This window comes from Streptomyces sp. NPDC088745, from assembly GCF_044751045.1.
GTDB classification, from domain to species: Bacteria; Actinomycetota; Actinomycetes; order Streptomycetales; family Streptomycetaceae; genus Streptomyces; species Streptomyces cremeus.
Genome location: NZ_JBIVLB010000019.1, coordinates 1 through 57,671, shown reverse-complemented (window position 1 = coordinate 57,671; position 57,671 = coordinate 1). Strand labels below are relative to the sequence as shown.

Genomic DNA, 57,671 nt, shown 5'->3' with positions numbered 1-57,671 from the left:
AGAAGAAAGCCGAGGAGAAGGCAGCCCTGGCCGCAGCCGCCAAGGCGATCGCGGACTGGTGGTGGGACGGCGCCGAGCGGCACTTCGGCAGATACGTCGGCAAGAACAACGGCTACCTGGCCATGCGCGGCATGGTGACCAGGGCTCTTGAGGCGGGCTACACCCAACGGCAGTGCCAGAATGCCCTCCGGCACGCGCGCAAGCACCTGCCCAGCGCCCAGCAGTGGCAGACCGCCCTCGGCGTCGCCTCGAACCACATCCCCCCCGCCCAGCCCAACGGGCGGGTCCCGTACAGCGACGCGGCCACCTGGGGCGAGCAGACGAGCACCCCGCCGGGCGCTGCGGATACCACCCCCGGCAGCACCAGCCCCGATGACGACGCCCAGTTCGGCGTCATCGCACGACCGTAAGGAGCCCGATGTCGGACATTACGGCGACCGGCCCGGCGCGCGGCATGAACGCCTTCGCCGATCTGAGCGCGCACATCGTCAAGGTGCTGCAGAACAACGGCGCGGACATCTCGAAACTCGGGGTCCCGCCCCAGCCCAAACCACAAGACGGACTCTGGGAGGACGTGTCAGTGCCGCAGGCCCGCGCGCGAAAGAACATGTGGCGCAACAGCATCATCGACGCCGCTCAGGATGAGTACCTGCGCTTCCGCTTCTCTGATCTCGATGACAACCAGCACCCGAGGACTCTGGAGAGGTGGCTCGATTCCCTGGTACAGGCGAAGAAGGAGGGCGCCAGGCCGTCCGTTCTCAACATGCTCATGCCGGGCCCCATCGGGAGCGGGAAGTCCGCCAGCGCGTGCGCGTTCGGCAATGAGGCGGCCGACAGGGGGCTTTATGCCCTGTACGTGAAGCATGCGACGTACCTGACGTGGCGTCGCCCCGACTCGGCCCCGCGCAACATGAAGGCGTGGGAGGTCCGGAAGATGTTCGTCGAGTGCGACGCGCTCGTCCTCGATGAGCTGTGCGGCGAGATGGACGTCACCGCCACCGAGTTCGCGCGAAGGGAGACCATCGACCTGATCGACGCCCGCATCTCGGCCGGACGGCCCACGGCGTACACCACGAACCTGCGCAGCCGCAGGCAGCCGGGGAGCCCGGTGATGGGCGTGGTCGACATCCTGGGGGAGCGGCTGCTGTCCCGGCTCGAGTCCTCGGCACATCTGGCGAAGATCGTGGGCCCGGACCGGCGGAAGCCGGTGAAGCCGCTCGACTGGTGACCACCCCCTGAACGCCGCGGCATACGACTGCTGCTGATGGGGCGTGAGCGTCGGCTACAGCACGACGGCGAGGGACGCTATATCGTTTGGTCGACTCGGAAGGCCATGAGCATAAGCCGACCGGGTGACCACAACGAGAGAGGACAGGTGTCTTGAAACTGCCGTTCACCCGTACCTGCGAGGACGCCGGGACACAGGCGCCCGACGACTCCGGCGTCCCGCCGCTCAGCCGATGGGAGCGCAACGGGGCCAAGATGGTCGCCCTGGGCGGAGCCGGAGTCGGCGGCCTCGGCTTCTACGCCTCGTTCGATGCCGTGTCGGCGAAGGCCGCGGAGTGGGGGTTCGACGACCCGTGGGTACTGCCCACGGCCATCGACTCCGCCATCCCCGTGTTCACCGGCGCGTACCTCCTCCTCATCCGTATGGACATGCCGCTCTGGTGGGCGCGGATCGTCCCGTGGATGCTCAGCCTGATCACCTGCGCGCTGAACGTGTCGGCCGGCGTGGGCCTGTGGTCCAAGATCGCGCACGGCTCCATGTCCCTGCTGTGGGTGGCCGTCTCCGAGATCGCCGCGCACACCTACGCCGTCCGGATCGGCGCGGCCACCGGGCGCCGCCGCCGCATGGACAAGATCCGGTGGGCCCGCTGGGTCCTCTCGCCGTTGCCCACCTTCCTGCTCTTTCGCCGTATGAAGCTGTGGGAGCTGAGCTCGTACGACCAGGCCCTCCAGCTCGAGCGGGAACGACTCGTCTACGAGGCCAAGCTCCGCGGCCGGTTCGGTCGGGCCTGGAGCAGGAAGGCGCCCGTCGAGTCCCTGATGCCGCTCCGGCTCGCCCGTACCGGCGTACCGCTGCGGGAGACAGCCGCGGCCGGACTCGCCGCGGCCGGCATCGAGCCCGCGGGGATCTTCGCCCTGCCTTCGGCCCAGCCTGTCGAGGAGCAGAAGATGCTTCCGGCTCCGGCCGCAGCGCCCCAGTCCGCGGTCCCCGCGCCAGCACCCGCCACGGCCCCGGCTCCCACGCCCGCGGTACCGGCGACGGTCAGCAAGCCGCGCCCGGTCACGGCGACCGTGCCGCCGCAGCAGCAGCCGCAGCCGAAGGGGCAGCGGATCATCCCGCCCTGGAGCACCGAGGACGATCTCTACGAGATCATCAAGGGCGTCCTCGACAACGGGCACCGGGAGGTGTTCGACCCTGACGGCCCCCTGACCGGCAAGGAGATCGCCCTGGTTCTGAATCAGAGCGAGGGCAACGGGCGCAAGGTCCGCTCGCGCCTGATCAAGACGTACGCGGCCGAGCGAGGCATCGACCTGCCGCCGAGGGCGACCATCGACCAGGTCTTCACCGCGTTCGCCCACCCGATGACGGCAGTCAGCCCGTAAGGCATCCTGCCCCTACCCGTACCGAAGCGGCGGGCCCCCGACCTGGGGCGCCCGCCGCCTGCATGATCGGACCCTTCCACATGACACCGGAGATCCTGGCCCGGATCACCACAGCCCGCGCCGCACGCGACCTGTCCGACCTCGCCCGGCAGTCGGTCGCCAGCACAGCCGCAGCGATCAACCCGGCGGAACGTCTCCAGAACGCCCGACGGCTCCGGCAGATGGCCACCCAGCTTGTCGACACGCTCGTCCTTGCCGAGGCGCTGGGCGGAACGTCGTGGGAAGAGATCACCGAGGCGCTCGGCCGGCGCGACCCGGGCACCGTGGCGCGGGAGTACGCGGAAGACGTCGCCGGGTGGGAGGCCATGCCGGAGGGGCAGATGGTGGCCGCGGCCGAGGGGTTCGAGGACCTCGACGCCTGGTATGTCCGGCACCGCGAGGACCAGGACCCGGAGCTTGCAACTCCCGTCGCTGATCTGCTGAACAGGCATTGAGCTACCCCCCTGAGCGGGTAGAATAGTAAGCCGATGCCAACGGTGAGAGGTTAAGGCCTCCGCCGTTGCATCCTCCGCGGGAGAGCACCCGGGGAACCACGAAGTGAGGGAACACCCAATGCCTGGTATCACTGCGCCTCAGCGCGCGCGCAGATCCCGGAAGCCGACCGGCCTGCCCAACCCGCCGATGATCCTCCTCGCCGGGCCGGAGAAGTCGGGCAAGAGCCGCGCGGCGGCCGAGGGCACCCGTTCCGAGCTGATCGGCATGACCTACTGGATCGAGATCGGCGGATCGGAGGGCACCGCCGACTACTACGGCCGCCTCCCCGGGACCAACTACGAGATCGTTGAGCACGAGGGCACCTACCAGGACATCCTCGACGCCGTCCGCTGGGCCGTCGCGCAGCCGCCTGCCGTGGAGGGCAAGCGGAACATGATCGTGGTCGACAACGTCTCCGTGCTGTGGGACATGCTCAGCGACGAACAGGCCCTGTACGCCCGGTGGCGTGCCGAGAGGAAGGCGCAGGAGAACCGCCGGCGCGGCCCGAACCCCGACCTGCCCGTCACCGTGGACCCCGACTTGTGGAACCGGGCGAAGGACCGGTGGGGTGCGATCCTGTGGCACCTGCGGCGGCACTCCGGCCCGACGCTCCTGCTTGCCCGCCAGGAAGTCGTCACCGCGTTCGAGAACGACAAGCCGACCCGGGACAAGACCCGCAAGATCAAGGCGGAGAAGAACCTCGCCGCGTCCGTTGATGCCATCGTCGAGCTGCACGCCCTGGGAGAGGCGTACCTGACCGGCGTCCGCACACTGCACTGGGACGTCACGCCCGGACAGAGCGAACGGTTCGAGAACTTCAGCGTCGACGCCCTTCTGCGCCGTCTCGGCTTTCAGGAGGCCGCCGTCGCGCGTCAGGTTGTCGAGACTCGGCCGGAGGCGTATCTGGACGAGCAGCAGCAGGCACAGGAACAGCAGCAGCCCCCGCAGCAGGGTGGGCAGAGGCAGGCGCCCGCACCCCCACAGGGCGACGAGCGGCCGAAGCTGACCGGGGACGAGGCGGTGGAACTGATCCGGGAGGCGCTCTGCGACGAGACGGACCCCGAGGCGCGTCTGAAGGGCATCCGCGAGGAGTGGGGGAGTCGATTCCTCCGGCAGATCCCCACCCACACGCGGCGGGGCCAGATGAGCGCCGACGAGTTGATCACCGGCTCCATCGAGTACGCCAAGGGGCGCGCCGAGTGGAAGCGGCAGAACGGCGAAGCCGGACAGCAAGACGGTACGGGCCAGCAGGGGGAAGGGGCGCCTTCCACCCCGAGCACACCGTCGCCGGGCCAGGCTGAACCGGCTTCCGCCGACGAGCACCAGGAGCACCGCGAGCCGGAGTCGGCCGCGGATGAAGGTCCCCCGCCGCCGCCGGACCCGGAGGCCGAGGAACCGCCGCTCGACGAGTCCCCGGAGGAGACCAGCGCGGCCGAGGAACCGCAGGACGTACCCGCCTCGCCGTCTGTGGCCGTGCCCCGGCCCACCCGGCAGACCAGGAACGAAGCCATCGCGATGAAGGCTCTGATCGCCGAGGCAGACGTTCAGGCGCGGATCAGGATGATGACTATGGGTGAGCATCTCGGGCCGATCTCTCAGGAGGGCGACCCCCAGATGACCGTGCTCCGGGACTTCCTTCTGGCGCACCGCTCCGCGCTCATCGCCCAGCTCGAACAGGAGGGGCACGCGGAGCTCGCCACCATCTACCGGCAGGCTCCGAAGGTGGACCCGCAGATCGCGCAGAAGCTGGCTCCGTACTTCGCGGGCGCGCCCGCCGGGCTGAGGTGACGTGAGGTGGGCGCGCCCGACTTGATCGGGCGCGCCCACCGCGGCGCGGCTTCCCCTCTTCGTCACCTCACCCGACAAGGCGCGCCGCGCGCCTCCCCTCCTCCACACGCGCGCCGCGGTGTCCGCGCGCCGCTCCGCCGCGCGTTCCTGGCGCGCCCGCGCCGTCGGCAAGCGCGCCGGGACCGCGCGCGCGAAGGCGCGCCTTAAGGGCGCGCGCCCCGATCAACCGCGCCGCGCGCCGAGCCCGGGCGCGCCTTGCCGCGCGCGCTCAGGGCACGCTCACCGGGTGGGCGCGCGTCATTGACCGCGCCGCGCGCCGCGCCCAGCCAGAGCACGCGCGCGCCTGGATCGGCCGCGCCGCGCGCCCGCGCCGATCCCACCAAGGGCAGGCGCGCCCCCGCAGGCGCGCCCTGGCGCGCGCCTATGACCTGCATGTTCAGGGGGGCGCGCCACGCGCCCGGCCGTGGCGCGACTCGGCGCGCGCGGTCCCCGGCCGGATCGCGCGCCCCTGGACCGGCGCGCCTGAACGCGCGCTGGGAGCTGCTCGGCGGGCGCGCGGACAACCGCGCGTACGCGCGCCGATCGGCCGGCCGCGCGCGGAAGGCCGCGCCGTCCCCGCGCGCGCGGCGCGGAACCACCCGCGCCCGGACACGACGAAGGGCGCGCCATCAGGCGCGCCCTGGGGGAGAGGCGGGTTCGTCGGAAGCGCGCTCTACCGCGCGCCGGGCCGGGCCGCGCGCCGTTCGTCGCGGCGGTCCCGGCGCGCCTCCTGAGAGGCCGCGCGGCTCTCGCCGCGAACTTCACGAAGGAGCTGGAGCAGCTCCTCGGGGTGCGCCTTGCCGAGGAGCTTGAGCGCCTGGAGCCGGTGGTTCGCCTCGTTCGGCATCCGGCCGTGGCGCGCCTCCGCGTACTGGACGGCGTACCGCAGGAACCGGGCCTCAGCCTCCACCCTCAGACGGAAGCCCTCGATTCGATGCTCCCGTGCGGTGCGGCTCTCGCCAGCCACCGGTGCGGGCATGAACTGAGTCGGTTCCTCGAGCATCAGGCGGCAGAGATCCGCCGCCCTTTTGGCTACTCTGTGTGAACGAAATGCGAGGGCCTCGACCCGCGGTGACGTCGGCTCGGGTACGGGTTCCCCGAGGATGAAGGCTGTCCAGCGGTCGGTGAACGCGTCGTCCCAGAGGGCCGCCAGCTCCTTTGCGTGCTCGTGCGCCAGGTCGTCGACGACGTCCTGGATCGGGCCCATGGCGGCTGTGATCCTCGTACGCCACGGTGCGATGCGCGCCTTCTGCTCCCGCTTGCTCTCCCCCTCTCGCAGGGGGTTGAAGAACTTCGACCGCTGCAGAGCCAGCTCGAGGGCATCAAGTGTGCGCGGGGCAAGCTGCGGCGAACGAAGGGCTTCGCCCTGTACGTCCCGCGGGGCCCGCCTGTCGACACCGCCCATGACGTACTCGACGACCGTGCCAAGGAACGCGTCGTCCCCCATCGTGGTCAGACGCTGAGCCTCGGCTGCGACCTGCTGGGCATCGGCCATCTGCGTACGTTCCTCCGCTTCGGGTGGGGCCCGTGCTCCCGGGCCTCTGTCATCGCCTGCTGAAACAGGGTGAGGTGACCGCACGGTCGCGAACAGCGTGTGCCGGATCCTCGCAGGAGCAACCGCTCCCCGGCCCCGAATGCTCTACACGCACCCGGTTGGTCGACACCATGTGGCCAAGGTCGTACCACGGGCGGAGAGGAACACCCTGCTCTTTCGAGCGGTGCGTAACCAAGCCCATATGGACCTTGACTGGAGTCTCAAACGCGTTTTCGCGGCAGCAGTACGGCCACCTCGCTGCTGATGGTACCCGCCGGTCACCGGCCGGTCGGCAGGGCGGACACCATCCGGCCTGCTACGCCCGCTTGCGGGTCGTCACGGCCTCGATCAGCGGGGCCAGGGTGGTCGGCTTCCACAGAAGGTCGTACGACGTCTGGGCCGCGGCCAGGACCGCGAGGAACGTCGCCGCGGTGAGCTTGCCGTACTGGAACTGATGCCAGCCGCCGACGGACGCCACGGTGACGACGCCGGCGATGACCGCGGCGGCCACGGCCACGTACTGCTTCTGCTGGGCCGACCAGTGCGGGCGCTGCACGATGGCGGTGAGCAGCGGCAGGAGGGCGCCGACTCCGGCGCCGGTGGTGAGGAGCTGCACGGTGGAAGACATGGGAAATCCCGTCTGTTGATGGTGAGACGGGGGGACTGTGCAGGAGCGGGCAGGCTTGTGTCGCGCCCTCGAGTAATGGCCGGTCAGGGGTGATCCGGGCCAAGAACGTCGGCCGCGATTTCCTGCGGGGGCTCGGGGGCAGGGCGGCCTGCCGCTACGGCCAGGGCGTGGCGGAGGTCCTGGATGTAACCGACCGCCGCCGCTTTCCAGCGGCGCCACATCCGCTGTTCTTCCTGAAGCGCCTCCACCTTGCGTTCCAGGTCGATCTGGCGAGCTTCCAGGGTGACGACCCGCTCCAGGGTCTGTGCGTTGACGGCGCGCTGTTGCTCCAGCAGCCCGGAGAAACCCTCCGTGACGGCGGTGACGGAGCCGATGAACTGCTGGGCTCCTGCTGCTGCGGCGTCGTTCTCGTTCTTCTTCTTGGCCTGGCGGTACATCATCCAGGCGCCGCCCAGCGCACCGATCATCCCGAGCAGCGGGGCGATCACGGGAGCCAGCGAGACGAGACCATCCACTGGTGCTCCCTCAGTCGATCCGGATAGGGGTGCGCGGGAGCCGGGCCCGTTCGTGGGTTCGGGCCACGGCTCCCCGCAGGTGCACACGGTGCACGACGCCGGCGCTACCGTCGCGTGCTCAACGGTGGCTGTCGGGAGATCAGGCAGTCGGCGGTGTCACGTTCGCAGCGATGTCCCACGCGGCGCGGACGGCGGCCATGAGGTCCTCGTCGGTGACAGAGCGCTCCGCGCCCGCCGGGTCGGAAGAGGTGTGGCCGGTGGCGGCGGCGGCGAGGACGTCGGGGTCGGTCGCGACGGTGGCGACCCGCGGGTTCGGGGCGGAGCTCGGGCTGGTTCCGTCGCCGGAGTTGAGGGTGGCTCGCGCGACGGCGACCCGCAGCGGGTTGCCGTGGGTGGTCGCGGGCTCGGCGAGGACTTCGCGGGCCACCAGGAGGTAGGCGACGTGGACGCGGTCGGCGAAGGCGGTGCTGCTGATCAGTGCGTCGTGGATGTCGCGCAGGGACAGGTTGGTCATCGGGGGTCTCCAAGGAGATCAGGGGGAGGGGGTGGTGGGGCGGGGTTACCAGCCCTCGATGAGGCGCTGGGCGAGGTAGGGGCTGAAGTCGCCGGCCTTGATGTCCGGGCCGACGCCGCATTTCCCGTCCGAGTCTCCCGGCACCTTGATCCACAGCAGGTACTCGGCACCGCCCGCCCCGATGGAGGAGGGGGCCCCGAGGCGGCGCCCGGCCGGGTTGCAGTATCCGACGTGCTGTCCGACGTCGTCCATCGCCCCGTTCCCGTTGCGGCTGGTGTCCACGACGAACCGGGCGCCGGGGATGCCGAGGCGGGTGAGCTCCTGGACGACCTGCTGCCCGTAGGCGCACGAGATGTCGCTGGCGTCGAAGTTGGCGACGGCGATGGCGAAGCCCTTGACGCTCGCGATGCCCGCTCTCTGGAGACGGGCGGCCATTTCGGTGGGTTGGAGCCAGGTCGCGTTGCCGCCGTCGAGGTAGACGCGGGCGAGCGGGCAGGCGGCCAGGGCCTGGGCGGCGTGCGTGACCAGTTCGTACCGCTCGGGCCGGTTCGCCGGGGGCAGGTACTCGGCCTGCGCGAGCGAGTCGGGCTCGACCACGATCAACGCGGGCCGGTCCCCGACGCCCGCAGCGAACGCGTTGATCCAGGACCGGTACAGCGCGGCCGTCTTCATGCCGCCCGAGCTCTCACCGTTGTTGTCGCGGAGGTACATCGCGTACGCGACGATGATCGGGAGCTGTCCGGCGTTGGTGGCCGCGGTGACGTAGGCCCGGACCTCGGCCTCGACGCTGGCGATCGGATTCCAGTCGCCGAACCAGTGCGCGCCGGGCTGGTTGACCAGGGACCGCTCGATCATCGGTGCCCGCGGGTCGGTGCGGTTGGCCCGCAGCCACTTCGCGGCGTTGCTGTCGGGGTCGGTGTAGAAACCTTCGCGGACGGTGCACGTTGTCAGCCGGACCTCGGTCAGGGTGACGGTCACCGACGACTCCTGGCCGATCTGGAAGGTCAACTGTCCGGTGGGGGTGGTCAGCGTCGAGGTGAACGGCATCACGAAGTTCGTGTCGACGGTGCCGAGGGTGATGATGCGCTCCTCGGCGGGCGTCCACGGCTCCTGTCCGAGGCCGACGGCAACACGCATCGTGACGCCGGCGCGGGAGGCGCGGGCGGTGAAGCTGAGGGTGTAGGCGGCGCCCGCGCGCAGGGTGATGCCGTCCTGGCCGAAAACCGCGTCGTACAGGTTCAGGGCGTCGGTGCTGGCGGTCGCGATCCCCCCGGCGGCCGGGTCAGCGGCGAGGGTGACCATGGCGGGGTTGCCCGCCCACCAGCCGGCGGTGCCGCTGGTGAACGAGCCGTTGGTGAGGAGGTCTCCGTACGTGGGCATCAGGGTTTCCTACTTGGTGTAGCGGACGCGGAGCCGCGGCGGATAGGTCTCGGTGGCGCCGCGGGCGCTGCCGTAGTACAGGCGGTTGGTCGAGTTGGGGTCCAGGGCGATACCGCGCCACCGCGCGGGGTCGAACATGCTGGTGATATCAACCCATTTGCCCTCATTGCGTTTCCAGGAGACGGACTTGCCTGCCGCGTCGGCGGAGAACCGCGCGGGCCGGGTGGCGTGGGCATGGGTCTTGATGACCGCCGTCCCGCCTGCCGAGTAGTACCAGTGATCGAAGTAGAGGTAGACCTCCGCTTTTTCGACCTTCGCGCCGGCGAGGTCGGCGGAGAGCGAGGCGGGGAAGCCGATGAGCGAGGCCTGCACCCCGTTGGCCGCGCTGTAGAACCCCTGCATCGCCTGGGCCCGGTAGTAGGCGTTGTAGCCGGAGCGGCCCGCGTACGACGCGGACCAGGAGGCCGGGTATGTCTTGGTGTACGTGCGCACCGGCCGCGCCGCGCTTCCGCCGCCGTCGTTGTAGCCGCCGGTCTCCGGCACCGCGGCCCCGACGTCCTCGATGTAGAAGACGCCCAGCCGGTTGTTGTCGCCCGACAGGGTCACGCTCCCCCCGCTTACGGCGAAGGTGACCAGGATGTGATTGGCGACGCCGCCGGGCACGAAATCGCGGCCGTACTTCAGGGTCTCCATGCGGACCGTCTGCCAGCCCGACGACGACAGGTGGGTGACCTTCTCGTACAGCAGCGGGGAGCTGATGGTCGGCGAGGCGGCCCCGCCGTTGCGGAACTTCAGGAAAAGGTCGGGCCCGGCCGCGGTCGGGTCGGCCATGCACTCCAGGACCAGCCGGTACATGCGGTCCGGCTCCGGCTCGAAGGCGAGCTCGACGTAGCCCATCTCGGGGCCCGTGCTGGTGCGGGGGGTGGCGATGTAGTCCACCGCCACGATGCCGCGCGGGGGGTTGCCCAGCAGCGCACCGACGGGCTCACCGCCCACCAGGAGGGTCCCGGCGACCGCGAGGTCGGTGAAACCTGCGGCGCCGTCGGTGTCGATGCTCGCCACCGACCTCCCCGCGTTGCGCAGGGTGAGGTACTGCGGGGTGCCGGTGACCAGGGAGACGGCCTCTGCGCCGGTCTCGTCGTACAGGCGCAGCCCGTTGGGGCCGACCTCCGCGTGCGCGCCGCCGGTGACGCGCCCGAAGATGGGGTGGCACTCGCTGTTGTCGAAGACCACCCAACCGGCGACCGCGGCGCTGACCTCCACGAACAGGGCGGCCTGGGTGGCGCCCTGGGGGGCGATGACCTGGCTGGTGATGCGCTGCCACTGCCGGGCGAGCGGGGTAGAGGTCTCCGCGGCCCCGTATCCCAGGACCGCGCCGTGGCTGTCCTCCCAGCGCACCAGGATCTTCACCGCCTCGGCGACGAGGTCGGCGCTGGTGAGGATGTCGACGCCCAGCACGAACTGGGTGCCCGGCAGGATGGGCGCCCGAGTGAGCGGGAGCTGGAAGTAGGAGGGCTTGACCGCGGTGCACTCGACCTGCACGCCCACCCCGACACGGTGGCCGGGGGCCAGAGACCAGGGGGCGCCCGCCGCGGCGACGAGGTTCGCCGCGGCGGCGGACTCGAAGCTGGGGTCGGGGATGACGTTGTTGCCCTGGCCGACGGCTATCTGCTCCGGTTGCACCGAAGCCACCGACAGGTGGGTGGCGTTGACGGCGCCCGCCGCGATTTTTCCCGCGGTCACCGAGCCCGCGGCGAGCTGGTCGGAGACGACCGAGAGGGCCTTGATCTCCCGGCCGGTGATCGCACCGGCCTTGATGTGGGTGGCGTCGATGGTCCCGGCCTGGATGTGGTTCGCCTCGATGGCGCCGGCAGCGATCTCCCGCGCGCGCACGGCCCCGGCGTCGATCTTGCCCGCAACGACCGCGTTCGCCGCCAGCAGGTTCGCCCCGATCGTCCCCGCGACGATCTTCGTGCCCGCGACGGAGGCGTCCTTGAGCCACACCGCCAGGTCCAGCAGGGCGGACAGGTCGGGGCCGTCGACCATTCTCGGTGTGCCGGCCACCGCGGCGGACGGCGTGCCGGTCACCTCCGCCACGTTCACGGCGACGAGCCGCACGTATTGGGTGGCGTACCCGACGGTGGCGATCGTGACGGTGGCCCCGGCCGGGTTGCTGATGGTCGCCGCGACCGTCGCCGACGACGGCGTGAAGTCGGCGGTCGCACCCAGGTGGACCTGGACGCGGACGAGATCCAGGGGGCCGCTGTCGGCGTCCGCCCACCGGCCGTCCCACGTCACCAGGAGACCGGCGAGGACCGGGGCGACGACCGGGTCCGTCGGGGTCGGCGGCGGCGGCGCGTTGCGGTGGACGATGCCGACCGTGCCGTCGTACTGGGTGCCGATCGACGTGCGCAGATTGCCGTCGTCGTCGTACACCTCCAGGGTGCCGCCTTCGAGGGAGGCGCCGTTGAGCTGGTTGTTCATCTCCAGCGCGCGCAGGCGTGCCTCGAACTCGGCGAACAGCTTGGCGAACTCACGGGCGGACTCACGGTCGTCGAGACCGAAACTGCTGGACACAGGGGTCTCCTAGAACTGGTCGGCGCGGGTGAGGGTCAAGATCGCGCTCCCGGCGACGGGGTCGATCTCCTCGGCGACGATCCGGTGCCACACCTGGATCTCGCCGACCCACGGCACGTCGACCTGCACGAGAATCAGGTCCCCCAGGTCCCAGGAGCCGAGCCGGGCGTTGGCGTGGTCGCGGACCGCGATGGAGGGAATGGTCAGCATCTGCGCATTGCGGCGCTGCTCGGCCTGCCCCCATATCAGGAGCTGCATCCGCGACGTCGTCGTCTTGCGGGGAATGACCCGGGCGCGACGCAGCCGCTTGTCCCTGGAGGCGGTGCGCACCGTGGGCGTCGTACGGCCCGATCCGGCGCCCACCATGTAAATCTCGTTGGCGAACCGCTCGCCCATGCCCTGCGGGGAGGCGAGCTCCACGATGTTCTCCCCCTGCGCGAAGCGCAGGTCGGGCCGGCTCCTGCCGAGCCGTTTGCGGCCCAGGAGGAGGCGGTGGTTGATACGTTCGCGGTTGCCGTCCCAGCCGTGCCACTCCGCGTAGTCGGCGCCGGCCTGCTGCATGACGTTGTCGATGGCCTGTCCGCAGTCCGGGTAGTCCCACCACCGCAACTCGTACGGGTCCTTGCCGGACGGGGCGCCCATGGCGTAGCCGGCGTCGTGCCGGTCCACGACCATCCGCAGATTCCCGTGCGTGTAGTCCTGGACGTGCGCCCAGATGGTGCGCACCACGTCGAAAGCGTCGAGGCGCGGCCCCACCTTGTCCTTCGGCCTGGGCGGCATTTTCCTCTTCGGCTTACTCCCGTCCACATACCCGTCGTTGTTCTTGTCGCGGCCCTCGTACGCGTACTTCTGCGGGATGAGCATCCCGGACTGGATGCTGGAGCCGAGGTAGGGGAGCCCGTGCGGGTAGCTGCTGAACCCGGCGACGGTGAGCTTCAGGGCCTGGCCCTGGTACTTGATGTGGGTGATGAGCCCGCCCCAGCGGATACGGCCCTCGTACTCGGCGTAGAGGGCCGTCGACCACTCAGCAAGGACCGGCATCCCGTCCGGCGCGGTGTTCAGCCGCAGGTACTCGGGAGTGATCGTCGCGGTCAGCCCGCCGGGCCCGGACAGTTCGCGTTTCGGCGGGCCGTCAGGGACCAGGGGGACGTCCCAGTCGAGGATGTCGCCGGTGATGACCCGCTCAGCGATGTACCGCCAGCCCATCAGGCACCCACCGGGGCCTGCGAGTAGGTGACCTCCAGCGACAGGGCGGTCCCGGTGTCGGCCTGGAGCAGGCCGGTCGTCCCGGCCGCCGTGGTCGCCTGCACGGACACCGCCGCCCGGGTACCGCGCTCCGCGGGCGGCACCACGAAGTTGTGGCCGCTCAGGAGGGTGACGCGCGCGGGCGAGTTGATCCGGAAAGGCAGACCGGTACCGAGCTGGGCGCCATGGGTGACCCGGATCAGGCCGCGGGCCTCCGCGGAGTTGGGGTGCAGCAGCCCAGTCATCGACGCGTGCACATTCACGTGGGTGGCCCAGTCGGGCACACCGATCTCCCAGCGGGCGCCGAGCGGGAACTCCTCCCAGACGTCGGGCAGCAGCCCGAGGTCGTCGGGGGTGGGCCACGCGGAATGGAGGTAAGCGCGCTCGGTGCGGATGCGGGGTTGCGCCATCTGCCGCAAGTCCGTGATCATCGCCGCGGTCACCGCCGACGTCTTCGCCGGGAGGTCGACCCGGGCCAGGGTGATCGCCGTCGACCCCGGGTCGATGTCGGCGATGCTGCGGGTACCGGGCGGGACGCTGGAGATCACCCGGGTCCACACGTACGGGCCGATCGCCGGGTCGGCGGGCGCCGGCCACACCTCCCCGCCGTACGGGTCCTCGATCCGGGCGATCACCAGATCGGAGCGGGGCCCGTCCACGCCGGTCGGCGCGATCTCCACCTGGTCCAACGTGGGATTGCGGGCGGCGTACGACTGCCGCCCCGGACCGGACGCCCTCCGGCGCGCCACCATCGCGCCGGCGCCGACCGTCACCGCGGGCCCCGGCATCGCGAGCGCCCGCACCTGAAGGTCAGCAGGCCCGACGATGCCCTCTCCGCCGCTCGCGGCGACCTCCGCCAGGAGCCGCACCGTCTCCTCGCTCGCCTGCGTCCCTTCGACAAACCACGGAATGCCGTCCCACACCATCGCTGTCGCCTCTTCCTGCTCGCCTGATGACGGGGCGCAGCATGAAGGGGCGCAGCGGTTAGTGTCGCGGACTCGTTGCCTGCCTCCGGACCTCACGCCGGTCAGCGCGTTGACTGGTCAACGTGTTTCCCAGTCAACGCGTTGACCGCTATGGTGTTCTTGACGGATACACCAGGAGGACCCCATGCAGTTCTGGCATGCCATCGAGGCCACCGACAACGGTGAAGACCCGCTCTGGTACGTCGTGATCAGCGCCGACGAGACCGTCGGGGTGGAGGAGTACGAAGGGACCGCCGCCCAGTACGGGCGCGACGTCCTTCAGAACTGGATCGACGACGGCAACACGACTGGAGACGTTCTCGATGAGTACGGCAACCCGCTGTGGCAGGTCGTCGTCCACTTCGGCGATGACAAGGAGCGGTGCCCGGTCACCCGTGTAGCCGTGATCGGCGCTGACGAGCTTGCCCAACCCGCTCCCGAGATCGCCGCCGTTGAGGCCGCCCGCGATGCCAAACTGCGGGCCCGCCATCTCGACATGGTTGCCGATGGGCTGCTGGAGGATGCACTGTCGGCCGCGCGCGCGGCCGGGCATGGGGCGAACGAGTTGGCGCGACGCGCAGCCCCGGCGGTGTCCCGGCCTGTTGCCCTGCGCATGATGAATTCGTAAACGGGCCCGCACCAGCGGGACGCCCTCACCACCAGGCGTGGGCGTCCCGCCACTCGATCTCGATGCGCGGCCCGACGAAAGTGATCCCCGGGCGCCGCGCGAACCGCATCCGCGCGGTGTGCATCCCCGGGGGGAGCAGCACATCACGCAGCAGCGGGCTCGACCGCGACAACTTGTCCGCGACGGACGCCCCGGTCTTGACGTTCACCACGGTCCGCGCCCAGGACCGGGAGTCGAGCCGTACCGACTGCCCCACGTCCAGGTCCACGTTGAGCTGCACCGTCCACAGCCCGTCGACCGTCAGCTCGTAGTTGCGGCCCGGCCCGTGGAAAGTGATCCACGGGTGGGTCGCGAGACGCCCGCGGACGTGCAGCCCCGTCAGCAGCCGCTCCCCGGCGCCGCTCTGGGGCGGCTGCGGGCGGCCGGGCCGCCAAGCGGTGGGCGGCACGTTGCTCCTGCCGTACATCTCTACCTGACGCGAGGTGTCGTCGTAGAAGCGGTCGTCCACGGCCTCGAAATCCGCCAGCAGCGGGGTGAAGCCCTGGCGGGAGTATTTCTCGTGGACGACGGCGAACTTGCGGGGCCGCCCGTACAGCAGCCGCACGCGGCCCGCGCTCTGCCGGCGCAGCCACGCGACGCCGCCCGCCCGGCGCCGTACGGCATCCGCCCGCCACGCGGTACGGGCGATGCTGACACCCTCCATGTTCCACATGGCGCGTCGCTCGGGCGTGGGAGGAGGCGCGATGTGCTGCGGGCTGCCCGTACCGATCGGCGCATCGCTGCCGCCGCTCGGGAAGAGATAGTTCCAGCCGGCGATCGGTGCGTCCACGGTGTCCACGCCGAGCTCCAGCGCGACGGTGAGGGTGCGCTGGTAGTCCCGGCCCATGCGCACCCCGTCCTCACCGGGCAGCGGAGTCGTGCTGTCGTCGAGGTCCGCGACCTTCGTCTCGGGGTCCGCCATCAGGTACAGGCCCGAGGTCGTACGCCCGAAAGTCAGATTGCACGCGGGGTGCGGGCCGCTGCCGCTGTACCCCAACTGCCATTCACCGTCACGCATACAGGCCACCTCCGCCCATTTGAATTCGCCGCAATTCGAACAGCGCCTCGTCGAGGGCGCCCCGCACCGTGCCGACCTGCGCGACGTTCACGTTCAAGTCGCCGCCCACCAGGGCGGGGGAGCCTGCGGCGGTGGCCGCGACGGTCCGGCCGCCGGAGCTCGCGGCGGGCGTACGGACGGCGCCCTGTGTGTGGTTGACGCCCCCGTTCGCGAAGTACACGACCCGGCCGCCGAAAATCTGCGCGACGCGGTCGAGGATCGCCTTGCTGCGACGCCGCTTGGAGTTGGCCAAAGGGAGGTACGCCTCCCCTTGAGTCTCGGGCTCGTTCCACACCCGGATCTGGCCGGGCCGGGCGATCTGGGCGATGTGGTTCTCCGCCCCGTTCGCGAAGGCCTTGACCCGGCCGGCCGTCCGGTGGAGGCCGCCGTTGGCGAAGTACCGGATGCCGCCGTCCGCGTAGTTTTCGACGTACGGCTTGCCGAGGGTTGAATACTTGATGGTGACGTGCACGGTCTTACCGGTGAGCTGGTTGATCTTGCTCTGGATGCTCTGCACCTGCTGAAGGGGAGTCCCGGTCGGGGCGGTGATCTTGACCGTTTTTCCGCCGTTGTCGACCTTCTCGATCTTGAACTTGAGGTCCTTCAGCGCGCTCTGTGCCGTCTGCGTGGGCGCCTTGACCGTGATCGACTTCCCCGGCGGGAGGTCGACGACCTTCCGCTGCACATCCTTCAGCTCCCCGGCGGCCTGCTTCACGATCGCGTTCACCGTGACGGTCTTCTTGTTGGGCGCGTTCGCTATGTCGGCGGTGAGCGCCGACAGATTCGCCCGTGCCCCGCCGGTCGGCGCCGTGACCGCCACGTTCTTGCTGCCGGGGATGCGCTGGATCTGGAAACCGAGCGCTTCCAGTTGCTTCCACGCCTCCGTGGTCGGAGCGCTGATGCGGATCGTCTTGCCCGCTCCGAGCCCCTCCAGCTTCGTACGCAGGGACAGCACTTCCGCTGTCGCCTCGGGCATGCCTTGTGTCGTCATCAGGGTCGTGATCGTGGAGGGAATGAACCCCATCTGGTCGGCGAGCGCCTTCGCCTGGGCTGCCGGGATGCCCATGTCCATCGCGAGCTGGATCGCCTTCGTGCGGGCCTGCTCCATGGCCCCTTGTGACTTGTTCATCGCTTCGGCCAGGGGCATTACGCCCTGTTCCGAGGACTGCATGGCGCTGGTAGCCACTCCGAGCATCGCCGTTCGCAGCTCGCCGAGCTGGGAGTTGAGTGCCTGGCCGTTGCGGGTGGCGGTGTCGACCATCCCGTTGGTATCGACGAGGGCCTTCCCCCAACCGTCGGACTTCTCGGTGGTGCCCTTCATGCTGTCGCCGATCTGCAGCATGACCGCGTTGAGGCGGGTCTGTGCATCGTGGAAGGACTGGGCGTTGCCGCTGAGAGCGTCGAGCGCTGCCTTGAGGGCTTCTACGCGCTGGTCTGCGGCCTGCGTCTTGTCGCTGAAGCCCTTCACAGCGGCCTGGAGGCGGTCGTACGCGGTGACTCCGGCGGTGGCGCCGTCGTTCATCGCCTTCCCGGCCTCGGTGGCGTCCCGCCGGCTTTTCTTCAGCTCGCCGTTGAGCGACCCGAGCGCGTCCGCGGCGTCCTTGTACTTCTGCCCCTGCTCGTCGTACTGCCGAATCCAGGCCCTGCCGTACTGCGTCAACGGCTTGTTGGCTTCGGCGAGAGCCAGGAGCTTCTTCTGGAGCCCGTCGACGGAGCCGCCCTGTTCGAGGTAGGCGTCGGTGAGGGTCTTGAGGCTGACGTCCGCATCCCGCATGACGTCCACGAGCTTGCCGTTGCCGTCGGCGAGTTTGGTGTCCTGCAGGAGCCGGACGGTCTGGGCCCGCACGTTCGCGTCGATCACACCATTGCTGTCCGCAAGAGCACGTGCGAGGGAGGAGACCCGCTCGCGGTGGGCTTCCGCGGCACGGGCGCTTTCCTGCTGCTTGGCGGCGAGGAGGCCCAGCCCGATCGTGACGCCGGCGATGGCAAGCCCGAGCGGGCCGCCGAGGGCGGACACCATGCCGCCCATGGCCCTGCTGGCTACCCCGTTTGCGGCACCGATGCCACGCAACGCACCGCTGAGCCGTCCGCCTTCGGTCGCCGCGGTGCGGTAGGCGCCGGACATCCGCTGCCAGAGCGTGGCCTGGGGGCCGAGTACGCCGGGGCCCAGACTGCCACGCATGGTGCTGCCCAGGGACGTCACAGACGTCCCCGCGGCGGCAACGGACGTGCCGAAGTTGCGCAGCATGCCGGAGACGGCGGTGATGACCTTGAGGGCGAGGAGGGTGCCCAGCAGCGTCGCGAGGGCGGTGTTGGCGCCGGGTACGACGTTCATGATCCAGTTGAAAGCGGCCAGCAGGCCGGAGAAGGCAGCGAGCAGTACCCCGAGCCCGGTTCCGGCGCCGGCCAGGTTGCCGATCGCGGTGGCAATGTTGGAGATCGCGCTGACGATCGCCGGTCCGACGCTCTGGCCGATGGAGGAGAAGAAGTTGCCCAGGGCGGGCATCAGTTGCGTGCGGATCTGCCGAACCAGGTCGACGACGCCGACGTCCTGCATTGCGCGGCCCATGCCGCGGACGAAGTCCCCGACGAGGGCGTTGAGCTCGTGGAACAGCGGCGCCGCGTCGGAGAAGAACTTCTTCATCCCCTCCTGGCCGGCCTTGCTGTTGGCCCACCGCTCGAAGCGCTTCATGGTGCCCTCGAAGCCGTCGAGGAGGGCGTTGCCGGTCTCCATGCCGGCGCGGCCGACGGCGCCGAGTCCCTTGACCAGGGACAAGGACGAACGTCCGAGCTGGGCCGCCTTGTCTCCCGCGTGGTCCAGGAACTTGGCGAGGCTCCCGGTTTCCCGGCCCGCCTTCATGCTGGCCCGGAACCACTGGGTCATCCGTTCGCCGCCCTTGGAGACCCGTTCAACGAAGGGCCCGGAAGCGACGAGGAAATCCATGGTGCCGCGGCCGAGGTTGGCCAGGCCGTTGGTCATGTTGCCCAGGACCCTGTTGTTCGTGCCCGCGATGGTCTTGAAGTCCTTGCGGAACACGCCGGTCTGCATGAACTTCGCGCCGCGCTCCGCGAAGGAACCCATCTGGGAGGCGGAGTCGCCGAGGGCGCCCTTCAGGAGCGGGAGCACGGAGTTCGCGAGCGGCTTGATGTCGTCGGCGACCTTGGAGAAGAACCGCTCGCTGATGGACTTGCGGACCTTGCCCCACGCGCCTTGCAGGGACACGGCCGCGGAGACCGCCTTGCGGGCCGACGGCGACAGCTTGTCCAGTGCCTCCGCGAGCTTCTTCTGCTGCGCCTCGGTGACCTTGCCGTCCGTGGCGAGCATCCGCTGCGCCGCCACCGACTGCTTGATTGCTTCACCGAAGCCGCTGAACGCGAGCTTCGTACCGATCGCTGCGGAGCCCGCCGCGGCGATCAGGCCGGGTATCGCACCGAGGACACCGACCGCGGGCGCAGCGGCGGAGACGAGCGCGGTCAGCCCGGCACCGTATTGGCCGATGAGAGCGACCGCGGGCTGCAGCAGGGAGACGAGGGCGCCGATTCCGAGCATGCGCAGCCCGCCCCGGCCGCGGCCGGGCATCCGCATGTTCACCGGGACGTTGACCGGGTTCCGGTCAGCTTCGCCCTGGGCGCCGTTGATGAGACCGCGGAGCCGGGCGAGGAGGCTACCGCCCGACGGGCCGTCACCGTCCCCGTCGGGCCGGACGGGGAGGCTGACGTCGGTGTCGCCGATACGGCGGCGGATGCCGTCGAGGGCCGTGCGGAAGCGGTCCTCGTCGATCTCGATGCGGATCTTCGCGGTGACGCCCTTGGACGCCTCCTTGACCACCTCCTTGAGGCGCCGGCGAAGACCCTTCTTGTCGATCTCGACCGTGACCTTGGCGGCCAGGCCCTCAGCGGCCGTCTCGACAGCCGTGCGCAACCGCGCCGCGAACCCCGTGAGATCGGCGACGACCGGCACCTCGAGGCGGCCGGCCTGCAGGCCCTCAGCCACTTCGGATCATTCCTTTCTGCATGGCCGCCGCGAGCATCTGCCTGTGGCCGCTCATGCGGGGCTCGTCCGCCTCGGGGGCGGGCTGCGCGGGTCGGGGCGGAGCACCGGGGTCGCTGCGCGACGGGCGAATGACGGTGGTTGGCTCCTCACGCCGCCTGTCGGCGGCCAGGAGCCCGATCTCCTCGACGACGAGGGCCAGGAGCTCAAGGTCCTTGGTCCAGCCGCCGAGAGGGGCTGAACGGACGCGGGAGTCGTCTGGCAGGCCGTCAACGAGGGCGATCAGCCGTCGAAGTCCGAGGAATTCGGGTCGTCCGGGACGAAGCCAGATTCGTCGGGCGTCGATTCCGTGGAATTGGGAGAGGTCGGACTCGACGTCGCTCCATTGCTCTCGGAGGAGTCGGCCGACCGAAAGAGCTTTCCCAGCTCAACTCCGTAGACCTTGGCGAGGCCGGTCGTCAGCCGGACGTAGTCCGGTACGGACGGCTTCCGCTTGAGGAACTCCTCGTTCTGCTCCTCCAGGAGGACCGCGTACGTCTCGCGGATCGCGGCGAGGAACTTCCGCGGCAGCGACGGGCGCCGGAAGAGGGCGCCGACGATCTCCTGGATGCCGGCTTCGCCGTCGGAGGAGTTGATGACGTCGCCGAGGAGACCGACCAGGTCCAGCTCGTCGGAGAGGATCGGGTCGAGAGCTGCAGCGGGCAGCTCCGCCGGGAACAGGAACTGCTCGTCCCGGAACTTCACCGGGATGCCGTCGGGGTGCTGTACCTCGCGGCGCTCGGCGTCCAGGTCGATGACGTACGACATTGCGTGACCTCTTCAAGATGCGTAGCTGGGTTGCCGGGTTCGGCAGCACGCGGACAGTGGCAGCGCGCGCGGCTTGTGTCGCGGCGTGCAGCCGCCCCGCCCCTCACCGCGGCGGGACGGGCGGCTGCAGGCCTGGGTCACGCGTAGGAGAAGCCGCCAGTCTTGGTGACGTCGCCACCGGCGGACACGAGGACGACGTCCTTCGCGCCGCTCGCCCCGGCCGGGGAGATCACCGAGACCTCGGTGTCGTTCTTCAGGATCAGACCGGTGCCGGCCGTGGTGCCGAACCTGACGGCGGTCACGCTGCCGAGGTCGGTACCGGTGATCGTCACGGCCGTGCCACCCGCAACCGGGCCGGTCGACGGTATGACCGTGGCGATCGTCGGCTTCGGAGGCTGGAAGGCCGGGTCGTCCGTGATGACGTACCAGGCGTCCGTGTCGTCGCCGCCCTGGACCGCCAGGCGCAGCGGCAGCACGCTCTCCTTGGTCTTGGCGAGCTCCTTGGAGACGCCTTCCATCTGCATCGTGCGCGGGATGATGTAGCGGTAGTGCTTGCCGCCGTCGATGACCTCGATGCACGCGGCGATCTCGGTACGGCCACCGATCCGGGGCGGAGCGAATCGGAAGTGCTTCCCGCCTCCGGCCGCCGGGGAGATAGCCGTGAGGCTGCCTCCGCCGTAGACGGCCTTGAAGTTCCGGGCGGACCACTGCTGCAGGTCCACCTCGACGGTCGCCGCGTCGGTCGTCTGGAACGTACGGGTCGGGTAGCTCGACTGCGCGGAACGGACCTGCTCGAAGTTCGGCTCAGAGTTGAACTTGAGGGAGTCCTCGGTGAACAGACCGACGGTGTACCAGCCCTCGGGCATGGCCACCGTGGCGTCGGCCGGGGCCGCTGTTCCGACGGGAGCCAGCCACATGCGGCTGAGCTGAGGGATGAGGATCTCGTTGTTGTTCGTGGTCTCGCCAGCCATGGCGGGCTCTCCTTGGTGTCCGGTACTGGGGCGCGGACACCTTGGAGAGCCGGAGGGTTTAACGTCGCGTCGTCACGGGTGCAGGGTGACGGAGAGGTTCATCAGCCATCGGGGTTGGCCGTCGACGAGCGGGCTCCACACCAGCAGACCGGACGGCTTGATGCCGCTGATGACGGGTCGGCTAGGGACGTAGGGCGCCTCCACCAGGTCCTGCGCGGCCCGGGCGCAGCGCAGCAGGATCCGCCGCAGTTCGGCCTTGCCCGGCCAGCCGCCCGGGTCGCCGTAGGCCTCGAGCATCACCTCCGGTGCGATGGCCCAGTTCAGGTCCCGGAGGTCTCCGCCCGGGCCGTGGTCGATCCGCAGGTGGGGCCAGGGTGCTTCCGAGAGTCCGGACACGCGGCCGGGGCCGCCGAGGGCGTCGGCGGCCTCCGGGTGCTCTTGGAGCCAGGCGAGGATCGCGGAGACCGGGTCGGCATCCGCCAGTGTCAGCTCGGTCATCAGGCGCGGGTGACGTAGCCCTGCAGGCGCAGGCGGTAGGCGTAGTCCGGGGAGACGAGCAGTTCGGCGCCGGGCGGGTAGTCGGTGCCGTCGATGGTGTGGTGGTGCGACAGCGTGACGGTGACCGGTTCGACGCCGGCGCCCAGGGCCGGGCCGACGACGTCCGGGGCGGGGGCCGGGCGGCGTGCGGGTCGGGGCGGCTCGGTGACGGCCGCGGCGGACTCTTCCGCCGCGGCAGCGGCGGGCTTCTTGGTGGTCGAGTTCGTAGCCATGGTGCGCACTGTGCGGGCGTGGCCTGCTTGTGTCGCGCGCTCAGCGGCGGGCGGCGACGATGCCCGCCGCGCGGGACATGAAGTAGGTGCCCTCGGCGCGCAGGTTGCCCGGGTAGACGGTGCCCACCTCGGCTTCGACGACCATGGGGGCCTGCACGGAGACGGTGACCGTCACCTTCTTCCCGGCAACAACCGGCTGCCCGGTGTTGATGTGCCGGGCGATGCCGTCCGGTTCTCGGTGCGCACTGCAGCGGCAGTTCTTCAGGTTGGCGATGGCGCGGGAGGTCCGGTCGAGCGGCTCCAGCATGTACGTATGGGCGCCGACGCCGCGGTGTTCGATGTCCCACCGCATGGAGTTGAGCTTGAAGCGCAGGTTCCCCGGGACTTCCTGGCCGTTGGCAGCGATGTGCGTGGGGCGTACCCGGTCATCGCCGACGGTCACCCACCGCTTGGTGGGCGGGGCCAGGCGCTTCGCCTCGATCTCGACCTGGTGCGCGATGCGCCGCACGTCGGGGGCAAGCATGCGGGCGAGCTGCTCCTCGAGGCCCTGCGCGGGCGTGAACTTGGCCATTACGGGACCTCGGGCGGGTTGAGAGTGGCGGTGGCCTGGACGTAGTCGACATCTGGGCAGCCGGGCACCGCGTGCTTGCGGATGCTCGTCAGCGTCCAGGACCTCCCGTTCTCGTCGGAGATGGTGTCGCCCTCCCTGACCGGCCACGTCAGCGGGTCAAGCCGTGCGGTCCATGAGCCGTCGGGCTGCTCAAGGACCGACCCGGGCCAGGTGCCGCGCGGGGCCGGCTTCTGGTTCGGGTTCGGCGGTACGGGTACGCCGTTGGCGTCGCGCCCCCACGGGTGGGCGAGCACGTACACCGTGAGCATGGCGTTCGGCAGCACGACGGCCACGGCGGCAGCTCCTTTCGTCAGCGACCGCGGCCGCGGCTGGAGGAGTACGGCCACGGTGCGCGGGCGGGCCGGTTCAACGGCTGGAAAAGGCGGCGCTTCCACCGGGACAGGCTGTCGAGAGTGGGCAGCGCGCCCGCTTGACCGGCGGTCGGCCCCGACTCGTAGGAGATCGACTGTCCCTCCGCGCTGACGGAGGACACCCGGCGGCCCTGGGCACCTACACCGCCGGGGCGGTTGCGCTCGGACTCGGCGGCGTGGGTGGTCACGTACCGGACGACGGCATCGTTGGCAGCACCGTCGAAACCGACGAGGAAGTCAACGTCGTAGGTGCCGCTCTCGCGCGGCCGGTAGGCGCAGACCCGGACCAGGTTGTCGGTTTCGAACGGCCACGACTCGGCGTCCTCCAGGTCCTCGTCCCGGTCCCGGTAAGGGGTGAGGGCCCTACGAGTAACGAGCTGGGGAACGACGGGCTGGCCGAGATAGGCGGCGACGTCGGCCTGTGCCTTGCGGATGGCAGTCAGCAGGTCGTCGCGCTGCTCGGGCGTGATCGGAAGCGGTACGCCGAGTTCCTTGGCGACTGCCTCGGGGGAGGTGACCAGACCCAGCCCGAGGGGCAAGTCCAGCCGTACGGACTCGTCCTTGACGGGCTGGGCGCCCTCGCTGGGGGTGAAGGCGACGGTGGCCCAGTAGCGGCCGGGGGGCACGTCAGGCAGCGTGAAGCGGTACACCCCTGCGAGCACCCGGGTAGCCGGTCCCGCGCCTGCCACCAAGGTGGTGCGGTCCGGGCCGTCGTAGAGGGACAGGCTGGACACGCGCCCTCCGGCCGGCGCGGGATCGTAGCGGGCCCCGGCGTACATGGGCCGGTAGTCGAACACCCCTTGCCCCCTACTGCTCGGTGGTCGCGTCGGCCTGGGCGGCAAGCCGCTCGGCCTGGGCGTCCAGCCGCTCGCGGATCCGCGCGGCGACGCTCTCGGAGACGTAGGCGCCAGCGGGCTGCAGGAGGCGGTGGACGGGGTTGCGGTGCGGGCCGAGGAACGTCTTCTCGACCAGTCGCACGGTGCACACGAGGACGGAGCCGTACTCGGTGAGCGGTACGAACACGGTGTTCACGTCGGCCGGGGGCTCCTTCGTCGCGTCGTCGATGATGACCTCGGAGAGGTTCTCGTCGTCGGGGATGACCTCGGTCGGAGTGGCGTACGCGGGCATCGCGGGGGCCGCGGGCGGTTCCTGGACGGCAGGCGGCTCGAGCGGAGCAGCGTCGGGGGCCTTCGGCGTGCTGTCGGCGGCCTGGTGCGACTCTTCGACTGCCGGGCTGGTGTCCTCCGTTGCGGTGTCGGCCGTCGCGGTCTTGGTGGCCGCGGTCTTACGGGTTCGGGTCGTGCCTGCCATGGGTGGCTCCCTCTCGGGGTGGTGTTCCGGACGGCGCGCACCTTGCACACCGGGCGGCGCTTGTGTCGCGCCCTGCCTCACGGGGCGGGCGCGGTGCGATTGCTGGGGGGGCGGCCCCCACGTCCTCACGGAGGGGCCGCCCTGTGGCGCGGGTCAGGAGTAGGTGAAGCCGTTGGTCTTCGTGACGTTGCCGGAGTCGGCGGCCACGACGACGTTCACGGCCCCGGCCGCTCCTGCGGGCGCCTTGACGCGCAGCTCTGTGTCGGAGATGCGCTTGAGGTCGGTGCCCGCGGTGGCGCCGAAGTTGACCGCGGTCACACCGGCGAGGCGGGTGCCCTTGATGGTGACGGTGGTCTCGCCCGCGGCCGGCCCGGCCGCCGGGCTGATCGTTGCGACGGTTGCCGCTGGGGTGAAGAGACGGTCGATCTCGGACTGGGGGACGATGGTTCCGACCTGGTAGAGCAGGTGGCGCCGGGAGCCCTCGGGGCGGCCGTCGCCGGGCCCGTAGGCCTTCGTCTCGTACACGTCCGCGGTGAGACGCATGGGGGTGTCCGGGACTGCGGACGCAGGGAACGCGGCCTTCTTGATGAGCGTCCCGTCTTCCTTGTAGAGCATGGGGTTGTTCCTTCCTGGGGCGGGTGACCGGCGAAGGATGGGCTGGGAAGCCGGCTTGGGTCGCGTGCTGCCGGGCGAAGAGGGGCGCTTGCCCAATTGGGCAAGAATGATCTTGGTGTGCCCTCGGGGTGCTACGGCCGTTCGCTCCCGAACTGCTTGCCGGGGCCGCGGCGTCGCTCGTCCTGGGCGCGCTGCAGGTCGCTCCACCGATTGGGGCCCTGCTTCTTCTTGAGGTGCTTGATGTTGTTCGCAGCGATCCCGATCTTCTGCGGGCCGAGTACCGACACCAGGCACCCCTCCGGAGCCGTACCGCGGGAGGTGTATCCGGCTTCGGCGAGGGACTCCTCGTCGGGAAAGATGTCGACGTGCCGCTCGATGGTCACGTCGACCAGGTGGTCCTCTCTGCCGCCGAGCGAGTACACCCACCGGAAGTTCTCCGGCGGGTCCGGTTCCACGGCCTCGCGGAAGAGAGAAATGCTCTTGGTGTACGCGTAGAACTTCACGCCGGGCGCAGCTCTCATCACACGCATCCAGGCATCCGTGTACTCCCGGCTGAAGAAGTCACCGGCGTCGTGACAGCGCACCCACCGGCCCTGGTACCGCTTGTGCTGGAGCTCGGCCGTCATCTGCGTTTCCCAGCCGGGCAGGTCGTCCAGCACCATCATCAGGTTCGCTTCGTGGCGGGCCTTGACGTTCGGGAACCGGTAGGTGCCCTGGCGCGCGTAACAGAGCGGAGCGCAGACGGATGCCGAAGGACAGGTGTTGTAGTTGCGGCCGTCGGGCAGGGTTCCCGCCCACGCCGGGATTGACCAGTTGTAGATCCCTTGCCGGCGCAGGTCCGAGTTCTGGGTGAGTAGCCACCGTGGTTTTTCAGTCATGGCCGGACGGTGTGGTTCCCGGCAGGCTTACGTCGCCTTCAGAGGATCCGCAGGTCGTCCCAGCCGTCCGGGCCGACGCTGAACACCAGGAGGCCGGACGCGGAGACTTCACCGCTGCGGGCGGTGTACCAGTCGGACCCGTTGTCGAGCGTGGGCGCCTGCACCCACAGGCGGCCGTTGCCGACCTGCTGCGCCCGCCAGTGATGGAAATGGCCGGTGATGAGGAGGTCCGCGTCCGCGATCGGTTGGCGGCCGAACGACTGGCCCCTCCACCAGTCCACGGCTTTGTCCGGGCGCGCGTACTGGTGCCCGTGCGCCAGGCCCACGATCGTCCCGCCGATGTCCAGCGAGACCGACTCCCGCCACCGCTCGGGCACGACGAAGCTGACGTGTCCGTAGGCGGCCTCGTTGCGGGCGTAGGCGTCGGCGATCTGCGACAGGACCTCAATGCCCCAGTCGTCGCTCGGCGGGCCGACGGCCTCACGGTTTCGACGCACACGGCCGTGGTTGGAGCCGCACGTCGCGGCGACGACCCGATCGAAGCGTCCGGCGAGACGGTCCAGGCCCTCGAAGGTGATCCGACGGTGGACGCGCACCATCTCGGTCATCGTCAGGTCGTTGGTGTGGGCCTGCTGCGCGGTGTTCTCGACGTTCTCCACGCAGTCGCCGGCGTCCAGCCAGTACGCGGCTGTCGGGCCGCGGCCGATGGCCTTGAGGTCGCGGACGTGGTCATCGAGTTTGTCGAATCGCTCAGCGACTCGGGCGATGAGCTCCGGCGTGCCTCCGCCGCGCCCCACCTTTCCGGCCTGGGCGTCGGCGTAGACGACCACCAGGGCCCGCTCTGCGGCGTCGACGGCGGGGCGGGGCTTCCTGCGGCGGCGCATCGCGTCGCGGACCAGCGCGTCGACGTCGCCGGCGGACATCCAGGTGGGCGCGGTGGGTTCGATGACGTACCGGCAGCGCCACACCGCGCGGGTGACGGCGTCCTTGCCCTCGGCGTCACGGTGCCAGGCGGCCGGGTCGTGCTTGGCCTCGGCCAAGCGGACCCGGAACCCGTCGGGGACGGACAGGCCCATCTCCTCGACGCGCTTGCGCAGTTCGTCGTCTCCGGCGGGCGGTTTCTCGGCGGGCGGGGCCGTGACGACCATGGTGCCGCCCGGCTCGTACCGCACCCCTTCCTCCCAACCGCGCGGCGCAGCCGGGTAGGCGCGCTGCGTCTGCGGGGCCTGGCTCTGTTCAGGGGAGGCAGGCTCGAGAAGCGCCTGCAGATCGTTGCTGAGGGTCATCGCTCGCACCGGCATCCGTTGGGCTTCCCGCGCCGTCGGTGCCGGTTGACCGTGTAGGCCGTGACGGTCGTGCCGTAGCGGCTGAGGGTCTCGGCGATGGCTGTGGCGGAGACGCTGGTCGTCTCCAGCACCGCGCGGAGGGATGCGGCCACGTCGGGCCCAGCGGCCTTCAAGAGGATGCCGACGCTGCACTGGGGGCCCCTGTGGGGGGCGGGCGCGTCTGCAAGTGCGGCCAGTTCGTGGGCGAGGCCCAGGGGTTGTTTCTCGATCACCGCGGTCCTCCGTCGTCGTGATGGTGATACGTGGAGGGGGTGCGCCCGTGCCCCGGGCGCACCCCCTCACTCCGGGCTGGATCAGCCGGTCGGCGTGGTCCAGGACCCGATGACGAACGACTCAGGGCGCGGGACCTCGAGAGCGAGCCTTTCGTCCGCTCGGAACGTGATCAGGCCCTTCTCGTAGTTCTCCGCGTTCTCCGAGGAGACGGTGACGGAGATCGACTCGCGGTCATGGAGCTGAGCACCGAGACCAAACGCGCCGATAAGAAAATCGGTATCGGCCATCGCGGTTGTCTCGACCACGTTCAACCTCCACACCTTCTTCTCGGCGCCGATGGCGACGGCGATGGCGACGCGGAAGGCGCCGTTCTTGTCCTCCTCGACCTCGACGTGCTCCCACATGGTGGGGGAGAGGACGATGCCGGTCGGGTCGTACTCGGCGAGCAGGGCCTTCGTGATGCTGCGCCGGATCTGCACGCTGTACTGGTCGCTGGCCAGGCCCTGGTACTGCTGAACGCCGGGGGTGTTGTAGATGCCGGTCAGGGACTGGCCGTCGCCGACGGAGTGCAGGAGATCCCAGTCCTCGGCGTACTTCACGCCCTCGACCATGCGCGAGTTCAGGAAGGTCTTGAGCCTGGGTTCGTCCGCCAAAATGTTCTTGTGCGCGTCGAGCAGGTGGGCGACTTCGGCGACCGGGTACATCACCGGGGTCAGGGTGAGCTTCGACCGCGGGGCGCGGCCCCAGGTGTCGGTGTCGGCACCCGTGGCCGGCGACGTACCGTCCGCGCCGTACCGCTCCTTGACCTGGCGGGCGGCGTTCGTCCAGCCGGTCTCTCGCGCGCCGTACAGGACGGCGTTCTTGGTCGTGGACTTCGGGAAGAGGTCCCGGATGTGGAACTTCCGGAACGGCCGCTCGGCGATGCCGAGGTTCTGCGCGGAGCCGAGAGTCTGGTGGGTCACGGTGCCCGCCGAGAGGGAGAAGATGGACTTCCCCTCGATGTCGGCTCGGACATACGGCTTGTCACGGAACTGCTGCGAGGAGGCGCTCTGGTAGGAGCCGGACTCGACGAACAGGTCCCCGAGGGACTTCTCCTCGATGCCGGGGCGCTGGCCGTAGTGCGTGGCCGCGGCCGGCGGGGTCGCCGGGGCGTCGAGGTACTGCTTGATCTCGACCATGCCGTTCTCGGCGTCGATGAGGCTCTTGATCTCCGCGGCCTCGGCGGAGACCTTCTTGAAGGCCTTCGCCTGGTCGCTGGAGACGACGAACTGGCCGCCGTCCTCGACCTTGAAGGTCTGGCTGATGCGCTCGGCTTCGGCGGACTTCGCCTGGAGGAGGCCCTGGAGTTCCTTGACGCGGGTGGTGGTGGCGGGCATTTCTGCTGCTCTCCCTGATGCTGGGTGCGGTTGACGTGCGCAGCTCGCCCGGCCAGCACCGGGACGCCTCAACGCAGAGGCGGATGGAAAGCGGAGAGGGGGGTTAACGTCGCGTGCTGCCCGCTCGAAACGTCAAGAGTGGGCAGCACATGCGGTTTGACCTGCGGTTTTGTCACCGGGCGGGGGTGAGCTCCCGGCAGTGCGCACGAACGCAGAGAGGCAACTCAGCTCCGCATCATGGCGAGCGCGGCCTTCACTTCCTCGGGATCGAGGTGGACAGTTTCGTCCGGTTCCGCGGACGACTCCGCAGGCGGTTCCGCGGACGACTCCGCAGGCGGTTCCGCGGACGACTCCGCAGGCGGTTCCGCGGACGGCTCCGCAGGCGGTTCCGCGGGCGGCTCCGTGTCCTCGGCGTCCTCGTCGTTCTCAGGGGCGGTGTCGTCGAAGGTGTCTTCGTCCCACAGGTCGAGCCCGAGCGGGGTCCCGGCCGCGGGGCGGTCCGCGCTGGCCGGTTCGTCGTCGATGTCGAGTCCCTTCGCAGAGAGGGCGGTAATCAGGTCCCGGACCTTGTCGCGGACGTCCTCGAGCTGCTCGGGGCCCGCGGTGGAGCTGCTGACCCGGGCCGTGGCGTCGGCGAGCGCTCCGACGGTGGGCTGCACAACGCGGGCGTCGACGTCCTCGTCCTCGGTGGCTGCGCGGTGGGCGGCGGTGCCCTCCGGCAGGACGACGGTGGCGAGCTCGACAGGCTGGGGCTTGTCCAGCGTGATGTCCCCGGCGGCGGTGACCGTGTACGGGATCGAGTAGTGGCCGCTGCGCTTCTCGTCCTCGCTGTGCACGGACACGATGACGCGGTCCGGGTAGGTGCCCTCGATGCACGTCCAGGTGCCGCCGTCCTGGTCCAGGAGCTCGCGGACGTTGCCGGCGAGGCGGGAGCGGAACTGTTCCTGCGACTCGGGCAGGGACGTGGACGGCATCACAGGGTTCTCCAGAGGGGCGGGAAAGCGGCTCTTGGCCTCGATGACCATGGCGCGGGCGGACTTGTGCTCGATGCGGGGAAGGGCGCGGGCGGCCAGTACGGAGGCGCGCGCTGACTTCTTCTCGGTGCGGGGCCTTTGCAGGGCGTCGGCGAGGCTGTCGACCAGCTCCTTCGGGACGGGGTGCATCGGCTTGGCGGTGGGGCCCTGCGGGAGCGCGGCGCCGGTCAGGAGCTGCCACGGGGTCTCGCGGCATTCCGGGCGCAGGAGCGGCATGCCGGGGAGGACAGGGATCGGCCACCAGGCGGTGACCTCTGTTGCGTCGCCCTGGGGGTCGTCGGGGTTGGCGACCTGCCGTTCACCGTGCGGGGTGTTGATCGGTACGGATGCCTCGGTCGGGACGACGGCTACGTAGCCGCGGTAGATGCCGTTCGGGGCGGTCCAGGAGCCAACGACGCTCGCAGTGCTGGGCAGTGTCGAGCCGGTCTCCTCGGTCCACTCGCGGACGGCAGCGGCGAGGGGGTCTTCCCCGTCCTCCAGATGCCCACCGGGTATCTCCCAAGTGCCGGCGGCCGGATCGCCTTCCTCAAGAGCACGCTGGATCATCAGGACGCGGCTGGTGTCGGCGGCCTTCACCGCCAGGCCTGCCACCCTGATGTCCTTGCCCTCGGTCAGGGCGATGACGTCGATCTCGATATGGGACGGCGTGGTCTTGTACTCCAGGCCGTCGCCGCCGGTGGCGGACTTCACTTCGATGCTGCGCGTCAGCGTGTGGGCACCGTGCAGGACGGGCGACACTTCGAACAGGTCCAGGTGGTGGATGACGCGGACCCCGTCGCCCCGCCGGCTCGCGCTGGACTCGGGCACGCGGTACCCGATGGAGAACGCGGCCTGCTGGTGCTCGTGCCACTGCTTGACCTGCTCGTAGGCGTCACGGCCTCGGCGGGTGCGCAGGTTGTAGAGCACGGTGGCGACAAGGGCGCCGGCCTCGGCGGGCCAGTCACCGGGGACATCGGCGAATCGAGGGTCGCCCGGTAGCCACTCCTCGCACTCGAGAACGACCCCGACGGGGTCTTTCCAGCCGTGGTGCCACACGGTCTTGACGGGGCGTGTGGCCAGGGTGCGGGCGAAAGCGCCGGGCACGATGAGGTCGGCGACGTCATCGACCACGCCGGTGACGGCGTAGATTGCCCGGCTGGTGCCTCGCTGGGTGGTGCTGGGACGTGCGGATCTGGTGGGTAGAGCAGCGCTCGGCACGGCGGGAAACCTCCGGCGGTGGACAGTGGGCCGCCGGGCACCGTGCCGTCAGTGCGTGCCTACTGTCCTGTGCTGGCTTGTGCGGGCTTCTGGGGCCGCGCTTCTGCCTCGGAGCGGGCCATGGACCAGCCGCGGTTCCAGTAGCGGTATCCGAACTGCTCCTCGGCGTTGCCGTACATGCTGTACGGGCAGGCGTCGGAGGGGTCGCCCTCGGCGTACGCGGCCTTGCCCTCGTTGAGCCGGTCCTGGAAGGTCTGGCGGTCGAGCTGCATTCTCGGCTCTCCTTACTGGCTCGCGAACATCGAGTCTTGGACACCGCGGTCACCGGGCGGCGCTGCGTCGCCTGGCGCCGCCTGGCCTGCCGTACGGTCCTCGCCGTTGTGGTGCGTCTGCGTCATCTGCGCGCCGTCAACGTCGGTCGCCCACGCATCCGGGTCGGTGTAGCGCCACACCTGGCCGTCGCCGTCGCGTACCCATCCGGTCAGTGTGCCGTCTGGGGCTTGGTCGAGCCAAGCCTGTTCGCCTGCACTGCCGGTGTAGGCGCACCACGATTCCGGCCCCTCGGGGTCGGTCTCGTCACCCTCGTTGTACTCGTCGCCCGCCCAGGGGCGGGAGTCGTCCTCGGGCGGGGCCGGGGCCGCGCCTGGATCCTCTTCGGCGCCCCCTTCTTCCGGTGGGGCATCGGGTGCCGGAGGCTCCGCGGAAGTCTCCGGCGCGGCAGGGTCTTCTCCTGGCGCGGCCGGGGCCGCGGCCGGGTTCTCGGGCAGCTCCTCCTCAAGGTTGCCCGGGGGCTCACTGGAGACGCCGGGGCCGGCCGTCTCGAGCGAAGCCTCTTCGGTGCCCGCGGTCTCCTCGTTCTCGTCGTCGTCTTCCTCCCCGAAAGGCTTGCCGCCCTGGGGAAGGGCCTTGATGGCGAATCCGTATCTGGTCACAGGCGGAGGATGACGGGCGCGGCCGTTTGTGTCCTGGCCACGCCCGCCTGGCATCTACCTCCTGCGGATCGTTGTCACTGGCCACCGCCTATACCCGAGGCACGCAGGGTCTGCGCGGCGATCTCCGCGCGCTGCGCCTGTTCGGCGCGGGCCTCGGCAAGCTGTTCTACGTCGTTGTCCTCGGTGAGCAGGGGATGCCGCCTGTCGGGGGTCACTGCCTCCTCGTATACCTTCCGAGCCGAGGTACTCAGCTTGGCGGTGTGCTCGCGTAGTTCGGCCCGGCAGGCTACGAGCTTCTCCAGGGACCGGTCTGCTCCGGCCCAGGCGACATGGAATCGGTGGTGCGCGGCGGCCCACTCCGCGGTGGTTGTCTTGCCCAGAGCGTCGTAGGCGGCATCCCAGCGGCGTACCGCCCGTTCGGCATCGCGCACAGCGTCATCGTGGGCTTGGGCAACGGGGGCGGTCTTGTTGTGCCAGGCAGCAGCTTCGTGGGCATCGAGGCGCTCGTCGAACACCCACTTCGCTTGTTCCAGCGTGAGGTCCTGACGCTCCCGCAACTTCGCCACGGCCATCATGTTCAGCTTGTCGTTGTCACGGTCGTCTCCGTACATGCCGGAAACGGTGATGGGCGTGGCCAACTTGGGTCCCCCTTGGGTGCGGTCTGTCTTCGCGTCGATGCCTTCGGCTGCCAGATCGGCGTACACGGTTTTACGGTCGACGCGGGCCGCTTCAGCGAGTTCGTTGACGTTCTGGTTACCGGCGTCCCATGCCTCTTTGAGGAGGCGGGCCCGCAGGCCGGGTTCCGCCCACGCGCACAGAGCGGCCATGGTGCGTTCTCGATCAGTCACGCAGACAGAGTAATGGGGAATAGCTCCACATGTGGAGCCATTCCCCAAGATCATTCTTGCCCAATTGGGCAAACGCCCCGATCAGCTTTCCGGCACACGCGCTTGCCGCCGCACGGCGCCGCTCACCTCGAGGACGTTGGTCTTCTCGCGGAGCACAGCGAGGACGGACGCCTCGTCGTCTCCGGCGACGGCCGCCATGGGGCCGGTCGGTGACAGGGCGACACTCTGGCCCTGGTGGAGCTCCACGAGGGCCGCGGCCCGGTACGACCCGATCACCGGGCGGTCGGCCCGCCCGGTGATCTGCACGGTGTAGGTCGCCCCGTCGTCGAACGAGCCGGTGACGGTGAACACTGCTGCCTCCTATCGCGTGGCCATCAGGCCCAGGAGGAACGCCCGCAGGTCGTCGTCCTGGTACCAGTCGCCGCTGAACATCGCCTGAATGGATCGGGCGAGACTGTCACCGGTCTCGCGTTGCGTCTGCTGGCGCCGCAGGAGCCGGTCCAGAGCGCTCGGCCGCATGCGGCGGGCGCCCGGGCGGCCGGTGTGTGTGCGGGTGAACCAGAACGTGCGCTGCGCGGCGTCCAGGTCGCCGAGGTGCCGGGCGAAGTGCTGCGCCAGGGCGTGCCCGGCGGTGCCCAGTCCCCCGTCGGCCAGGTCGGCGACCGTGATGCGCTGCCCGTCCGGCTCATAGCGGCCCTGGTCGCCGTTCACGGCCGTGATCCGGCGCGCCCCGGGGGTGTCGAGCCATGCGCGCGGGATGAGGCGCTGCACGTCCCGTACGGCCCGTTCGGCGTCCGGGGTGGTGTCCGGGCCGAACACGAGCGCGTTGTTGCCCTCCGGCCCCATGTCGCGGAGGTCGGCCAGCGCCGCGGCCACGGCGTCGGGCACCGCGGCGGCGTAGCGGGCGCGCATGTCCGCGTACTCCCGGCGGGCGCTCGACAGTTCGGCGCGGGCTGCCGTGATCTCGATCTCGAGGTCCGGGTCGTCCGGGATGGTCGCACCGCTGCGGGCCGCCTGCAGGTTGACCAGCCGGCGCTCGCTGTCGGCTACGTGGTCGTCGGCATCCTGCAGCACCGCGTGCGGGTCGTCGCCGAAGTCGTCGCCCAGCACGGCGGACAGACGACGGGTCACGTCCTGGTCGACGTCGGTACCGGCCGCCCGCAGCGCCGCCATGTGACGGAGAGCAGCCAGGCCGGGGCCGCCGTCGGCCGCCCGGTCCGGTGTCCACTGGATACGGTCGGAACGCTCCGGGAGCCGTCCCGCAGCAAGCTGCCCCCACGTCGTCGGGCGCCAGACGGAAACACGTCGCTGCGCCTGCCCGAACCGGCCCGGCTCCGGCATCAGCCCGGCCCAGTGGGAGATCCGCCCGGCCAGAGAGCCGCTGTTCGTGTCGGGGAGGCTCACCGCGCGGTGCAGGCGCGCCAGGCGGCGGGACTCCGGCCACTGACGGACACGGCGGACCATGCGCCGCAGGAAGGCGCGCAGGCGGCTCACGCGTTCGCGTGCCGTCCGGTACTTCTCAGCGATCTTCCGCACTGCGGTCTTCACCAGCTCCGCGAGGCGCTTCGCCATGCGGATCAGGAGCGCGACGACCCGGGCGAGGAGCCCCGGCTGCCGGCCCGCGTCGGGGGACGCGGCGGCGACCCGGGCGGCGACCCGGCGGGCGGTGGCCTGCCGGGACCCGCCCATGTGCTGCGTGAGGATGCGGGCGATTCGCTCGGCGTCGCCCGGGTCGACGCCTGCGGTCTGAAGCTGCCGCAGAAGTGCGTTCACCGCGTCGCCGGCGTGCCCCGTGACCGTCCGGGTGATGTCCGGGTCGGCTCCCGGATCTGTCGCCGTCTGGCGCCCGGCGACCTGACCGGGAATGAGGCGCAGCAGGTCCCGTGCTCGGGCCGCCAGGTCCTCGTTGCTCTCGCCGGGAAGCGGCTCGAGATCGTTGATGGTGCGCAGCGCCGCCCGCACGGTGTCCGTGTGGGTCTGGTTGCCGCTGTCGCGAAGGCGCTGATCGGCGGCGGTCCGGTCCTGGCCGGTGATGTTGGCAGCGTCGAGCGCGGCGGATCCGTCGCGGCGGGCCGCCTTGCGGGCGTCGCGCAGTGCGTCGTTGGTCAGCCGCTGGGCGATCTGCTCACGCAGGGCATGGATGTCGCCGGACGGTTCCGTGCCCGCGATGGCCTCGTCGACGATGCGGGAGGCAAGGCCGCGGACGTGGTCGTTGACAATCCGGTCGACGTCGGACTGTGCCACCTGGTTGGGGTCGCGCGGCATACCGGCAGGCGGCAGGGCCGGGGTCGGCCGGTTGCGGTCGTAGACGTTCACGTCGCGCCCGTTGTGCAGGGCGAAGTCGTGCACGTTGCCGTCTTCGTCGACGCCGGTGAGCTGCATCCACCAGCCGTTGTGCCGGGGCTCGCTGATGATGGTCAGCCGCCGGTGGCCGTTGAGCTGGTAGCCGGTCCGGCTCACCGGTGCGTCGATGACGTCGCCGGTGCGCAGGCTCCCCGGGCGAACCCGGGCGATGGGCAGTGAGGGGGCGGGCGGCGTGCTCGCAGGGGCTGGCAGGGCGTCCGGTGTGGCCGGGGCGTTCGGGGACTCCCCAACGGGGCGCGCCGGGCCGCTCGGGGGGTTCGGGGCCGCCTCGGAATCGTCGGCGTCGGGCGGGGTGACGGGGCCCGGAGCGGCTTCGGGGAGCTGCCACACGGGCATAGCCCCGTGGGCAACTCGGCGCCGCCACTGCTGGTTCTCCTGGTCCTCCAGAAGCAGTCTCCGCAGCCCGCCGGGGCCGTCCTCCACGTCGATGACGCGGAAGACACGGACCGCGTCGCCGCGCCGTTCGTCGGGCATGGCGATGGTGTCTCCTTCGCCGACGTGAGCGACGTTGGAGGGGCGGGGCCGGTGGAGCCCTTCGGGGGCGGGGCGGCCTGCAGCGCGGTCGAGGTGGTCGGCGGCGCGCAGCATGGCCCGGCCGTCCGCGGTGGACGGGTCGGCCGCCGCACGCAGTTGTGCGGCCAGGGCTGCGGCCTGCTGCACAGTCACGGGCAGGTCCTGCCCGAGCCGTGCCGCGGCCTGGTGGGCGTCCGGGTCATCGGCCGGGCTGTCCGCGCGGTCGCCGATGACGTTGCGGTCGCTCGCGTCGAGATCCGGGTCGACGGTCGGGCCCGTCACGGGGTCGATCGTCACGGGGGCGGGGTGCACGACCATGTTGCCGTCCGGCGCGGGGGCGTCGTCCGGGCCGAGCTCCGGGGCGCCGCCGTCCGGGCCCTGGGCGCGCGGAAGGACGGCACGGGCGTCGACGTCGATCTCGCCCATCTCGCCGGTGGTGGTATCGGCGTACTGCAGAGTGACGCGGTCTCCGTCTCGGCTGGGCGGGCTGGTGATCGCCACGGTGGCCATCGTGCCGTCGAGGTCCAGGACCACGACGTCGCCTTCCTTGAGGTCGCTGGCAACCGGCTCGTCGATGCCGGTCACCGGCGCCGGGGCGGGGACGTTGTCTCGGACCTCGGCGACACGGAGGGCCCCGGCGCTGCGGGTGAGGCTCCCGTTGGCCGTGGTGATGGTGACGGTGTCGCCGTCAACTTCGTCGACGGGGCCCAGGATCGTGCCGCCGATGTCGCTGACGATGTTCTGCGGGGTCACACGCTGCCCGTCGGCCGTCCAGCCGTCGGGACGCTGGCTGTCGGTGACGGTGAGGGCCGTCGGGGCGAGTGCGTCTTCGTCGTTGCCGTCGGACCAGCGCACCGAGACGGTGGTGTCGGTGGCGCCGGTAACCGTGCCTTCACGGCCATGGGTGCCGGTGACGGTGCTGCCGGGGAAGAGGCCTTGGCCGTTGCGGTCTACCGGGATGCGGTTGGGCAGATTCCCGGCCCGGAGCGAGACCTGGGCGCCGCTGGCCGGTGACCCGGGCACAACATCGTCCGGCGCCTCGGCGCGCGCCGCCGTGGCGTTCAGGGACGTGTAGACGTTCCCGGCCGCGCCGGTACCGTCCGGATTCTCGGTTACCCAGGTACGCCACATCTGGTCGGTGCGCCCGCGACGGGTCACGTTGACGAGCTCGGGGGTCGTCTGGACGTATCCGGCGCGCTGGACCGCCTCGCCCTTCTTGGTGGTGCCGTTCATCCGGACCATGTCGCCGGGCACCAGGTCATCGACACGGGCCCAGTGCGCGGGCTGCCCGCCGATCGGGTCGGGGTCCGGCTCCGCCGTGGGCTGTGCCGGCGGGCGGACAGTGTCTTCCGGGGTGTTCGTGGGCGCGTTCGGGGCCGGGGCCGGGGGGTTCGGGGTGTCGTCCTCGCCCTGCGGCTTGTCGTCACGGGGCCGCTGCACGTCGCTCTCGGAGCTGCCAAGCCCGTCGAGGAGACGACCGGCCCAGAATGCCCGGGTGTCGAGGTCGGTGAGTGCGCGGCGCTGTTCTCCTCCGCGCTGGGTGTCAGGCAGGGACCCGCGCAGCCACGCGAAGTCGTCGCGCGCCTGTGCCAGGTCGTCCCGCAGGTTTCCGCTGGGCGACCGCTGGTCACGGAAGGCGTCGACGAGACGAGACAGCCGCTCGTACCGGGCGCTCGCCTCGGGGTCGTTGCGGAGGGGCTCCGGCAGTTCCGGCAGTTCCCGCGTCATGCCCGCCAGGTGCACCGTCACGGTGTCCCACACGTCGTCGCTGGGGCTCTCCGGGTCTGTAGGGCCGTCCTGCAGGGCGCGGACGACCAGGTTGGCGAGTGCCGTGTCACGGCTCTGCGACCGGGTCCTCCTGTCCTGGCCCAGGCCGAAGAACGGCCGGGCGTCCCAGACCGGGTCCCGATCAGGGTGCGCCTGGTGGAGGTTGGAGAGGACGCCGATCTGCCGGCCGTCGAGCCACACGGACTCGGAGCCCCCGTTTCCGTCGGGACGCAGCTCAGCGCGGTCGGCGAACTCCTTCATCCGGTCACGCCCGCCGAACCGGAACGCCGCTTCCTCTTCGCCCTCGGCTGCGAGCGGGCTGAACGCCGGGGCCGGAGCGACGTCGGCGGCCGTGAAGGGGGGCGCGGTCTTGGGCTGCTCCTCGGGTGCTTCGTTCTGGCGCTGCTCCTCCTCGAACTGCTGGCGGTCGATACGGTCGCCGTCGCGGCGCTGCTGCTTGTACTGGTTGAACGTCAGACGGCCGCCGTTGAGGTCGTACCACTCCAGCAGTTCGTCACTGGCGTACTGCCTCCACCGCTCGTTCGGTGAGAGGGCGCCGCCAGAGAACAGGTCCCTCTCGTTGAACGGAAGGTCCTGGTACTTGTACTCGCGCTTGAAGAAGTAGCCGTTCGTGAAGTCGAGCGCGGCCCGGTAGCGGGCATCGTCGAGAAGGGCGAAGTCGTCGCGAAGCACGCGGTCGGCTTCGCGCTGCCGGTACTGCGGGTACGTAAGCCGGCCGTTGCCCTCCCACCAGTCAGCCAGTTCCGGCGAGGCCAGCTCTCTGGCTCGCTTGTTGCTGTACCTGCCGCCGGAGAACACGTCGCGAGGATCGACGCCGTCGGCCTCGGCCTCGGGGCTGAGGAGACGCCCGCCGGTGGACTGCATGGCCGCCTGGAACCGCTCCTCGTCGAGAGCGTCGTACTCCCGTCGCAGGCGCCCCGGGGTGGCCGGTGCGGGCCGTGTGACGTCCGTGCCGCCGAAACCGAGAGCCTCGTCCATGGCCTGGCCGCGACGCTCGGCGTCCTCGGCGTCCTGCGGAGGCGTGTCCGGCACGGCAGCACGGATCCGCTCGTCGACGTAGCCGTCGCGGCGGTCCATTTCCGCCATGACGCGAAGCTCGTCCTCCGGGCCCAGGCCCTGCAGCAGGACCGCCTCGAGGTCCGGGTCGCTCAGGGTCGTGAGGTCCTCGGGCAGGGTGAACGCACCGCTGCGCTCCTGCTCGTAGTCGTCCTGTGCCGCGCGCAGTGCCTGGGGGAGGTTGCGGCCTTCCCCGTCGCGCCACGCGGCGATGCTCGCCGGGCCCCACGCCTGGTGCCAGTCGAAGGGGTCACCGTTGCGGTCGGTGATCTCCTCGAACCGCCCGGCGAGCGACTGCGCCGCGTCGGGGTCGTCAGAGGTCAGGGTGATGCCGGGCAGGTTCGTACCGTTGCGGGCCTGGACGAAGCGCCACACGGTGGTGCCGTCGGGTTGCGCGTCCGGGTACAGGGCCAGTCCGCCCTCGGGCGACAGGGCGAGGCCTTCGCGGTCCGCCAAGTCGGCCAGGAGGGCGCGCCGCTCGGGGGTGTCTTCGTCCGGGGTGAGGCCGTCACCGTTCCGCCAGGCGTTCCGCAGGGAGTCCACGTCGCGGTGCCGCGGGCGGCGTGCCCGGTTGCCGTCACGGTCTGCGGAGCCGTCACCGCCGTCGTTCCCGCTCCCGTCGCCGGTGGGGCTCGGGGTGTTGGAGTCGGGCAGGTTCAGGCGCGGCAGGCGGGGCCCGCCGGGGCCGCCGGGACCGCCTGTGCCGGGGCCTCCGTTCCCGTTCCGGCGGTTGCGGCGCCGGCGCCGTCGCCGTTCCTCGTCGTCTTCGTCGTCTTCGGGGGTGTCCTGTGCGTCGTCATTGTCGTCTGAGTCGTCGCCTCCACCGCTGGAGTCGTCGTCTCCACCGCTGTTGTTGCTGCCCCCAGGGGGTTGGGGCGCGCCGCCACCTTCGGGTTCGCCGTCAGGGTCGGCCGCACCGGCGTCGCGGTCGCCGTCACTGCGCTGCCGTCGGTTCTGCTCGTCGTCCTGCTTCTTGTCGTCCTCGCTGTCCGGGGCGGCCCCGTCGGTTGTCTCGTCGCGGTTGCCGTCGGCCTGGCCGTCGGTGGCCTCCTCGTCGGTGCTGTTGTCGTCGTTGGCCTGGGTGCTGTCGCGGTCGTTCTGCTCACCGCGGGCGATACGTGCTGCGCGGCGGAACCGGTCGGCGGCAAGTTCACCCTGCGGGCCCGCGAGCTCGTACTGCTCGGCAAGCGCGTCCATACGGTCGGCGATGTCGCGGAGCTCCGCTTCCCGGTCCTCGGCGGAGTCGGCGCGGTCGAGACGGTCGTCGAGCTCCTGCATCTCCGGAAGCGAGTCGCCGCCCACGGCGTTCATGCCCTCGCCGAACAGGGTGCGCGTGCGGGCGGCCCGGTCGTCGTCGCCGTTCGGGCCGTCGGCGCTTTCGTCGCTGTTCTGGAAGTCCGGATGCTCAATGGCGGCCTCGGCCTTCCTGCGGGCGGCGGTGGCCCACGACTTGGACCTGCGCGTCTCGTACGGCAGCTCAAGGTCCGGGTCGTTGAACTGGCCCTCCAGCCACGCCGCCTCGTCGCGGATCTGGCGAAGGTCGCTCTGCAGGTCCTCCGTCTCAACGCGGCTGACGCGCTGGATGAGGTCCTGTAGACGCTGGATGCGCTCCGGGTCCTGCAGACCTTCCCTGTTCTGAAGGGTGGCGATGTCGTCGCCGATGTCTGCCATGCGGACGCGGAGTTCGTAGTGCCACTTGGGGGTCGGCTCCGGCCGCGTACGGTCGCTGGCCCACGCGAACGTGTCGTCGGGGCCGCGCAGGAAGAGAGGGGAGCCCCACGTGTGCGAGCCGTCCAGGGCGGAGTGGCTGACGACTACCGTGCCGTCGTCCCAGCGTTCCACTCTGCTGACGCGGGCGGGCTCCCCCCACCCCTCGGGGTACGGCCGACCGTTGCGGTCCCTGCCCATTCTCGGGACGCGGATGATGTCGTTCTGGGCAATGTCGTCGCGGTCGCCGAGGGCCCATCCGTCCGGGGTGTCGTGCCGTGCCTGGTCCTGCTGCGCGAGCCGGTCGTTGTCCTCGCGGCGCACGTCACGGATGGAGACGAGCGCGGCCACCGCGTCGGCACGGCTCTTGTAGAAGTCGCGGGACGTGTCCCCGTTGGCGTTGGTGTACTCCCACTTACGGGCACTCTGGCGGACCGTACCGGCGTCTTCACCGTCGACGGTCACCGGGTACGAGCCGTCAGCGTTCCGCTTGCCGATCTCAGCGCGCGCGAGCGCCGCAGCCCGTTCCTGCTTCTCCTTCTCCTTCTTCTCCCGGTCACGGCGGGCCAGGTCGCGCTTGCGCTGCTCCTCGGCCAGCTTCTCGCGGCGGTTGGCGACAGGGGAGAGCGCGAGCATGGCGCTGCCCTGAACGCGCGGGCCTTCGCCACTGCTCGCCACGTGCCGGTTCTGCCATGCCTGCAGCTCCTCGAGCTCGGCCTTCATGTCCTCGTCGGTCATGTCCGCCGGCGACGTGTCCCGGATGGGAGCGGCGGGCGCCGTCGCCGTCTCGTCGCCGGGGGTGCCCGAGGCATCGGAGTCGTCGGAGGCTTCCGGGGCCTCCGGGGGCTCGGGGGCGTTCGGGGTGCTACTTGCGATGAGGTCCGGGGTCCCGAACTCGTCCGTCGGCCGGGGCGCGTTCGGGTCCGCGGCCGCGGCCGCGGCCGGACGTTCCTCCTGGCCGAAGTCGTCCGGGCTCATCTGCTGCCACGGCATGCCTCCGCCGGCTTCGCTGCGCTCCCGTTCCGGCACGGTGCCGGGCTTGGACGCGCCGAAGGTGGCGTCGGTGCGCGGCACCTCGATCTCGACGTCGTCATCGCCGCGGCGGCCGGTGATGAGGACCTGGCCCAAATCACCGCGGCGGATCTCTGAAACGTCGAGCGGCTCCGACCAGCCGGTCACCGTACGGCCCCGGCTGTTCTCGTTCCGGCCCAGCTCGGGCAGGCGGACGGTGTCGCCCGGCTGGACGTCGTCCCACGCCGAGTGCTTCCAGCCCTCTCCGGCCCGGTTGTTGCGGGCGTCCGTGATCTTGTTGAGTGCGGTGATGGCAGCCGCGCGGCTCGGGTACCGCTCGGCGGTCGGGGTGCGGCCGTCACGGTCGACGAACAGCCACTTCCCCTTCTTCTCCTGGTAGACGACGCCGATGGGGGCCCCGTCCCGGCCCTGGACCTGCTGGCCCTTCTTCGTGGCAATGCGCTGCGGGTCGCGGACGAAACCGGCCTGGTCGCGGCGGTTCATCTCGTCGCGGCGGCGGGCGAAGCTCCGCTCGGACTGAGCTGTGGTCAGGTCGTTGATGCGGGCGGAGACCTGGCGGCGTACGGTCCGTGCGGCGGGGTCGTTGCCCTCGGGCAGCGTGGCACCGCGCAGGTGCTCGAGCTCCGCCGCGATCTGATCGTCCCGCATGGACTTGGCGTCGGTGGCCCCGGGGCGGGGAGTGCCGTCGTCGGCGGGCTCGTCGAACATGGTCCTGATCTCGCCGTCGCGGCGGCGGGCGAGGACGCTGTTGTACGGCGTGGACCCGCGGCCCTGCAGGCGCAGGTTCTTCGGGCCGACCGAGTCGACGGTGTCCCAGGAGCTGCCGGTCCACACCTCGTCACCCGGCCGGAAGTCGGTGGTGGCCCAGGCGCCCGCCGGGGCGGAGTAGCGCCCCTTGAGCTGCTCGAGCTGCTCCTCGGAGAGCTCCGGCCGCTCGGTGTTTCTCTCCGGTACCTGGTAGGCGACGCCGCGCCCGTCCATCCACTCCTTGAGCCGCCGCACCTTGTCCGCGCGGCGGGACAGGGTCATGTTGCTGGGTAGGTAGAAGAACCGCGGCTGTGACCTGTCCCTGCTGGCCTTGAAGCCCAGGCTCCGCAGCACGTCGAACTCTGCGTCCGAGACCGTGCCGTTGGGCGTGGGGAAGCGGACGACGGTTCCGGTGCCGCTGTGGTCGATGGTGACCTGGTCCGGGGCCGCGGCGGGCTCAGCAGCCGCCGGGACACCTGCAGCATCCGCTTCGGGTGCTGCGTTCTCCGCCTCCGGTGCTCGGGGTTCCGGCGCGTCTGCCGGCGGCTCACCTGCCGGGGTGCCCGGGGACGGGGCGTCTCCCTCCGGCACGTCCGTGCTGGGAGTGCCGTCCGCGGATGCGTTCCCCTGCGGTGCTTCGGGGGCGTCCTCGTCCGGGTGCAGCACGCGCAGCTCGTTGTCCGGGGCGAGGAAGTGCTCCCGGCCGTCTTCGGAGACGACACGGATGCGGCCTCGGCCGGTACGCACCGGCTCCTCCGCCACGGTGTGCGTGCGGCCGTCGGCGTCGACGAACCGGTCCCCGCGCTGGAAGTCGAGAGGCCTGCGAGTCTGCACGGGGCGCAGCTTGCTGGTGTCGCGGCCCTCGGCGGCGGCGAACATGTCCGGCGTGCCCAGGGGGTCGTCGGGGCGGTCGAGCGGGTTGTCCGGGTCGGCGACCATCGGCTGCGGTTCGTCCTGGGCGACGTCGAACAGGCCGCCGCCCTCCTCCGCAGGCGTCTTCGGCTTCGGTTTCGGCTCCTCCTTGGGCTTTCGTCCGGAGCGGCGGGCTTCCTCCGCCTCGAGGACCCGCAGGCGGGTGCGGTCGACACCCTGCAGCTCCCCGCCGTTGGCCATCTCCTGTTCCATCAGGGAGACGATCTCGTCGCGGAGCTCCCTGTCCTTCATGGAGGACGGCGCCTTGGAGCCGCCCGGGCGCACCGCGTCGAGCTGCTGGGACACCTCGTCGGGCGACAGGGTGACGGTGCCGGCCTGACCGTCGGGCTCGGCGCTCGGGGTACCCGGGGCGTCCGGGGCCGGGGCGTCCGGGGCCGGAGCGGGAGCGTCCGGGGCGGGGACGGGGGCCTCGGCCTGGCGCTTCCGCTTGTTCTCGCTAATGGCGCGGGCGTCGGCCGCGAACCGGTCGGCGTTCTCGTCCAGGCGCCCCTCAAGCTGCTGCAGCGCCTCCAGCACGTCCCGCTTCAGGCCCTCCTTGTCGAGCTTCTCGATGGCGGCCAGGGCGCCGTGCATGGCATCGGCGTTCTGTTGGTAGCCGTCGGCGCCCTTGGGGGAGTCCGTGACGTTCTGCATGTGCTGGGCCAGGGCGCGGAACTCCTCCGGTGCACCGTCCGGCCACTGCTTGCCCGCGAGCTTCTCGACCTCTGCCCAGTCCTTGAGGACCTTCTGCGCGGCGCCCTTGGCGTCTTTGCTGCTGAGGTGCCGCTGCGTGTGCCCAGGGGCGTCGCGCTGCGCGTCCTCCGGGCGGCGGCGGGCCCTGGGAATGACGTTCATGCTGTCGCCCGGGGCCGCACCGAACTGGGTGATCTCCTGCCGGCCGCCCAGGTTGCGGGCGGTGAAGGTGCGCCCCTCCGGGTAGCGGCGTACGTCCGTGATGACGTGGCCGAACTCGCCACCTGCCACGATGTCGCCGACGCGGACGCGATCGGCACGGACCTTCTCGGGGGTGAAGCCGTCGGTGTGGCCCGTCACGGCGTACTGCTTCGGCGTCCGCATGATGCGCACGCTGTCCTCGGACGTCATCACCGTGCCGTCCGGGGCGGTCAGGGTGGCGTCCAGCAGGGGCGCCCACCTGTTCTTGTCGTAGGTGGGGGCGACCGTGCCCTCGAGGGTGACCGTCTCGGGCTTGTCCTGGTCCCGGGTGCTGTCCGGCCACTCGATGTCGCGGCCGTTCACGGTGACCTTGACCCGGTCGCCCGGCTTGAGGGCGTCAGGGCCGGCCGTCGTCTCGGGCGCACCGCCGTCGGCGTTGGTGGCCTTCGGCGGCTGGGTGGTGGGGAACTCCTGCCGGGCCCGCTTGATGGCGGCCAGGATGTTCTCGCCCTTGGGCGAGCGCCAGGTGCGGGCGGCCTGGTCGAGACCCGGGTCGGAAAAGTCGAACCCTCCGCTCCCGGCCGCGGTGCCGCCGGTGCTGCGGTGGAGGTGCTGGCCGAAGGCGAGGGCCTCGGCGGGCGTGCTGAAGTCCCCGGCCGCGTCCATGCGCTGTCCGGTGCCGGTCGCCGTCAGGTACCAGCGGCCGGTGGCGTCGTCCCGGAGTGCCACCAGGTGACCGGTGCGCGTGGTGTGCAGAGGGTCGTCGTCGCCTGCGACGGACCGGAGGAACTGCGCCATGCCCGGCTTCTGGCCGGGCTGCCTGGCAAGGTCGAGGAAGTGCTGGCGGACGGCTGCGACGTCTCCGAAGCGGGCGCCGTCGTCGTGCGGCTTGTTCGGCAGCGCGCGCACGTTGACGGGCAGCGTGCCGTCGGCGGGCTCGTCCTGGTCGTCGTCCTCGTGCGGGCCGACGGGGTCGTCATCGTCGCCGATGGGCTGGCCGCGGTCATCGGCGTCGTGCGGGTCGTTGGGGGTGTCGGGGTCGCCGTCGTCGTCCCGGGCCACGCCGTTGCCGCGGCGCGGGTCCTTGACGCGCTTCTCGTCCTCCTCCTGGACCTTGTCCTCGTTGTCCGTGGGCGCGGAGCCGTCGGGGCGGGCGACCATGGACACCCACTTGGCGCTGGTGGTGTGCCTGCGGCCGTTGAAGACGTTCGGAGCCGTCTGGTCCTGGACGAGGATCCGGTCATTCGGGAGTGCGCGGACGACGCGCGCGAGCTTGCCGCCCCACAGGCGGACCGTTCCGCCCGTCTCGATAAACCTGCCCTTGCTGTCGCGCGGGTGCAGGGCGGGGTTCCACCTACGGCGGGCAGCCTTGACCTCAAGGTCGTCACTCAGGTCCTGCAACTCAGCGTGCGCAGCAGCGGGGCGATTCAGCATGCCGTGGACCATGCACGCCGGTGACGCTTAGCGTCGCGCCCTGCCGTGGGGGCGCGACGCCGGGCCGGGGCCCCTACATGGTTTCGGTGAGGATGTGGATGGCGAACCAGCCGCTGAATCCGAGCCAGCCGACGGCGAATACGGCTCTGCCGGCCTTGCTGGTGCGCGTGCGGAACAGGCGGCGGAAGTTCTCGGACAGGGTGTCGTCGTCACGCTTGTTGGCCAGGGCGATGCCCTCGGCGATGGTGAACATGACGGTCCAGGCGATCCAGATGGCGGGCCACATGGGCAGGTCACTCCTTGGGGTCGGTGTCGTAGTGGAGGCGGCATCGGCAGTGGATCGTGAGGGCGATCGGCGCGAAGGGGTCGCCGGGGTACCGGAGCTGGGCGCCGTCGATTTCGTACGGCGTGCCGACCGGCAGGGTCTTGCCGTGCAGGGCCTTGTGTGCGGGCCGTACACGGTCGTCTCGGCGGGTGATCCAGGTCCGGACGACTCCGGGTCCGGCGCTCTCCGCTGCAGCGTCCGCGGCGCCGTTGACGGTTGCTACGGCGCAGGTCTCCGCGACGCGGGAGACGAGCGTGGGCGCGGCTGCCTCGTAGAACCTGCTGACCGCGTGCTCCAGGTCCTCGAGCGTGAGCTCAGCCGTCAGGGTCTGGAGGCTGTGCAGCTCCTCGGCGAGGTCTCCGAGGAGCGTGGTCACGGCTTCCCCGGCGTACATCGCGCTGACGAGGGCGGCAGCGACTGCGGCCGGGGGCACCGTGTTGGTGCCGGCGACGGCCTGGCCCAGCTTCCGGGCGGTGGTGGCCGCGGCCTGCTGCAGGATCGGGGCGAGGGTGTTGGTGGTCTCCTCCGCCCATCGGGACGCGCTGACCACGCGGTCCTCGTCGATGTTCGCGTCACCGCCGCGGGTGTCAGCCGCGTTCTCCGGCTCCCAGAACCTGGTGTGCTTGCGGAGCTTCGGGGCGCGCAGGCGGGCGATGATGACGCCCTCCTGGCGGGCCAGCAGCGCGGTGAGTGCTGCCTGAAGGGCCATGGACAGGGTGTCGAAGTCCACGTCGGTGACCTCGAACCCCTCATCCTGGAGCGCCTTCGTTTCGAGTCGGGCGCGGGCCGCTTCGACATCCTCGGCCGCGGGCCCGGGCGCGGTCGGCCGGTTGGTGGCGCGGGCGCGGGCAACTGCCTCGGCGGCGTCCCCGGGGAGTGCGTCGGTGGTGAACTCGGCGCGGGCGGTGGCCACGGCGTCGGCCGCGGTCGCGGTCGTGCCGGTGGGCAGCTCGAGCGGTGCCTGCCCGCGGGCCGCGGCGACGGCGTCCGCAGCGGTCGGAGACGGTTCGAGCTCGCGCGCGGCGGCGACCGCCGCGGCGGCGGACTCATCCCCGCCGGCCGGGGGCAGTGCGGCGCCCGGGTCACCGCCGGCACCCGGCTCGGGGGCGAGACCGAGGGCTGCGGCGTCCTGGTCGTTCGCGGGGACCGGGGCCTTCTGGGGGGAGATCCACAGGGCCCGGGACTGCGGGGTGTCGAAGGCGGGACGCCCGGCGATCTGCCGGTACTCGTCGATGGTGAGCAGGCCCGACTCGAACTCCTTGCGGGCTTCTTCGCGGGCTTGGCGGCGGGGGAACTCCAGGGCCTGTACCCGGCTGGTGTCGAACCGGATCACCCAGTCGTCGGACAGGTCCGGGTCGAACGCCGACGCGATCAGGTTGAGGTGGGGCAGCTCGGTGTGCGCCCAGAAGTTCCACTCCTCGCGGTCGGCGTTGTTGAACGTCCGCTCGGACGCGTTGCCGATGACGGATTCGTACACGCCGAACGCGGAGAGGATCTCGTTCTTCGAGGTGGTGGCCAGCGTCTCGTAGGCCATCTCCCGCGGGCGGGCGGAGGTGTCGACGTAGGTGACGCCGCCGGGCCCTGTGCCGACGAGAGTGAGCTGTCCAGCGTTGTGCGCGCCGGGGGCGAGGCGCTTTTGAATCCGGTCGACCTCGTTGGCGTCGACACCGTCCAGGTCGATTCCCACGATCCCGCCGGGGCGCCCGTCGTTGTCGATGAAGGCGATGTTGTAGGTGCGCGCCTTCACGTCCAGGTCGATGCTCAGCCCGGCTGCCTCGAGCGGGGTCACGCCGCAGAACGGATCGGTCGGGTGGGGGTCGCGCAGCCAGATGACGTGCTTCGGCGTGAGCACCCGGATGTGGCCGGCGTAGTCCGTGAACTCGAAGTGCTTCACGTAGCTGGCGTTCTCGTCGTCCGGGATGATCTGGACGCGGTCCGGGGGCAGCAGGTCGAGCCTGGCCAAGACGCCGCCGCGGCTGTACGTCTTCTCGATGAACACGCCCTTTTTGCTGAGCAGCAACTGGGCGCTGAGCCGCTTCTTGAAGACGTCGCCGGTCTCCAACGGGTTGGCCTGCTTGTTCAGCAGCTTCAACAAGGGGTGGTCCTCGAGAGTCTCCTCGAACTCCCGCTCGTCGCCGCCGCGGCCGATCTGGATGGGGAGGGTGGAGGCGTGCTTGCTGATCGCCTCGACGCTCTTGAAGGTCCAGATGGACCGTTCGTAGCCCTCGACGATGACGCGCTCCATGTCCCAGCCGTCAGCGCGGCCGGGGGTGCCCCAGACGTTGGTGACGCCGGCGTACGACATGGACGTGTAGACCCCGCCCCCGGCGAGCAGGTCTTTCGTCTCCACCGGCGGGGGTGGCGGCTCGGCGGTTCTGGGCGCGAGCAGGCCGCGGAGGGTGGGGAGGAACTGGCGGGGCATCAGGCCCCCTCAGACTCGCGGTCGGTGGTGAGCCAGACGCCGACCGCGGTCACTGCGAGGGCGACACCGATCCATCCGAGGGGCACACACAGCGCGAACGCGCAGCCGGTCAGTCCGCCGTATCCGACTCCGCAGACCATCAGGCGCAGGCCGTGGACGGAACGCGGGGCGTTGGGCTTGGGGGCGATCAGCAGGCCCGACGCGAGAATTCCGCTCATGGCGGCGGACAGGCCTGCGATCGGGTGAAGTGCGCCCAGCGCCGCGAGGACACCGAGCACGCCGAAGGCGGTGAGGCACAGACCGGCGGCTTCGCGGGCGAGGGCCCTGGAGGTTCGCTGAGTAGTCACGCCGCGCACCATGCGTGGTGGGTGGCGTTAGTGTCGCGTGCTCAGCGCTTGGGGCGGGACACCCCTGTCACGTAGGCGCCAACGCCACGCCGGTTGATCGTGCCGCTGGGGATGAGCCGCGCGTTCGCGGGCGGTATGGGGACCTTCCGCTTCGCTCGCCTGGACTGGTCCCCGCCGATCAAGTGCGTGTTGTCGATCTTCGCGGAGCAGTCGTCACCCTTGACCTCGTCGTACGGGCGGCGGCACCCCTTGCAGTACACCTCAAGCGCGTCGACGCGCTGCCCTGCGGCGGCCTTGAAGGAGCCCCGGTAGTCGGCGACGCTCGCGATCTTCGCGGCGACCTCGATTTCCGCAGCCACGACCCAGACGTGAGAGAGGTCCGGCGTCTCTTCCCGGACGGGTGCGGCCGGGGGGCCCTGCGGGGCGGACCTCTCGGCCGTCTTCGTCTCGGCCGCCACCGCGGGCGGAGGCGTGGCCAGCGTGAGGGTGGGCTCGGGCTCGAGCCAGGCGAAGAGGCTCTCCTGCAAATGGGAGCGGCTCGCCTGGGCCGAGAGAGCTGTCGCGGTCGTCACCGTTCCTCCGAAGCGCCGTTGGGGTTGACATAACGCTCACCCCCTTCACCGGCACCAACGTCTACGGCCGCAATCTGTTACACCGAGTCCGGCGGGCGCTGCCTGTCTCAGCCGACAGGTACAAGGGCGGCGTCGTACTGCTCGACGGCCCAGGGCAGCACCACGCAGGACAGCAGGAACCAGTTGCTCCAGCGGTACAGGTCCCAGTCCTGGACGGGGAAGTGGAACTCGGAGGCCATGTACTCCTCCAGGGTGGCGCCGGCGGGGCGTTCGGCGTCGACGCGGCCCTCGACCCAGCCCAGGGTGCGCATCAGCGCCGCCTCGGTGTCGAATGAGGAGAGCCAGTCCTCGGCGTCCTCGGCCCGGATGTGCTCGTGCGTCTCCACGGCCTCGGCGACGGCCTGGCGCACGTAGGCGCGGGCGCGGTTCTCGTCGTACTCCTTGACCTCGCTGCCGGGCGCCAGCTTCTGTGCCCAGTGGAGCGGGTCGATCCGCTCGCGGTGCGGGCCGGGCCGGAAGAAGGCGAGCATGTCCTCGTCGTAGGTGAAGGACCAGCAGCCCAGTCCGCCGCGCAGGGTCAAGGTGCCGGGCCAGGTGATGATCTCGCACCACTCCCAGGAGGCTTTGGGGAAGCGGAAGGTGAGGTGGCGGTGCAGGCCGTCGTCCTTGACGACCGTCATCGTCGCGCCGTCGACCTCGGAGGCGAACCGCTCCTGCGCCGCGGCCATCTGCTTCTTCAGCTCGTCGTATGGATCGAACTCGCTCACGGAATTCTCCCTCTGTCCGGCACCCGCCGGGCCTGGCAGGGCGTCGTGAAGTACAACGACCGTCGCCGGTTCGGGTGCCGGGGTGCTCGCTTTCGTCAGGCGAGCAGGAGGCAGGCCTCCCACCCGGGGTTTACACGTCGTCTCCGTCCTGGAGCCGATGGAGTTCCTGGAAGAGGCCGCCGTGCTGGTTCAGGAGTTCGTCGTAGGTGCCGGTTTCCACAATGCGCCCCTGGTTCATGACGATGATCCGGTCGGCGGTGCGGGCGTTGGCGAGGCGGTGTGTGATGAAGAGGGTCACGCCGTCTGTTGCGGAGAGAGCTCGCAGCCGGCTGAAGACGCGGTGTTCGGCGCGGGCGTCGAGTGCGGCGGTGGGTTCGTCGAGGACGCGGACGGTGCCGTGGCGGTGGAAGGCGCGGGCGAGGGCGATGCGCTGCCACTGTCCCCCGGACAGGTCGTGTCCGCCCCACCAGGAGCGGGCCAGGGAGGTGTCGAGCCCGTCGGGGAGCTTGGCGAGGACGGTGTCGGCGCCGGCGGCTTCGGCGGCGGCCAGGACGGCGGTGTCGCCGTCGGGCCGGGGAGAGCCGAGGGTGATGTTCTCGCGGGCGCGCAGAGGCCAGCGGGTGTAGTCCTGCGGGACCATGGCGGTGCGGGCCCAGACGGTGGCGGGGTCGGCGTCGGCGAGGTCGATGCCGTCCCAGCGGACGGTGCCCGCACCGTCGTCGGGGAGGTAGAGGCCGGTGAGCAGGTGGACCAGGGTGGTCTTGCCGCTGCCGTTCTCGCCGACGAGGGCGACGACTTCGCCGCGTTTGAGGTCGAGGTCGACGTTGTCCACGGCCGGGCTGGTGGCCCCGGGGTAGGTGAAGGTGAGGGCGCGGGCGCTGATGACGTTCGGGCCGTCCTGCGGGATTTCGTGCGGGCCGCGGCGTGTGCGGTGGGCCTGGGCGTCCTTCAGGAATGCCGTCCAGTCGTCGAGGAAGAGGCTGGTGCGGAAGAGGCGGGCGGCGGCGCGCATCATGCCGGTGAGCGAGGCGTTGGAGGTGCGCAGGGCGAACAGGGCGGTGCCGGCGGCGGCCAGGTCGACGCCGCCCGTTGCGACGAGCGCGGTAAGGGCCGCCCAGGTGCCGAGGAGTGCGACTGCGGCCAGGGCGTCGCCGGTGAGCTGGATGCGCAGGGAGCGCAGCATGGCGGTCAGGGATTCGGCTTCGAGGCGGTCGGAGACCTGCGTGTACTGGCCGTGGAGGAAGGGCCCCATGTTGCAGGTGCGGATCTCGGCGGCGGTGTTGCGGTCGGTGGCGTAGTTGCGCAGGACCGAGCGCAGCCGGGAGTCGGCGAGCGTGGCGCGGGCGGTGGTGTGCTCGGTGCGGGCCGCCCGTACCGCAGCCCACCCGCGGGGGAGCGCGGCGAGCAGCAGCAGGCCCACCAGGGCCGGGTGCAGGATGCTCAGCACGGTGACGGCGGCGCACATCTGCGCGAGGGCGGAGATCATGCTCTGGGCGTCGTCGACGAGGTCGCGGGCCGATCCGGCACCCGTGCCCGCTGCCTCCAGCTCGTCTTCGAACCCGGGGTGCTCGTAGGCCGCGTACTCGACGGCGGCAGCAGCCCGCAGGACCTGGACGTCGGCTTCGCGGGCGCAGCGGGGGCCGAGGCGGGCGGCGGCGGCGCGGGCGGCGGCCTGCGCGAGGGCCCCGGCGGTGAGCGCGGCGCCGAGGAGGCAGGCGGCCGGGGCGAGTTCGGCCAGGAGGCCGCTGGTGGCGTTCCCGGCGGTGTAGGCGGCCAGGACGTCCAGCAGGGTGCGGATCACGGTGGTGGTGGTCGCCAGGGCGACGGCGGCGAGCACCGCGGTGATCACCTGCGCGCCGAGCAGGGCGAGCAGGGCCCGCCGGTCGGCCTTCCACCCCAGGCGCAGGGCCTGGTGGAGGGTGGCGGGCAGACGGCGGGCCATGGCCCAGGTGCTGACGGTGTCGACGGCGCTGTCGTGCGCGTCCGTTCTCATGCGCATGGGCGGCGGCGTACCGGCGGCGGCCGGTGGAGATAAGGTCACCCGTCCTGGTGTAGGGGACGGGCGGGGCGGAGTGCACCGCATTTGTGTTTCCGCCCGCGCCTTCGGGCAGTTCAGTACACTCCGCCGTCAACGCGACGCCCCTTCATTCACCCTTGCGGGTGAGGGGTGGGGGGGTGATCAGGGCGGCCGTCCACGGGCGCACCGGGTCGTCGTTCTCCAGCCCGAGCGTGAAGGCCTCGCCCTGGACCCAGGCGTGCGCCTCGTTGGGGGCAGCCCGTACGCCCAGGACCCAGTGCACACGGCGCCCGCACAGTGCGAGGGCGAGAACGGTGGCGAGGGAGACTTCCATGCAGGCGATCCGCCCGCCCCACCAGGGCGGGCGGACGGCGTGCACCGCCTGGTGCACGTTCTGGGCGAAGGCGGGCTCGGCGGGCGGCAGCCGGCGCAGCGCACCGGTGGCGGTCACGAGCCAGCGCAGCGGCAGCCGGTGCACGGCGATGGCCACCGGCAGCACCGTCGCGGCCAGCATCTTCAGCAGGAGCGGCGGACGTTGGTGGGCGGGGTCGGAAGCCATCAGCGGCACAGGATCACCCGCCACCAGCGTCGGGATGCGGGCCGGGGGCGCGGGGCGGAGTGCAGGAGGCCGCTGGCGCGCAGACCGTCCACGATCGCCTCGGTCGCCGTCTCGACCTGCGCCCGCTCGAAACCACGGGCGCAGACCGAGTCGATGAGGGTGCGCAGCGCGCTGCCGCCGCTCAGCGCGGCGTCCCAGATGCGGCGGGTGTCCTCGTCCAGCCACACCCACTGTCCGGTACGGAGGTTCAGCACGGCGGTGGCCTCGTGCCCGGGGTGGGCGATACGCAGGTGGTCGGGTCGGCTCAGCATGCGGTGCTCTCGGCGGGTGCGGGGGTGGGCAGGTGCTGGGGGAGGTGGTTGAGCCACAGGCAGGTGGTGAGCAGGAGTTGGAGGGCGGCACGCGGTGCCGCGGCGTCCCCGGCCGCCGCCCGGTTCAGGGCGGCGGCCACCGCCGCCGCATCGAGCAGGCCTTCCCGTACGAAGGGGCTGGCGGCGAGCAGCCGGTGCAGCGCCTGGCGGTTCGCCCGCAGCCCGGCCAGGAGGACCGGCCCGAAGGAGCCCTTCGAGCGGCGCCCGGATAGCCACGTCGGCAGCTCGGGCAGCGCCGCCCCCAGCAGCGGCTTGTACTGCCCGCTCCGGCGCCGCTCGTGTGCGGGGATCGCGTAGCAGGCGCGCACCACCTCGTTGTCCAGGTACGGGAACACCGGGTTGATGCGCAGCGGTTCGTACAGGCTGATCTCGTGGCGGGCGGAGGCCCCGTTGAGTCGCAGCGTCTGCCAGTCGTCCCACTGCCCCGCCCGCACGTCCGGTGCCCACCGGGCGGATTCCCGCAGCAGCCGGGCCACTTCCGTGCGCCCCTCGGGGGTGAGCCAGGCTGCGGCGGCACCCGGCTGGCACCACGACCACACCAGGGCCTCGCCCTGCGGCCGGGAGCGCTCGATCAGGGTGGCGGCGTCCTCCAGGGCCTGCCCGCGCCCCTGGGCGGCGGCGGTCTTCACCTGCCGCCACAGCGGGCCCGGAGCGGTGTCCTGCAGCCGCGCCCATGTTGTCGCCTGCGCCTTTGCCTCCCGCGTGCGGCCCTGCTGGACGAGGTCGACGAACGCGGCCGTCGACGACTCCAGCACCACGTCCCCGCCGTGCCCGGTCAGGTGGACCCCCAGCCCAGCCGCGGGGCGCAGGTAAGCGGCGTCCAGTCCGGTAATGGCGGCCGACAGCGTCGGAGCGTCCGTCGCTGCGGGCGGCGGGCCCGAAAAGTGCCAGGTCTCCGGGCCGCCCCGGTACAGGTGCTGGGCGATCCCGGAGTGCGCGGCGACCCGGGCGGCGAACTCGGTGTCTTCCGCGCTCGCCAGCTCCCCTCCGTAGGTCACCGCGCACACCTGACGGCGCTGTGCCGCAAGCAGCACGGCGGTGGAGGAGTCCAGCCCTCCGGACAGGTCCGCGCCCACGACCTCGTGCGGACTCACGTACCCCTCGACGGCGGCACGCAGGGCACCACCGACCCGTCCCGCACCGACCGTCAGCGTCACCGGCTCCGAGAGGCCCGTGACGTCCACGGTCGTGTGTTGGCCGTCCTCGATGAGCAGGCCCCGGCCGCCGGGCACCTGCTGCACGTTCGCGTACACCGACCGCTCGGGCCAGTGTTCGGCGCCCGCCACGATCTGTGCCGCCAACAGTCCCAGGTCCGGGCCGGGCGAGCCGGTGGCCGCGGCCACCCTCGCCGCGTGCGAACCCCACACCAGCCCGTCGGCCCCCTGCCCGACGAACAGGCCCCGCACCCCGGCCAGGTCCCCGGCCACGAAGGTGCGCTCGCCGTGGCGTGCCACCACCCAGTACGAGCCGGACCACCGTGTCAGCTCCGTCCACCGGCCCCGGCGCACCGCGTCCAGGCCCGTGCGGTACAACTCACCGGTGTTCACCCGGCAGTCGCCGAGCACGTTCACGCTGACCATGCCTTCCTGCTGGCTGCGCACCGCACACCCAGCAGACCAGGCCCGTACCGCACCGCTCACGGCCGTGCCGTCTGCGGGTTCCCGCTGCCCCGGCCCTCCGGCCACCCACACCTTGCTCACGAAGCACTCCTTGTCTGCTGAAAACGACGAGCGGCGCGGCACCCCGGCAGGGTGTGCCGCGCCGCACAGGCAAGCCCGAGGGATCAGGGATCGAACCAGAACATGTCCTTATCCGGGGTGTGCGCGACGCATCGGCCGCGCGTGACCTCGGCGACGGGCTCAGCGGTCAGCGACGGTTCGAACACCGGCGCTACTCGCGGCTCCACGTCACGTACGGACGGACCGTTCTCCCTCGGGATGTCCCGGACCGGGCGGTGAAACCCCATCACAGACGCTCCCTTCTTGGCGGAGAGGTCGGGCAGATCAGACCTCGAAGTAGTTCGACTTGTCGGAGTCGTTGAAGTTCTGCCGGCCACGGGTCGCCGTGACGACCGAAGAGGCGGCCAGCGACGGGGCGAAGGTCGGAACGATGTTCTCCTTGTCCTCGGCCGAGTCGACGGCGATGACGACGGTGTTGGTGACCATGGGGTCCTCCTGTATTCACGGGGATCGTGCAACCCGAGCGGGTGGTCCGCCGGGCAGAACCAGAACACCAGAACGGCCGGACGCCCGGAACTCGGCGAATGCAGGCGAACACAAGGCACTTGGTGCGGCGGTCAACAGCCGTGTGGGTGCGGCGAATTACGGCGAACTACCCGGCCCCATACCCTTCACGCTCGACGGCTCCTAACCTGAAGACCCCGGCGTCAGACGGAGGACGTTTCCATGGGCAGGCCCCCGCTCGACCGGCAGCCCAACAAGCTGCTCACGCACTGGCTGAACCGCGCGGGCATGTCGAACCGCGAACTTGCCCGTGCCATTGCTTCCCGGGCCAAGCAGGACGGGCAGGACGGTATCCAGCCGGACGAGAGCCGGGTTCGCCGATGGGGCAGAGGGGAAACCCCGCGAGCGCCTGTGCCGCAGTACATCGTCGATGTCCTCAGCGAGAAGCTGGGCCTTGCGCTCACCTGCCCGGACCTGGGATTTCCCGATCCGGGCGACGGCCCTGTCATGGTCGGCCCGGATCTGCCCTGGCAGTCCGCCGCGACGATCAAGGCGCTTGTGCACCTCACCCGGAGCGAAGTGATGCTGCCTACCACCCGTCAGAGCGCCGATGCGGCGCACATCCACACCGGCGACTCCCTGCTCGCCCCCCTCCAGGCGTGGGTCGGCGCCTCCCCGACATCCCCCGGGCCCGCCCCGGGCAAGGTGTCCGGCCGCGTCGGGACCACCGAGGTCGAAGGCATCCGCGCGGTGACGACGATGTTCCGGGAGATGGACAACCGGCACGGGGGCGTCCTGTCGAGAAAGGCCGTCGTCGCTCAGCTCGACGACGCCGTCGCGATGCTCGACTCCTGCACGTACACCGAGGAAACCGGCCGGGCCCTGTTCTCTGCGGTCGCCGACCTGGGGTCCGTGGCGGGATGGATGAGCTTCGACGCCGGGCGGCACAAGGGTGCCCAGCGCCTGTTCGTCACAGCCCTGCATGCCGCCGCAGAGGGCGGTGACAAGGCCCTCGGGGCGCACATCCTTCAGTGCATGGCCCGGCAGATGTCCCATCTGGAGCACTTCGAGGACGCCTTGGACCTCGTTGCGCTCGCCCAGTACGGGGCCCGCCGGCACATGTCGGCGGCCACCGCTTCCATGCTCGCCGCCCTGGAGGCCCGCTTCCACGCCATCCTGGGCAACCTCACCGAGAGCGAGTCCGCCGCAGGCCGCGCCGAGGACTCCTTCACCCGGGTGAACCCGGCCGACGAACCCGCCCACATGGCGTTCTTCGACGAGGCGGAGCTCGCGGCGACCCTGGGGGTCGCCCACCAGATCGCCGCGAAGCACAGCTCCGGCGCCCATCAGGCCCGACGAGCAGAGAAGTCCGTGCACCTGCTCGCCCGCGCTCTGGACCAGCGCCCCGAGCACCGGGTCCGCTCCAAGGCCTTCGACCACCTGGGCCTGGCACGCACCCATCTCACCGTCGGTGAACTCGACGCCGCCCACCTGGAGACCGGCCGCGCCCTGGAACTCTTCGGGACGATCAGCTCGCTGCGGGTCGCCGACCGGCTCACCGAACTGCACGACGAAGCGGCCCCGTACGACAACAGCCCCACCGCGCAGGACCTGCGCGCACAGATCGCTGACGCCGTCGCCGCCCGCTGAGACACCGCGCGGCGGTATCTACTCCGCGGGCACCGGGGCGCTTTCGTGGGCGGTACCGACGACGGCCTGATCCCGTGGTTCGTCGGCGAGCGGGCGCAGACGCCACCGGTAGAGCAACCCGACGGCGCCCGCCGAGGACCCCGCACCGCCCAGTGCTTCACGCGCTCGGACCAGGTACCGGCGCGTCGTTTCGGTCGCCAGGCCAAGTTCTTCGGCGGTTTGCGGTATCGACTTGCCCTCAGCAATGAGGGACAGGGCATCGCCCTGACGGGGGGAGAGCGCCGGGACGGGCCCGGAGGGCTGAGGCGGCAGCGGCACCACGCGCTCGCGGTAGACGACAGCCGCCAGTTGGGGGCGCGAGGACGTGCCCAGCAGCCTGTGGGCACTGGCCAGGTCGCGCTTGACCGTGTTCACGCTGATCTTGAGGCACGCGGCGATGTCGGAGTTCGTCTTGCCCAGCGCGAGCAAGGCGAGAATGTCCTGCTGGCGCCTGGTCAGAGCACCGTGCTCTTGGTGCAGAGGTTGCTTCATGAAGGACCCGTCCGAAGATTCGCAGAGGGAGACGGTGGTGGGGGGGGGGGGGGGGGGGGGGGCCCCCCCCCCCCCCCCGCGGGGGGGGGGGGGGGGGGGGGGGGGTGTGGGGGGGGGGGGGGGCCCGCGCAGGGTCGGGCGCCCGCGCCCCCGCCCC

Annotated in this window: 47 protein-coding genes (1 of these 47 running past the window's edge); 7 read left to right on the top strand and 40 right to left on the bottom strand. The window is 70.9% G+C overall.

Translation table 11 applies throughout. The features are described from left to right. From ACIP93_RS33425 to ACIP93_RS33405, 5 genes are all read left to right on the top strand, one after another. A protein-coding gene (locus tag ACIP93_RS33425; RefSeq protein ID WP_401765232.1) for a hypothetical protein crosses the window boundary here: on the top strand, window positions 1-410 show its final stretch. Its footprint begins 631 nt before the window's first position; 410 of the gene's 1,041 nt are visible here — the last part of the coding sequence; the start codon falls outside the window, past its left edge; its stop codon occupies window positions 408-410. An 8-nt stretch (window positions 411-418) separates the two neighbouring features. Then, window positions 419-1,228: a hypothetical protein gene (locus ACIP93_RS33420; RefSeq protein ID WP_401765230.1), complete on the top strand. Its 810-nt coding sequence runs from the start codon at window positions 419-421 to the stop codon at window positions 1,226-1,228. Window positions 1,229-1,380: 152 nt separating this feature from the next. Further along, on the top strand, window positions 1,381-2,610 hold the full coding sequence (locus tag ACIP93_RS33415; RefSeq protein ID WP_401765229.1) for a DUF2637 domain-containing protein: 1,230 nt from the start codon (window positions 1,381-1,383) through the stop codon (window positions 2,608-2,610). A gap of 80 nt (window positions 2,611-2,690) precedes the next feature. Then, on the top strand, window positions 2,691-3,104 hold the full coding sequence (locus ACIP93_RS33410) for a hypothetical protein (protein ID WP_401765227.1): 414 nt from the start codon (window positions 2,691-2,693) through the stop codon (window positions 3,102-3,104). Window positions 3,105-3,222: 118 nt separating this feature from the next. Next, complete coding sequence (locus ACIP93_RS33405) at window positions 3,223-4,932, top strand: hypothetical protein (protein ID WP_401765225.1); 1,710 nt, start codon at window positions 3,223-3,225, stop codon at window positions 4,930-4,932. A 712-nt stretch (window positions 4,933-5,644) separates the two neighbouring features. Here the strand turns inward: ACIP93_RS33405 and ACIP93_RS33400 are convergent. The 8 genes from ACIP93_RS33400 to ACIP93_RS33365 form a co-directional block, all read right to left on the bottom strand. Beyond that, a complete protein-coding gene (locus ACIP93_RS33400) occupies window positions 5,645-6,466 on the bottom strand; it encodes a hypothetical protein (RefSeq protein ID WP_401765222.1) in 822 nt (273 codons plus the stop codon). A 355-nt stretch (window positions 6,467-6,821) separates the two neighbouring features. Continuing rightward, window positions 6,822-7,133: a hypothetical protein gene (locus ACIP93_RS33395; protein WP_401765219.1), complete on the bottom strand. Its 312-nt coding sequence runs from the start codon at window positions 7,131-7,133 to the stop codon at window positions 6,822-6,824. Window positions 7,134-7,216: 83 nt separating this feature from the next. Continuing rightward, window positions 7,217-7,648: a hypothetical protein gene (locus ACIP93_RS33390; RefSeq protein WP_401765217.1), complete on the bottom strand. Its 432-nt coding sequence runs from the start codon at window positions 7,646-7,648 to the stop codon at window positions 7,217-7,219. 139 nt (window positions 7,649-7,787) lie between these two features. Further along, window positions 7,788-8,162 (bottom strand): hypothetical protein, encoded by a 375-nt coding sequence (locus ACIP93_RS33385; RefSeq protein ID WP_401765215.1) that lies wholly within the window; start codon window positions 8,160-8,162, stop codon window positions 7,788-7,790. Window positions 8,163-8,207: 45 nt separating this feature from the next. After that, window positions 8,208-9,542 carry a glycoside hydrolase family 6 protein gene (locus tag ACIP93_RS33380; RefSeq protein ID WP_401765212.1) on the bottom strand — a complete coding sequence of 445 codons (1,335 nt, stop codon included), beginning with the start codon at window positions 9,540-9,542 and terminating at the stop codon, window positions 8,208-8,210. Window positions 9,543-9,551: 9 nt separating this feature from the next. Then, window positions 9,552-12,119 (bottom strand): hypothetical protein, encoded by a 2,568-nt coding sequence (locus ACIP93_RS33375; RefSeq protein ID WP_401765210.1) that lies wholly within the window; start codon window positions 12,117-12,119, stop codon window positions 9,552-9,554. A 9-nt stretch (window positions 12,120-12,128) separates the two neighbouring features. After that, window positions 12,129-13,325, bottom strand: coding sequence for a hypothetical protein (locus tag ACIP93_RS33370; protein ID WP_401765207.1), 1,197 nt, complete (start codon window positions 13,323-13,325; stop codon window positions 12,129-12,131). After that, window positions 13,325-14,290, bottom strand: coding sequence for a hypothetical protein (locus ACIP93_RS33365; protein ID WP_401765205.1), 966 nt, complete (start codon window positions 14,288-14,290; stop codon window positions 13,325-13,327). Before ACIP93_RS33365 ends, ACIP93_RS33370 begins: the two co-directional genes overlap by 1 nt. 184 nt (window positions 14,291-14,474) lie before the next feature. Between ACIP93_RS33365 and ACIP93_RS33360 the strand changes: the two genes are divergently transcribed. After that, complete coding sequence (locus ACIP93_RS33360; protein WP_401765202.1) at window positions 14,475-14,957, top strand: hypothetical protein; 483 nt, start codon at window positions 14,475-14,477, stop codon at window positions 14,955-14,957. Between the two features lie 25 nt (window positions 14,958-14,982). Here ACIP93_RS33360 and ACIP93_RS33355 read toward each other — a convergent pair whose 3' ends face one another. The 31 genes from ACIP93_RS33355 to ACIP93_RS33205 form a co-directional block, all read right to left on the bottom strand. Continuing rightward, window positions 14,983-16,014 (bottom strand): hypothetical protein, encoded by a 1,032-nt coding sequence (locus tag ACIP93_RS33355; protein WP_401765200.1) that lies wholly within the window; start codon window positions 16,012-16,014, stop codon window positions 14,983-14,985. Further along, window positions 16,007-20,047, bottom strand: a complete 4,041-nt coding sequence (locus ACIP93_RS33350) for a hypothetical protein (protein ID WP_401765198.1) — start codon at window positions 20,045-20,047, stop codon at window positions 16,007-16,009. The genes ACIP93_RS33355 and ACIP93_RS33350 overlap by 8 nt, the downstream gene beginning before the upstream one ends. 279 nt (window positions 20,048-20,326) lie before the next feature. Next, window positions 20,327-20,851: a hypothetical protein gene (locus ACIP93_RS33345; protein ID WP_401765196.1), complete on the bottom strand. Its 525-nt coding sequence runs from the start codon at window positions 20,849-20,851 to the stop codon at window positions 20,327-20,329. Between the two features lie 137 nt (window positions 20,852-20,988). Next, window positions 20,989-21,822 (bottom strand): IPT/TIG domain-containing protein, encoded by an 834-nt coding sequence (locus ACIP93_RS33340; protein ID WP_401765193.1) that lies wholly within the window; start codon window positions 21,820-21,822, stop codon window positions 20,989-20,991. A 72-nt stretch (window positions 21,823-21,894) separates the two neighbouring features. Then, on the bottom strand, window positions 21,895-22,320 hold the full coding sequence (locus ACIP93_RS33335) for a hypothetical protein (protein ID WP_401765191.1): 426 nt from the start codon (window positions 22,318-22,320) through the stop codon (window positions 21,895-21,897). Continuing rightward, window positions 22,320-22,592 (bottom strand): hypothetical protein, encoded by a 273-nt coding sequence (locus ACIP93_RS33330; RefSeq protein WP_401765188.1) that lies wholly within the window; start codon window positions 22,590-22,592, stop codon window positions 22,320-22,322. The genes ACIP93_RS33335 and ACIP93_RS33330 overlap by 1 nt, the downstream gene beginning before the upstream one ends. Before the next feature lie 40 nt (window positions 22,593-22,632). Continuing rightward, window positions 22,633-23,163 carry a hypothetical protein gene (locus ACIP93_RS33325; protein WP_401765186.1) on the bottom strand — a complete coding sequence of 177 codons (531 nt, stop codon included), beginning with the start codon at window positions 23,161-23,163 and terminating at the stop codon, window positions 22,633-22,635. Next, the gene (locus ACIP93_RS33320; RefSeq protein WP_401765184.1) at window positions 23,163-23,495 is read right to left on the bottom strand and encodes a hypothetical protein; all 333 of its coding nucleotides are present in this window, start codon (window positions 23,493-23,495) and stop codon (window positions 23,163-23,165) included. The genes ACIP93_RS33325 and ACIP93_RS33320 overlap by 1 nt, the downstream gene beginning before the upstream one ends. 17 nt (window positions 23,496-23,512) lie before the next feature. Next, window positions 23,513-24,307, bottom strand: coding sequence for a hypothetical protein (locus ACIP93_RS33315; RefSeq protein ID WP_401765181.1), 795 nt, complete (start codon window positions 24,305-24,307; stop codon window positions 23,513-23,515). Between the two features lie 73 nt (window positions 24,308-24,380). Further along, window positions 24,381-24,884, bottom strand: a complete 504-nt coding sequence (locus ACIP93_RS33310) for a hypothetical protein (protein WP_401765179.1) — start codon at window positions 24,882-24,884, stop codon at window positions 24,381-24,383. 153 nt (window positions 24,885-25,037) lie between these two features. Continuing rightward, window positions 25,038-25,499: an IPT/TIG domain-containing protein gene (locus ACIP93_RS33305; RefSeq protein WP_401765177.1), complete on the bottom strand. Its 462-nt coding sequence runs from the start codon at window positions 25,497-25,499 to the stop codon at window positions 25,038-25,040. A 131-nt stretch (window positions 25,500-25,630) separates the two neighbouring features. Further along, window positions 25,631-26,377, bottom strand: a complete 747-nt coding sequence (locus ACIP93_RS33300) for a hypothetical protein (RefSeq protein WP_401765174.1) — start codon at window positions 26,375-26,377, stop codon at window positions 25,631-25,633. A gap of 38 nt (window positions 26,378-26,415) precedes the next feature. After that, the gene (locus ACIP93_RS33295) at window positions 26,416-27,663 is read right to left on the bottom strand and encodes a hypothetical protein (protein WP_401765171.1); all 1,248 of its coding nucleotides are present in this window, start codon (window positions 27,661-27,663) and stop codon (window positions 26,416-26,418) included. Then, window positions 27,660-27,935 (bottom strand): hypothetical protein, encoded by a 276-nt coding sequence (locus ACIP93_RS33290; RefSeq protein WP_401765169.1) that lies wholly within the window; start codon window positions 27,933-27,935, stop codon window positions 27,660-27,662. Before ACIP93_RS33290 ends, ACIP93_RS33295 begins: the two co-directional genes overlap by 4 nt. An 81-nt stretch (window positions 27,936-28,016) precedes the next feature. Then, window positions 28,017-29,312, bottom strand: coding sequence for a phage major capsid protein (locus tag ACIP93_RS33285; protein ID WP_401765167.1), 1,296 nt, complete (start codon window positions 29,310-29,312; stop codon window positions 28,017-28,019). 224 nt (window positions 29,313-29,536) lie between these two features. After that, window positions 29,537-31,456 carry an NUDIX domain-containing protein gene (locus ACIP93_RS33280; RefSeq protein WP_401765164.1) on the bottom strand — a complete coding sequence of 640 codons (1,920 nt, stop codon included), beginning with the start codon at window positions 31,454-31,456 and terminating at the stop codon, window positions 29,537-29,539. 146 nt (window positions 31,457-31,602) lie between these two features. Then, a complete protein-coding gene (locus ACIP93_RS33275; protein ID WP_401765162.1) occupies window positions 31,603-31,815 on the bottom strand; it encodes a hypothetical protein in 213 nt (70 codons plus the stop codon). A gap of 12 nt (window positions 31,816-31,827) precedes the next feature. Then, window positions 31,828-32,475, bottom strand: coding sequence for a hypothetical protein (locus ACIP93_RS33270; RefSeq protein ID WP_401765159.1), 648 nt, complete (start codon window positions 32,473-32,475; stop codon window positions 31,828-31,830). A gap of 74 nt (window positions 32,476-32,549) precedes the next feature. Next, window positions 32,550-33,323, bottom strand: coding sequence for a hypothetical protein (locus ACIP93_RS33265; protein ID WP_401765156.1), 774 nt, complete (start codon window positions 33,321-33,323; stop codon window positions 32,550-32,552). A gap of 81 nt (window positions 33,324-33,404) precedes the next feature. Then, window positions 33,405-33,674: a hypothetical protein gene (locus tag ACIP93_RS33260; RefSeq protein WP_401765154.1), complete on the bottom strand. Its 270-nt coding sequence runs from the start codon at window positions 33,672-33,674 to the stop codon at window positions 33,405-33,407. A 9-nt stretch (window positions 33,675-33,683) separates the two neighbouring features. Continuing rightward, a complete protein-coding gene (locus ACIP93_RS33255; RefSeq protein ID WP_401765151.1) occupies window positions 33,684-45,770 on the bottom strand; it encodes a hypothetical protein in 12,087 nt (4,028 codons plus the stop codon). A gap of 73 nt (window positions 45,771-45,843) precedes the next feature. Then, on the bottom strand, window positions 45,844-46,056 hold the full coding sequence (locus tag ACIP93_RS33250) for a hypothetical protein (RefSeq protein WP_401765149.1): 213 nt from the start codon (window positions 46,054-46,056) through the stop codon (window positions 45,844-45,846). A 7-nt stretch (window positions 46,057-46,063) separates the two neighbouring features. Beyond that, window positions 46,064-48,517 carry a phage portal protein gene (locus ACIP93_RS33245; RefSeq protein WP_401765147.1) on the bottom strand — a complete coding sequence of 818 codons (2,454 nt, stop codon included), beginning with the start codon at window positions 48,515-48,517 and terminating at the stop codon, window positions 46,064-46,066. After that, entirely contained in the window at window positions 48,517-48,864 is a 348-nt protein-coding gene (locus tag ACIP93_RS33240; RefSeq protein ID WP_401765144.1) for a hypothetical protein, read from the bottom strand. Before ACIP93_RS33240 ends, ACIP93_RS33245 begins: the two co-directional genes overlap by 1 nt. A 41-nt stretch (window positions 48,865-48,905) precedes the next feature. After that, window positions 48,906-49,436 (bottom strand): hypothetical protein, encoded by a 531-nt coding sequence (locus ACIP93_RS33235; RefSeq protein ID WP_401765141.1) that lies wholly within the window; start codon window positions 49,434-49,436, stop codon window positions 48,906-48,908. A 107-nt stretch (window positions 49,437-49,543) separates the two neighbouring features. Continuing rightward, complete coding sequence (locus ACIP93_RS33230; protein ID WP_401765138.1) at window positions 49,544-50,203, bottom strand: hypothetical protein; 660 nt, start codon at window positions 50,201-50,203, stop codon at window positions 49,544-49,546. 130 nt (window positions 50,204-50,333) lie between these two features. Further along, a complete protein-coding gene (locus tag ACIP93_RS33225) occupies window positions 50,334-52,202 on the bottom strand; it encodes an ATP-binding cassette domain-containing protein (RefSeq protein ID WP_401765135.1) in 1,869 nt (622 codons plus the stop codon). A gap of 145 nt (window positions 52,203-52,347) precedes the next feature. Next, a complete protein-coding gene (locus ACIP93_RS33220; protein ID WP_401765132.1) occupies window positions 52,348-52,779 on the bottom strand; it encodes a lasso peptide biosynthesis B2 protein in 432 nt (143 codons plus the stop codon). After that, window positions 52,779-53,090, bottom strand: coding sequence for a PqqD family protein (locus tag ACIP93_RS33215; RefSeq protein WP_401765129.1), 312 nt, complete (start codon window positions 53,088-53,090; stop codon window positions 52,779-52,781). The genes ACIP93_RS33220 and ACIP93_RS33215 overlap by 1 nt, the downstream gene beginning before the upstream one ends. Next, window positions 53,084-54,850, bottom strand: a complete 1,767-nt coding sequence (locus ACIP93_RS33210; protein ID WP_401765126.1) for an asparagine synthase-related protein — start codon at window positions 54,848-54,850, stop codon at window positions 53,084-53,086. The genes ACIP93_RS33215 and ACIP93_RS33210 overlap by 7 nt, the downstream gene beginning before the upstream one ends. Before the next feature lie 303 nt (window positions 54,851-55,153). After that, window positions 55,154-55,315, bottom strand: a complete 162-nt coding sequence (locus tag ACIP93_RS33205) for a hypothetical protein (protein WP_401765124.1) — start codon at window positions 55,313-55,315, stop codon at window positions 55,154-55,156. Window positions 55,316-55,555: 240 nt separating this feature from the next. Between ACIP93_RS33205 and ACIP93_RS33200 the strand changes: the two genes are divergently transcribed. Then, window positions 55,556-56,983: a transcriptional regulator gene (locus tag ACIP93_RS33200; protein ID WP_401765121.1), complete on the top strand. Its 1,428-nt coding sequence runs from the start codon at window positions 55,556-55,558 to the stop codon at window positions 56,981-56,983. Window positions 56,984-57,001: 18 nt separating this feature from the next. On the opposite strand, the gene ACIP93_RS33195 is transcribed toward ACIP93_RS33200, so the two are convergent. After that, a complete protein-coding gene (locus tag ACIP93_RS33195; protein ID WP_401765118.1) occupies window positions 57,002-57,514 on the bottom strand; it encodes a LuxR C-terminal-related transcriptional regulator in 513 nt (170 codons plus the stop codon). Window positions 57,515-57,671: the final 157 nt, after the last annotated feature.

Bases quoted from the DNA above. Each gene is read 5' to 3' on its own strand.
- ACIP93_RS33345 (WP_401765196.1), bottom strand. From the start codon at position 20,851: ATGTCGTACGTCATCGACCTGGACGCCGAGCGCCGCGAGGTACAGCAC.
- ACIP93_RS33370 (WP_401765207.1), bottom strand. From the start codon at position 13,325: ATGGGCTGGCGGTACATCGCTGAGCGGGTCATCACCGGCGACATCCTC.
- ACIP93_RS33310 (WP_401765179.1), bottom strand. From the start codon at position 24,884: ATGGCAGGCACGACCCGAACCCGTAAGACCGCGGCCACCAAGACCGCG.
- ACIP93_RS33360 (WP_401765202.1), top strand. From the start codon at position 14,475: ATGCAGTTCTGGCATGCCATCGAGGCCACCGACAACGGTGAAGACCCG.
- ACIP93_RS33305 (WP_401765177.1), bottom strand. From the start codon at position 25,499: ATGCTCTACAAGGAAGACGGGACGCTCATCAAGAAGGCCGCGTTCCCT.
- ACIP93_RS33255 (WP_401765151.1), bottom strand. From the start codon at position 45,770: ATGCTGAATCGCCCCGCTGCTGCGCACGCTGAGTTGCAGGACCTGAGT.
- ACIP93_RS33355 (WP_401765200.1), bottom strand. From the start codon at position 16,014: ATGCGTGACGGTGAATGGCAGTTGGGGTACAGCGGCAGCGGCCCGCAC.
- ACIP93_RS33325 (WP_401765186.1), bottom strand. From the start codon at position 23,163: ATGGCCAAGTTCACGCCCGCGCAGGGCCTCGAGGAGCAGCTCGCCCGC.
- ACIP93_RS33205 (WP_401765124.1), bottom strand. From the start codon at position 55,315: ATGGTCACCAACACCGTCGTCATCGCCGTCGACTCGGCCGAGGACAAG.
- ACIP93_RS33275 (WP_401765162.1), bottom strand. From the start codon at position 31,815: ATGCAGCTCGACCGCCAGACCTTCCAGGACCGGCTCAACGAGGGCAAG.
- ACIP93_RS33215 (WP_401765129.1), bottom strand. From the start codon at position 53,090: ATGCTGAGCCGACCCGACCACCTGCGTATCGCCCACCCCGGGCACGAG.
- ACIP93_RS33340 (WP_401765193.1), bottom strand. From the start codon at position 21,822: ATGGCTGGCGAGACCACGAACAACAACGAGATCCTCATCCCTCAGCTC.
- ACIP93_RS33250 (WP_401765149.1), bottom strand. From the start codon at position 46,056: ATGTGGCCCGCCATCTGGATCGCCTGGACCGTCATGTTCACCATCGCC.
- ACIP93_RS33410 (WP_401765227.1), top strand. From the start codon at position 2,691: ATGACACCGGAGATCCTGGCCCGGATCACCACAGCCCGCGCCGCACGC.
- ACIP93_RS33225 (WP_401765135.1), bottom strand. From the start codon at position 52,202: ATGCGCATGAGAACGGACGCGCACGACAGCGCCGTCGACACCGTCAGC.
- ACIP93_RS33400 (WP_401765222.1), bottom strand. From the start codon at position 6,466: ATGGCCGATGCCCAGCAGGTCGCAGCCGAGGCTCAGCGTCTGACCACG.
- ACIP93_RS33395 (WP_401765219.1), bottom strand. From the start codon at position 7,133: ATGTCTTCCACCGTGCAGCTCCTCACCACCGGCGCCGGAGTCGGCGCC.
- ACIP93_RS33220 (WP_401765132.1), bottom strand. From the start codon at position 52,779: ATGGCTTCCGACCCCGCCCACCAACGTCCGCCGCTCCTGCTGAAGATG.
- ACIP93_RS33405 (WP_401765225.1), top strand. From the start codon at position 3,223: ATGCCTGGTATCACTGCGCCTCAGCGCGCGCGCAGATCCCGGAAGCCG.
- ACIP93_RS33300 (WP_401765174.1), bottom strand. From the start codon at position 26,377: ATGACTGAAAAACCACGGTGGCTACTCACCCAGAACTCGGACCTGCGC.
- ACIP93_RS33245 (WP_401765147.1), bottom strand. From the start codon at position 48,517: ATGCCCCGCCAGTTCCTCCCCACCCTCCGCGGCCTGCTCGCGCCCAGA.
- ACIP93_RS33195 (WP_401765118.1), bottom strand. From the start codon at position 57,514: ATGAAGCAACCTCTGCACCAAGAGCACGGTGCTCTGACCAGGCGCCAG.
- ACIP93_RS33385 (WP_401765215.1), bottom strand. From the start codon at position 8,162: ATGACCAACCTGTCCCTGCGCGACATCCACGACGCACTGATCAGCAGC.
- ACIP93_RS33380 (WP_401765212.1), bottom strand. From the start codon at position 9,542: ATGCCCACGTACGGAGACCTCCTCACCAACGGCTCGTTCACCAGCGGC.
- ACIP93_RS33330 (WP_401765188.1), bottom strand. From the start codon at position 22,592: ATGGCTACGAACTCGACCACCAAGAAGCCCGCCGCTGCCGCGGCGGAA.
- ACIP93_RS33200 (WP_401765121.1), top strand. From the start codon at position 55,556: ATGGGCAGGCCCCCGCTCGACCGGCAGCCCAACAAGCTGCTCACGCAC.
- ACIP93_RS33285 (WP_401765167.1), bottom strand. From the start codon at position 29,312: ATGCCCGCCACCACCACCCGCGTCAAGGAACTCCAGGGCCTCCTCCAG.
- ACIP93_RS33420 (WP_401765230.1), top strand. From the start codon at position 419: ATGTCGGACATTACGGCGACCGGCCCGGCGCGCGGCATGAACGCCTTC.
- ACIP93_RS33335 (WP_401765191.1), bottom strand. From the start codon at position 22,320: ATGACCGAGCTGACACTGGCGGATGCCGACCCGGTCTCCGCGATCCTC.
- ACIP93_RS33295 (WP_401765171.1), bottom strand. From the start codon at position 27,663: ATGACCCTCAGCAACGATCTGCAGGCGCTTCTCGAGCCTGCCTCCCCT.
- ACIP93_RS33365 (WP_401765205.1), bottom strand. From the start codon at position 14,290: ATGGTGTGGGACGGCATTCCGTGGTTTGTCGAAGGGACGCAGGCGAGC.